This is a genomic window from Gordonia sp. PvP123 (genome assembly GCF_040547295.1).
In the GTDB taxonomy this organism is placed as follows: domain Bacteria; phylum Actinomycetota; class Actinomycetes; order Mycobacteriales; family Mycobacteriaceae; genus Gordonia; species Gordonia terrae.
On sequence record NZ_JBEPPN010000006.1, the window covers coordinates 402,277 to 459,947 of the forward strand.

At 67.3% G+C, this 57,671-nt stretch carries 47 protein-coding genes (2 of these 47 only partly in view); 23 read left to right on the top strand and 24 right to left on the bottom strand.

Features of this window, described 5'->3' with window-relative positions; translation table 11 throughout:
- Positions 1–1,330: the 5' portion of a GMC oxidoreductase gene (locus ABIC25_RS14375; protein ID WP_354561983.1), read on the bottom strand. Its footprint begins 272 nt before the window's first position; 1,330 of the gene's 1,602 nt are visible here — the first part of the coding sequence; the start codon lies at positions 1,328–1,330; the stop codon falls past the left edge of the window.
- A 446-nt stretch (positions 1,331–1,776) separates the two neighbouring features.
- Between ABIC25_RS14375 and ABIC25_RS14380 the strand changes: the two genes are divergently transcribed.
- Positions 1,777–2,613, top strand: a complete 837-nt coding sequence (locus ABIC25_RS14380) for an SDR family oxidoreductase (protein WP_004020442.1) — start codon at positions 1,777–1,779, stop codon at positions 2,611–2,613.
- 22 nt (positions 2,614–2,635) lie between these two features.
- Here ABIC25_RS14380 and ABIC25_RS14385 read toward each other — a convergent pair whose 3' ends face one another.
- Positions 2,636–3,064 (bottom strand): DUF5313 domain-containing protein, encoded by a 429-nt coding sequence (locus ABIC25_RS14385; protein WP_033204146.1) that lies wholly within the window; start codon positions 3,062–3,064, stop codon positions 2,636–2,638.
- 55 nt (positions 3,065–3,119) lie between these two features.
- Here ABIC25_RS14385 and ABIC25_RS14390 point away from each other — a divergent pair, with 55 nt between their 5' ends.
- The 6 genes from ABIC25_RS14390 (at position 3,120) to ABIC25_RS14415 (ending at position 11,939) form a co-directional block, all read left to right on the top strand.
- The gene (locus tag ABIC25_RS14390; protein WP_004020446.1) at positions 3,120–3,644 is read left to right on the top strand and encodes a MarR family winged helix-turn-helix transcriptional regulator; all 525 of its coding nucleotides are present in this window, start codon (positions 3,120–3,122) and stop codon (positions 3,642–3,644) included.
- Between the two features lie 31 nt (positions 3,645–3,675).
- Positions 3,676–4,854 carry a CaiB/BaiF CoA transferase family protein gene (locus ABIC25_RS14395; RefSeq protein WP_354561984.1) on the top strand — a complete coding sequence of 393 codons (1,179 nt, stop codon included), beginning with the start codon at positions 3,676–3,678 and terminating at the stop codon, positions 4,852–4,854.
- 73 nt (positions 4,855–4,927) lie between these two features.
- Positions 4,928–6,460 carry a catalase gene (locus tag ABIC25_RS14400; RefSeq protein WP_064569685.1) on the top strand — a complete coding sequence of 511 codons (1,533 nt, stop codon included), beginning with the start codon at positions 4,928–4,930 and terminating at the stop codon, positions 6,458–6,460.
- Between the two features lie 88 nt (positions 6,461–6,548).
- Complete coding sequence (locus ABIC25_RS14405) at positions 6,549–7,844, top strand: competence/damage-inducible protein A (protein WP_354561986.1); 1,296 nt, start codon at positions 6,549–6,551, stop codon at positions 7,842–7,844.
- Between the two features lie 193 nt (positions 7,845–8,037).
- Positions 8,038–9,459, top strand: coding sequence for a 3' terminal RNA ribose 2'-O-methyltransferase Hen1 (locus tag ABIC25_RS14410; protein WP_354561987.1), 1,422 nt, complete (start codon positions 8,038–8,040; stop codon positions 9,457–9,459).
- On the top strand, positions 9,447–11,939 hold the full coding sequence (locus ABIC25_RS14415; RefSeq protein ID WP_354561989.1) for a polynucleotide kinase-phosphatase: 2,493 nt from the start codon (positions 9,447–9,449) through the stop codon (positions 11,937–11,939). The genes ABIC25_RS14410 and ABIC25_RS14415 overlap by 13 nt, the downstream gene beginning before the upstream one ends.
- Before the next feature lie 55 nt (positions 11,940–11,994).
- Here ABIC25_RS14415 and ABIC25_RS14420 read toward each other — a convergent pair whose 3' ends face one another.
- From ABIC25_RS14420 to ABIC25_RS14450, 7 genes are all read right to left on the bottom strand, one after another.
- On the bottom strand, positions 11,995–13,641 hold the full coding sequence (locus tag ABIC25_RS14420; RefSeq protein WP_354561990.1) for an acyl-CoA synthetase: 1,647 nt from the start codon (positions 13,639–13,641) through the stop codon (positions 11,995–11,997).
- Between the two features lie 261 nt (positions 13,642–13,902).
- The gene (locus ABIC25_RS14425; RefSeq protein WP_354562040.1) at positions 13,903–15,570 is read right to left on the bottom strand and encodes an HNH endonuclease signature motif containing protein; all 1,668 of its coding nucleotides are present in this window, start codon (positions 15,568–15,570) and stop codon (positions 13,903–13,905) included.
- Positions 15,571–16,062: 492 nt separating this feature from the next.
- Positions 16,063–16,407 (bottom strand): cupin domain-containing protein, encoded by a 345-nt coding sequence (locus tag ABIC25_RS14430; RefSeq protein WP_354561992.1) that lies wholly within the window; start codon positions 16,405–16,407, stop codon positions 16,063–16,065.
- On the bottom strand, positions 16,338–17,273 hold the full coding sequence (locus ABIC25_RS14435) for a cupin domain-containing protein (protein ID WP_354561993.1): 936 nt from the start codon (positions 17,271–17,273) through the stop codon (positions 16,338–16,340). The genes ABIC25_RS14430 and ABIC25_RS14435 overlap by 70 nt, the downstream gene beginning before the upstream one ends.
- Positions 17,274–17,340: 67 nt before the next feature.
- Positions 17,341–17,703 (bottom strand): UBP-type zinc finger domain-containing protein, encoded by a 363-nt coding sequence (locus ABIC25_RS14440; protein WP_101819964.1) that lies wholly within the window; start codon positions 17,701–17,703, stop codon positions 17,341–17,343.
- 93 nt (positions 17,704–17,796) lie between these two features.
- On the bottom strand, positions 17,797–18,618 hold the full coding sequence (locus ABIC25_RS14445) for an alpha/beta fold hydrolase (RefSeq protein WP_101820076.1): 822 nt from the start codon (positions 18,616–18,618) through the stop codon (positions 17,797–17,799).
- Positions 18,619–18,734: 116 nt separating this feature from the next.
- Positions 18,735–20,627: a sensor histidine kinase gene (locus ABIC25_RS14450; RefSeq protein WP_435529076.1), complete on the bottom strand. Its 1,893-nt coding sequence runs from the start codon at positions 20,625–20,627 to the stop codon at positions 18,735–18,737.
- Positions 20,628–20,637: 10 nt separating this feature from the next.
- Here ABIC25_RS14450 and ABIC25_RS14455 point away from each other — a divergent pair, with 10 nt between their 5' ends.
- Positions 20,638–21,015, top strand: a complete 378-nt coding sequence (locus ABIC25_RS14455; protein WP_354561995.1) for a LytR/AlgR family response regulator transcription factor — start codon at positions 20,638–20,640, stop codon at positions 21,013–21,015.
- A 20-nt stretch (positions 21,016–21,035) separates the two neighbouring features.
- On the opposite strand, the gene ABIC25_RS14460 is transcribed toward ABIC25_RS14455, so the two are convergent.
- From ABIC25_RS14460 to ABIC25_RS14475, 4 genes are all read right to left on the bottom strand, one after another.
- Positions 21,036–21,689, bottom strand: coding sequence for a response regulator (locus ABIC25_RS14460; RefSeq protein WP_101819961.1), 654 nt, complete (start codon positions 21,687–21,689; stop codon positions 21,036–21,038).
- 172 nt (positions 21,690–21,861) lie between these two features.
- Complete coding sequence (locus tag ABIC25_RS14465; protein ID WP_354561997.1) at positions 21,862–22,938, bottom strand: acyl-CoA dehydrogenase family protein; 1,077 nt, start codon at positions 22,936–22,938, stop codon at positions 21,862–21,864.
- 8 nt (positions 22,939–22,946) lie between these two features.
- Positions 22,947–24,152, bottom strand: a complete 1,206-nt coding sequence (locus ABIC25_RS14470) for an acyl-CoA dehydrogenase family protein (RefSeq protein WP_354561998.1) — start codon at positions 24,150–24,152, stop codon at positions 22,947–22,949.
- 64 nt (positions 24,153–24,216) lie between these two features.
- Complete coding sequence (locus ABIC25_RS14475; protein ID WP_354562000.1) at positions 24,217–25,893, bottom strand: AMP-binding protein; 1,677 nt, start codon at positions 25,891–25,893, stop codon at positions 24,217–24,219.
- A 116-nt stretch (positions 25,894–26,009) separates the two neighbouring features.
- On the opposite strand from ABIC25_RS14475, the gene ABIC25_RS14480 reads away from it, so the two are divergent.
- Positions 26,010–27,329 (top strand): MFS transporter, encoded by a 1,320-nt coding sequence (locus tag ABIC25_RS14480; RefSeq protein WP_354562002.1) that lies wholly within the window; start codon positions 26,010–26,012, stop codon positions 27,327–27,329.
- A gap of 132 nt (positions 27,330–27,461) precedes the next feature.
- A complete protein-coding gene (locus ABIC25_RS14485) occupies positions 27,462–28,415 on the top strand; it encodes a DUF808 domain-containing protein (protein WP_354562003.1) in 954 nt (317 codons plus the stop codon).
- A gap of 69 nt (positions 28,416–28,484) precedes the next feature.
- Here the strand turns inward: ABIC25_RS14485 and ABIC25_RS14490 are convergent, their stop codons facing one another.
- From ABIC25_RS14490 to ABIC25_RS14515, 6 genes are all read right to left on the bottom strand, one after another.
- Positions 28,485–29,267 carry a sulfite exporter TauE/SafE family protein gene (locus ABIC25_RS14490; protein ID WP_248644008.1) on the bottom strand — a complete coding sequence of 261 codons (783 nt, stop codon included), beginning with the start codon at positions 29,265–29,267 and terminating at the stop codon, positions 28,485–28,487.
- A gap of 62 nt (positions 29,268–29,329) precedes the next feature.
- Positions 29,330–30,436 (bottom strand): ABC transporter ATP-binding protein, encoded by a 1,107-nt coding sequence (locus ABIC25_RS14495; protein ID WP_064571702.1) that lies wholly within the window; start codon positions 30,434–30,436, stop codon positions 29,330–29,332.
- A gap of 106 nt (positions 30,437–30,542) precedes the next feature.
- On the bottom strand, positions 30,543–31,430 hold the full coding sequence (locus ABIC25_RS14500; protein WP_101819954.1) for a carbohydrate ABC transporter permease: 888 nt from the start codon (positions 31,428–31,430) through the stop codon (positions 30,543–30,545).
- Positions 31,430–32,383, bottom strand: coding sequence for a carbohydrate ABC transporter permease (locus tag ABIC25_RS14505; protein ID WP_101820075.1), 954 nt, complete (start codon positions 32,381–32,383; stop codon positions 31,430–31,432). The genes ABIC25_RS14500 and ABIC25_RS14505 overlap by 1 nt, the downstream gene beginning before the upstream one ends.
- A 2-nt stretch (positions 32,384–32,385) precedes the next feature.
- Positions 32,386–33,744 carry an ABC transporter substrate-binding protein gene (locus tag ABIC25_RS14510; protein ID WP_101819953.1) on the bottom strand — a complete coding sequence of 453 codons (1,359 nt, stop codon included), beginning with the start codon at positions 33,742–33,744 and terminating at the stop codon, positions 32,386–32,388.
- Complete coding sequence (locus tag ABIC25_RS14515) at positions 33,741–34,784, bottom strand: sugar-binding transcriptional regulator (protein ID WP_101819952.1); 1,044 nt, start codon at positions 34,782–34,784, stop codon at positions 33,741–33,743. The genes ABIC25_RS14510 and ABIC25_RS14515 overlap by 4 nt, the downstream gene beginning before the upstream one ends.
- A 149-nt stretch (positions 34,785–34,933) precedes the next feature.
- Here ABIC25_RS14515 and ABIC25_RS14520 point away from each other — a divergent pair, with 149 nt between their 5' ends.
- The 4 genes from ABIC25_RS14520 to ABIC25_RS14535 all read left to right on the top strand — a co-directional run bounded on the left by ABIC25_RS14520 (position 34,934) and on the right by ABIC25_RS14535 (position 39,720).
- Positions 34,934–35,998, top strand: coding sequence for an NAD(P)-dependent alcohol dehydrogenase (locus tag ABIC25_RS14520; protein WP_248645683.1), 1,065 nt, complete (start codon positions 34,934–34,936; stop codon positions 35,996–35,998).
- Complete coding sequence (locus tag ABIC25_RS14525; RefSeq protein WP_248644010.1) at positions 35,995–37,470, top strand: mannitol dehydrogenase family protein; 1,476 nt, start codon at positions 35,995–35,997, stop codon at positions 37,468–37,470. The genes ABIC25_RS14520 and ABIC25_RS14525 overlap by 4 nt, the downstream gene beginning before the upstream one ends.
- Positions 37,467–38,873, top strand: a complete 1,407-nt coding sequence (gene xylB / locus ABIC25_RS14530) for a xylulokinase (RefSeq protein ID WP_354562005.1) — start codon at positions 37,467–37,469, stop codon at positions 38,871–38,873. The genes ABIC25_RS14525 and xylB overlap by 4 nt, the downstream gene beginning before the upstream one ends.
- A gap of 73 nt (positions 38,874–38,946) precedes the next feature.
- Entirely contained in the window at positions 38,947–39,720 is a 774-nt protein-coding gene (locus ABIC25_RS14535; protein WP_354562006.1) for a class I SAM-dependent methyltransferase, read from the top strand.
- Positions 39,721–39,919: 199 nt separating this feature from the next.
- Here the strand turns inward: ABIC25_RS14535 and ABIC25_RS14540 are convergent, their stop codons facing one another.
- Together ABIC25_RS14540 and ABIC25_RS14545 are read right to left on the bottom strand one after the other, a co-directional pair.
- Positions 39,920–40,753: an aldo/keto reductase gene (locus ABIC25_RS14540; protein WP_101820073.1), complete on the bottom strand. Its 834-nt coding sequence runs from the start codon at positions 40,751–40,753 to the stop codon at positions 39,920–39,922.
- A gap of 153 nt (positions 40,754–40,906) precedes the next feature.
- Positions 40,907–44,329 (bottom strand): protein kinase domain-containing protein, encoded by a 3,423-nt coding sequence (locus tag ABIC25_RS14545; protein ID WP_354562007.1) that lies wholly within the window; start codon positions 44,327–44,329, stop codon positions 40,907–40,909.
- A 216-nt stretch (positions 44,330–44,545) separates the two neighbouring features.
- Here ABIC25_RS14545 and ABIC25_RS14550 point away from each other — a divergent pair, with 216 nt between their 5' ends.
- From ABIC25_RS14550 to ABIC25_RS14570, 5 genes are all read left to right on the top strand, one after another.
- A complete protein-coding gene (locus ABIC25_RS14550; protein WP_004020476.1) occupies positions 44,546–44,749 on the top strand; it encodes a cold-shock protein in 204 nt (67 codons plus the stop codon).
- A gap of 100 nt (positions 44,750–44,849) precedes the next feature.
- The gene (locus ABIC25_RS14555) at positions 44,850–45,494 is read left to right on the top strand and encodes an oxygenase MpaB family protein (protein WP_354562009.1); all 645 of its coding nucleotides are present in this window, start codon (positions 44,850–44,852) and stop codon (positions 45,492–45,494) included.
- Positions 45,495–45,566: 72 nt separating this feature from the next.
- Positions 45,567–47,885: a glycerol-3-phosphate 1-O-acyltransferase gene (locus ABIC25_RS14560; protein ID WP_354562010.1), complete on the top strand. Its 2,319-nt coding sequence runs from the start codon at positions 45,567–45,569 to the stop codon at positions 47,883–47,885.
- Positions 47,882–49,375 carry an HAD-IB family hydrolase gene (locus ABIC25_RS14565; protein ID WP_354562012.1) on the top strand — a complete coding sequence of 498 codons (1,494 nt, stop codon included), beginning with the start codon at positions 47,882–47,884 and terminating at the stop codon, positions 49,373–49,375. Before ABIC25_RS14560 ends, ABIC25_RS14565 begins: the two co-directional genes overlap by 4 nt.
- On the top strand, positions 49,372–50,826 hold the full coding sequence (locus tag ABIC25_RS14570) for a wax ester/triacylglycerol synthase domain-containing protein (RefSeq protein ID WP_101819944.1): 1,455 nt from the start codon (positions 49,372–49,374) through the stop codon (positions 50,824–50,826). Before ABIC25_RS14565 ends, ABIC25_RS14570 begins: the two co-directional genes overlap by 4 nt.
- Before the next feature lie 7 nt (positions 50,827–50,833).
- Here the strand turns inward: ABIC25_RS14570 and ABIC25_RS14575 are convergent, their stop codons facing one another.
- Positions 50,834–51,583 carry a FadR/GntR family transcriptional regulator gene (locus tag ABIC25_RS14575; protein ID WP_033204266.1) on the bottom strand — a complete coding sequence of 250 codons (750 nt, stop codon included), beginning with the start codon at positions 51,581–51,583 and terminating at the stop codon, positions 50,834–50,836.
- 240 nt (positions 51,584–51,823) lie between these two features.
- Between ABIC25_RS14575 and ABIC25_RS14580 the strand changes: the two genes are divergently transcribed.
- The gene (locus ABIC25_RS14580; protein ID WP_004020482.1) at positions 51,824–52,594 is read left to right on the top strand and encodes an enoyl-CoA hydratase-related protein; all 771 of its coding nucleotides are present in this window, start codon (positions 51,824–51,826) and stop codon (positions 52,592–52,594) included.
- Positions 52,595–52,619: 25 nt separating this feature from the next.
- Here the strand turns inward: ABIC25_RS14580 and ABIC25_RS14585 are convergent, their stop codons facing one another.
- Both ABIC25_RS14585 and ABIC25_RS14590 read right to left on the bottom strand, forming a co-directional pair.
- Entirely contained in the window at positions 52,620–53,390 is a 771-nt protein-coding gene (locus tag ABIC25_RS14585; protein WP_239402452.1) for an SDR family NAD(P)-dependent oxidoreductase, read from the bottom strand.
- Positions 53,391–53,416: 26 nt separating this feature from the next.
- Positions 53,417–54,298, bottom strand: coding sequence for a sugar phosphate isomerase/epimerase family protein (locus ABIC25_RS14590; RefSeq protein WP_239402453.1), 882 nt, complete (start codon positions 54,296–54,298; stop codon positions 53,417–53,419).
- Between the two features lie 169 nt (positions 54,299–54,467).
- Here ABIC25_RS14590 and ABIC25_RS14595 point away from each other — a divergent pair, with 169 nt between their 5' ends.
- The 3 genes in view from ABIC25_RS14595 to ABIC25_RS14605 are tightly spaced (at most 1 nt apart) and all read left to right on the top strand, a layout consistent with a single transcriptional unit that may run on beyond the window.
- Positions 54,468–55,847, top strand: a complete 1,380-nt coding sequence (locus tag ABIC25_RS14595) for an MFS transporter (RefSeq protein WP_239402454.1) — start codon at positions 54,468–54,470, stop codon at positions 55,845–55,847.
- Positions 55,844–56,740, top strand: coding sequence for a transketolase (locus ABIC25_RS14600; protein ID WP_064571421.1), 897 nt, complete (start codon positions 55,844–55,846; stop codon positions 56,738–56,740). The genes ABIC25_RS14595 and ABIC25_RS14600 overlap by 4 nt, the downstream gene beginning before the upstream one ends.
- Position 56,741: 1 nt before the next feature.
- Positions 56,742–57,671: the 5' portion of a transketolase family protein gene (locus tag ABIC25_RS14605; protein ID WP_239402455.1), read on the top strand. It continues 57 nt past the right edge of the window; the window shows 930 of its 987 coding nt (coding positions 1–930); the start codon lies at positions 56,742–56,744; its stop codon lies beyond the right edge, outside the window.

Consider the following 57,671-nt stretch of genomic DNA (forward strand, 5'->3'; position numbering starts at 1 on the left):
CGATGTGCTTGGTCTGGATCTCCGAATCGCCCTCGTGCGGCCATCGGATGAGCGCGTCCCCGATCGCCGAGTCGTAGGCGATGACACCACGGCCCGAGCTCACGCCGAAGCCGACCATCATCGTGGTGCCGGCGTACACCGGCAGCGGCGGGAGGGACGCCTGGATGATGGTGAACGCACTTTTCGGGTCACTCCAGTTGGGACTGCCGAAGACGACCGGGCCGCCCTGCACCTTCCCGAAGTCGATGCTCGGACTGGTCCAGGTGTAGATCCGGTCGGCGTTGGTGCCCCATCCGTGCCCCAGACCGTCCGGCAGGTCGGGCACAGTACCCGTCGCACGCGCCTTGACGAGCAACTTGGTGGTGTTCACGCTGCCCGCCGACAGGATGAGAGTGCGCGCGATCAGCTCCTTGTGCTCCAACACTTTTCCGGACTCGTCGGTGCGTTCGACGTCGAGGGACCACCGGCCGTCGGGGCGGCGTGCGACCTGGCGCACCGTGTGCAGGGTGCGGACCTGAACGCGCCCGGTTGCCTCGGCCTCACGGAGGTAGGTGACGTCGACGCTGTGCTTGCCGCCGTTGTTCACACCGATGGCGCCGTCGCCGTTGGTGTAAGCGGGTTTCATCTCGCCGCGCAATTCGGCTGCGGCGTAACCCCAGTCGATCGGCATCGGGATCTTCTCCAGCGGCAGCCCTTCGGCCCGGACCCGTTTCGCGAATTGTCGCGGCGCCAGGTACTGCGGGGACCGCACCACCGAATCGGGGGCGACCGCGACCTTCAGCATCCGCGCGACCCTCGGATAGTGCACCCGGTTCATCAGTTGCCAGTCGAGCGCGTCGGGGAAATGCTCGTTGAACACCGCCTCGCTCGGTTGCAATGTCATGCCCTGGTAGACGAGGGAACCACCGCCGAGGCCGGCCGGACACAGTGCGGTCATGTTGGCACCGGAAACCGATTCGAACAGTCCCACATAGGGTTCGACGCTCAGCGGCTTGCCGAAGAGGTTCGGGGTCGACTCATGCCACAGCATTCGCTTGTCCGGACTCGACGCACGCGGAAAGGTCTCCGAGTTCGGTCCCGTCGGCCATCGCCGGCCTCGCTCGAGCAACAGGACCGGCACTCCCGCCTGGGCGAGGCGGAGCGCCGCGACGCCGCCGCCGAATCCCGAGCCGACGATCACCACGCGATGTTCTTCGCGCGTCCGCCTGATTCGTCGCGACGGGTCGGCCGACGCCCGGCCGCCACCGTTGGCCACCGCGGCCGCCGTTCCCGCGGCGGTCACCGCTGCGGCACGAAGAAAAGTCCGTCTCGTCGGAAGTGCCCCGGTCATCGCTCTCCTGCCATCAGTGCGCGAGAAGACGCTCGACGCTTCGTAATTCGGTGATCTCGAGAGACGGGGAGGAACCGGTCGCGGTCGCAGACACCGCGGGGGGACGTGCCGGGCGTGGCCGTCGGCACACAGGATTTGCCATGGACCGGCCGCGTGTCAAGCACCACTCCGACAACCAGGAGTGATCGGCACCATGGCCGGCGTAACCCTTGACAACCCGCTCAGTCATGTGACTGAATCGTCGGCGGGCGTGGAATGGAGCCGCAGCCGGTCGATGGCCGGTGCGCGGGCGTGGTTGCGGCGGAGCCGTTCTCACGTGGACTGGGATCATTGTGGTGGTGCGACATCGCGCCACCGGCGAGAAAGAGGGGCGGAGTTCACCGGACGGCGATGCAGCGGCGCGTTGCTACGATGACGCGACCATTTCGTCGCGGCCGGGGAGCTCAATGTCTGATCATCTGCAGGGCAAGACCATCATCATCACCGGTGCCGGAGGAGGTTTCGGCAAGGTCATCGCGCAGATGTGTGCGGCGCAGGGCGCCCATGTCGTCGGTGTCGACATCGACGCCGACGGACTCGCCGGGGTCGTCGAGGGCATCGCCGACGCAGGCGGGTCGGCCGTCGCACACGTCGCCGATGTCACCGACATGGACCAGATGAGGAGCGCCGCGGCGTCGGCGGTGGAACGCTTCGGTGCGATCGACGTGATCGTGAACAATGCCGGGGTCATGCCGCTGGCGTTCTTCGCCGACCACGAACGTGCCTGGGAGAAATGGCACAAGGCCATCGACATCAACATCAAGGGTGTCGTGAACGGCATCTCCGCGGTCTACGACCAGATGATCGCGCAGGGCCGGGGTCAGGTGGTGAACATCGCGTCGATCTACGGCAACGGCGGATTCGAGGGCTCGGGTGTCTACAGCGCCACCAAGGCTGCGGTGACGATGCTGTCGGACTCGTTGCGCATCGAGGCCAAGGGCAAGATCAAGGTCACGACGGTCAAACCCACCGGTGTCGCGGGCACCAACCTGGCGAGCTGGATCGTCAACGACCGCGCGATCCGCGGGATCGTCGGACAGCGCGCCGCGTCGTATCGCGAGCACGTCACCGAGTTGGTGCAGGGCACCCTGCCCGCCGAACTCACCGATGTCGACTCGGTGAAGTACTGGCTCATCACCCCGGAGGACCTCGCCCGGGCGGTGGTCCACGTCATCGACCAGCCGTGGGGGATCAGCCTGTCCGATGTGACGGTGCGGGCCAGCGGCGAGGACTACCTGTACTGAGCCATGCGCCCCGGCGGCCCGACTAACGTCCCGCGCCGGGGCGGCGGCGCTCGCCCCGGTACTTGCGGTGGTACTCGTCGTAGAGGTCGGAGTTCTTCTCCCGCTCGAGCTTGTTGACCAGCTCGGGATCGAGGCCGTGCTGGACCAGGCGGTGGCGCCGGTACACCCGGTTCAGCGCGATCGAGAAGAACAGGTAGGCCAGCAGGATCGGCATGGTCATCGTGATCCGGACACCCCAGTCGGCGGGGACGAAGAGCATCGGGATCAGCACGATGATGCAGGGCACCGCCCAGCGGACCACCATCCGGACGGACGCTCCGGGGCCCGCCAGATCGTCGGCCACCCAGTCGAGCATCGACTTCGGCAGACGCGCCCAGTAGGCGTACTTCACGTACTCCCAGGGATTCGGCTTGGTGCGCTGTGAGGTGGCCACCTCTCGATCGTGCACCACGTCGGGTGGTCGTCCGACGTCGCCTCCCCCACATCGGCTGGGTAATCTGACCCGCATGGGTTCGGAGATGACCGCGTCGGCCGACGACTCCCCCGGGCCGGATCCCGTCGGCACCGATCCCATCAGCACCGATCCGATCAGCGGGCTCGAAGCCGAACTCACCGACTTCTGGCGGCGGGGCCGGGTCCGCACGCGTCTGCGCGCCCGCGCCATCGACCCACGTCTCGACCCGTCGTGCTACCCGCTCATCACCGTGCTCGCCAAGCACAACTCCATGCCGATGTCGGACCTGGTCACCGCCGTCGGCATGGAGAAGTCGACGGTGACGCGTCAGATCGACGCGATCGTCCGGCTCGGGCTCGCCGAGCGGCATCCGGACCCGCGCGACGCCCGCGCCCGCGTTGTCACCCTCACCCAGCACGGTCGCGAACGCGTCGACGCGGTACTCGCCTCGGCGATCACCGAATGGCGTGCACGGCTGGCACAGTGGGATCCCGACGACATCCGGTCGCTGACCCACCTGCTGCACCGTCTCACCGAGGCCACCAACGATCCCGAGGCCCGCGAGGGTCCTCGTTGACGGGCGTCGCACCGTCGGCGATCCTTGGCCGGTGACTCCGGACGAAGGACTGCTGCCCCTCGCGGGCATCACCGTGGTGGCGCTCGAGCAGGCTGTCGCCGCACCGCTGGCAACTCGACATCTCGCCGACCTGGGCGCCCGGGTCATCAAGGTGGAACGGGTCGGCGACGGAGACTTCGCGAGAAAGTACGACGCGGCGGTGCGCGGCGCGGTCGCCTCCCACTTCGTGTGGCTCAACCGCGGCAAGGAATCGGTCACCCTCGACCTCAAGACCGAGTCCGGGCGCGACGCGATCCGCACGCTCATCGCCGGCGCGGACGTCTTCGTCCAGAATCTCGCGCCGGGCGCGGCCGCCCGGCTCGGTCTCGGCGCCGACGCGCTACGCGCGGACCATCCCGGACTCGTCGTCGTCGACATGTCCGGGTACGGCGACGCCGGACCCTATCGCGACCGCAAGGCCTACGACATGCTGGTCCAGGCCGAGGCCGGCCTCATCTCGGTGACCGGGACACCCGAGGAGATGTCCAAGACCGGCATCCCCTCCTCGGACATCGCGGCCGGCATGTACGCACTCACCTCCGTGTTGTCGGCGCTGCTACGACGCGCCACCACCGGAGTCGGCGCACGGGTCTCGGTGGCGATGTTCGACGCGACGGTCGAATGGATGGGCCATCCGATGTACATGCGGCTCTACGGCGAGCGGCAGATAGCCCGTGCCGGGCTCGGGCACGCGGCGATCGTGCCCTACGACAAGTACCCGACCCAGGACGGCGACATCCTCATCGGCGTCCAGAACGACCGCGGGTGGGACGCCCTGACCCGCGTCGCACTCGACCGCCCGGATCTCGCCGACGACGCCCGCTACCGCACCAACATCGATCGCGTCTCGCGCCGAGCCGAGGTCGACGCCGTGATCAGCGCGGAGACCAAACGCTTCACCACCGACGAACTCGACCGGCGTCTCGCCGACGCGGGCATACCCGCCGCCGAGATCCGCGACCTCGCGGGTGTCGTCGACCATCCCCAGCTCGGCGAGCGCGACCGCTGGCGCGAGGTGGACACCGAGGTCGGCCCGGTCCGCGCGCTCCTGCCGCCCCTGACCTTCGACGACGTGGAACTGGCGATGGGTCCCGTCCCGGCACTCGGCCAGCACACCGAGTCGGTGCTGCGGGAATTCGGCATCGACGTGCCACCGACCCCGTCGGCGTAGGATCGGCGGAACGGACCTGCAGCCCTCGGGTCCCGTTGTTCATGCACGGATACGACGACCTCTCGGAGGCGATATGTCCGACGATTCTCTGTTCACCACCCGGGATTCGGGAGCACCGGCGGGGAGTGACGAGCACTCCCTGACGGTCGGCGCCGGCGGCCCCATCGTCCTGCACGATCACTATCTGATCGAGCAGATGGCGCAGTTCAATCGCGAGCGGATCCCCGAGCGTCAGCCACATGCCAAGGGCAGCGGCGCGTTCGGCACATTCGAGACCACGCAAGACATTTCGGCGTACACATGTGCGGCCCTGTTCCAGCCAGGCGTGAAAACCGAGATGGTGGCGCGATTCTCGACGGTCGCGGGCGAGCGCGGCAGCCCGGACACCTGGCGTGACCCGCGCGGTTTCGCGCTGAAGTTCTATACCTCCGAAGGCATCTACGACATGGTCGGCAACAACACGCCGGTCTTCTTCGTCAAGGATCCGATGAAGTTCCAGCACTTCATCCGCTCGCAGAAACGTCGCCAGGACAACAACCTTCGCGACCATGACATGCAGTGGGACTTCTGGACGCTCTCGCCGGAGTCCGCGCATCAGGTCACCTGGCTGATGGGCGACCGGGGCATTCCCAAGACCTGGCGCCACATGAACGGCTACACCTCCCACACCTATCTGTGGGTCAACGCCGAAGGCGTGAAGCACTGGGTGAAGTACCATTTCAAGTCCGATCAGGGCGTCGAGCACCTCACCCAGCACGAGGCCGACCAGATGGCCGCCGCCGACACGGATTTCCACACCCGGGACCTGTTCGAGAACATCGCCGCGGGCAATCATCCGAGCTGGACACTCAAGGTGCAGCTCATGCCGTTCGACGACGCGGTGAGCTACCGGTTCAACCCGTTCGACCTGACCAAGGTGTGGCCGCACGGCGACTACCCGCTCATCGAGGTCGGCAAGATGACCCTGCACACCAATCCGGTGGACCACCACACGCAGATCGAACAGGCGGCATTCGAGCCCAACAACGTCGTGCCCGGTATCGGTTTCAGCCCCGACCGGATGCTGCTCGCGCGCGTGTTCTCGTATGCCGACGCCCACCGCCACCGGATCGGCGGCAACTACAAGCAGATCCCGGTGAACGCGCCGACCAACGAGGTGCACTCGTACTCCAAGGACGGCGCCATGCGGATCCACAACGTCCCGGACCCGGTGTACGCCCCGAATTCGAAGGGCGGGCCGTCCGCGCTCTATCCCGGACAGGGTGAGCCGCAATGGGCCGCGAACGGGGAGATCCTGCGCAGCGCCTACGTCGACCATCCCGAGGACGACGACTGGGGTCAGGCAGGCACCCTGGTTCGCGAGGTCTTCGACGACGAGCAGCGTGAACGCTTCGTGGACAACGTCGTCGGCCACCTCCTGAACGGCGTCTCCGAACCTATCCTCCAGCGGGCATTCGAGTACTGGCACCGCGTCGACCCTGACATCGGCGCGCGGATCAAGTCCGGGGTGACCGAGAAGCAGGACGAGTCCGACCCCAAGAAGGACGATCAGGCCAACCCCGCCCGCTCGTCCATGCAGGAGAAGGCCAAGGCCGAGAAGGCCTGATCCTCACGTCAGCCGACACCGTGGAACGCGTCCTCTCCCCGAGGGCGCGTTCTGCGTCGGTGGCGGACACACCACTAGGCTCGATGCCGTGAGTGTGCGCGCAGGCATCGTGGTCACCGGAACCGAGGTCCTGACCGGTCGGATCACCGACCAGAACGGTCCCTGGCTGTCCGAGGAACTCCTCGAACTCGGGGTGGACGTCGCCCACATCACGATCTGCGGCGACCGACCCGGCGACCTCACCGCCCAGCTTCGCTTCCTCGCCGAGCAGCAGGTGGATCTCATCGTCACCAGCGGCGGGCTCGGTCCCACCGCCGACGACCTGACGGTCGCAACCGTCGCGGAGTTCTGCGGCCGCGAGTTGCTCCTCGATCCCGCACTCGAGGAGCACATCGCCGCGATCATCCAGCGCTGGCGTGGGGTCGGGTTCGATGTCGACTCCGGCCCGACGCGGACAGGGATCCGCAAGCAGGCGCTCGTGCCGGTCGGTGCGGCCCCGGTGCCACCGACCGGCACCGCGCCGGGTGTCGTGATCCCCGCTGCCGCCGGTGTGCCGACGATCGTCGTCCTGCCCGGCCCACCCGGCGAACTCCAGGCGATGTGGCCGACCGCGATCTCCACCGCAGCCGTGGCCGACGTCCTGTCCCGGGCCGACGACCTCCGGCAGGCCACCATCCGCGCCTACGGCCTCCTCGAAGCCGAACTCGCCGAGACGCTCCGGTCTGCCGAGACCGCTGTCCCCGACTTCGATCGACTCGAGATCACCACTTGCCTGCGGCGCGGCGAGCTCGACATGGTCACCCGGTTCGCCGCCGCGGACGCGCCGGTCTATGACGCCCTACTCGAACTCCTCGTCGAACATCATGGGCGACAGATCTTCTCGACCGACGGTTCCACGATCGACGATCAGTTGGTCACCGCGCTGGGCGGAAGGTTGATCTCGACCGCCGAGTCGTGCACCGGCGGACTCGTCGCGGCCCGGTTGACCGACCGGCCCGGCTCGTCGGCCTACGTGATGGGCGGTGTCGTCTCGTACTCCAACGACGCCAAGTCGGATCTGCTCGATCTCCCGGCCGAGCTCATCGCCACGCACGGAGCCGTCAGCGTCGAGGTCGCCGCCGCGATGGCCGAGGGCGCGCTCACCCGGTTCGGCACCGACGTCGCGGTGTCGACCACCGGCGTGGCCGGTCCCGGCGGGGGGACCGAGACGAAGCCGGTCGGGACCGTGTGCTTCGGCGTGGCCCTCCGCGACAGGCCCACGGTCACCGTCACCCGCAGGTTTCCCGGCGACCGTGAGCGTGTCCGGTCCCTGACCACCACCGCCGCACTGCATCTCGTAGTGCGTTCACTCGCCGCCACCCCCACTGCTTTAGAGGAGCGATAGCGACGACACCCCTCCGCTCCCTGAGGTGCGAGGAGCGATAGCGACGACACCCCTCCGCTCCCTGAGGTGCGAGGAGCGATAGCGACGGCACCCTCCGCTCCCTGAGGTGCGAGGAGCGATAGCGACGAGCCTCGAAGGGTTCCGAGGCGAGAAACCTGTTTCCCGGTGAACGGCGGTCGGTCACACTGTCCTGATGCTGTTGACCATCTCCGCCGAACGTTCGTCGACCCTCGACACACCGAGCGATCTGGGCTTTCTGCTGCACAAGCATCCGGCGAAGGTGCAGCCGTTCGAGGTGTACGGGGGCACGGCGCATGTCTTCTACCCCGAGGTCGGGGACGATCGGTGCACGGCCGCGATGGTCATCGAGGTCGATCCGGTTTCCCTGGTGCGGGGGCGTTCTGGTGCGCGGGACGGGTTCGCGCTGGGGCAATACGTGAACGACCGCCCCTACGTTGCGTCGTCGTTGCTGGCGGTGGCGATGGGAAAGGTGTTCCGGTCGGCCCTGCACGGACGCTGCGCGCATCGGGAAGAACTCGCGGATTCGGAATTGGATCTGACGATTGCCCTCCCCGTGGTTCCGGGCGACCCTGCCCTGGTCCGCCGCCTGTTCGAACCCATGGGATGGGCCGTCACCGCCGACGCGATCGACCTGGACTCCACCAGGCCCGACTGGGGTGATGCACCGCTCGTGTCGCTGACCCTCGTCGGTTCCCTTCGCCTGGCCGACGCACTGAATCACCTCTACGTCTTGCTGCCGGTGCTCGACGACGCCAAACACTACTGGGTCGGCGACGACGAGGTGGACAAACTCGTCCGCGCCGGAGCGGGATGGCTGGCCACCCACCCGGAGAGGGAGCTGATCACCCATCGCTATCTGGTCCACCAGCGAGGGCTGAAAGATGCTGCCACGCAACGGCTCGTCGAGTTGGACGACCGGCCGGTCGAGGAAGCTGCGGAGGACGCCGAACCCGACGTCTCGCGCCCGTTGGTGCGGTTGCGCCACGATGCGGTCCTCGACGTCGTGCGAGAGTTCCGGCCGACGACGATCGTCGACCTCGGGTGTGGTCCGGGAGCACTGCTCGGTGCGTTGCTCGAGTTGCGCGGCGTGACAAAGGTGATCGGCACAGACGTGTCCGACTTGTCCCTCTCGAAGGCAGCCAAGCGATTGCATGTCGACCGGATGACCGAGCGACAATCCGAACGCCTGACGTTGCTGCTGTCGTCGCTGCAGTATGAGGACGACCGACTCGCAGGTCTTGATCTGGCGATTCTCATGGAGGTCATCGAACACATCGACCCACCCCGGCTCCCGGCGGTCGTCGACAACGTCTTCGGGACCATGCGATCTCGTCGGGTGGTCGTCACGACACCCAACAGCGAGTACAACGTGCGGTATCCGGCGCTGGTCGCCGGCGGCTTCCGACACCCCGACCACCGTTTCGAGTGGACCCGAGAAGAGTTCGGGACCTGGGCCCGCTCGGTGGGTGAATCCTACGGGTACGCCGTCGATCTCCGGTCCGTCGGCGAGTGCGATGAGGAGCTCGGGTCGCCGACGCAGATGGCCGTGTTCACCGAACTGACGACGACGGGGGGAACAGCATGGCCGAACTGAGCATTCCGGAACTGTCCCTGGTCGTCCTGGTCGGAACGAGTGGTTCCGGCAAGTCCGTCTTCGCGGCCACCCACTTCCGTCCGACCGAAGTCGTGTCGAGTGACGAGTGCCGGGCGATGATCTCGGATGACCCGAATGATCAGGCAGCGACGCCAGATGCGTTCGGCTTGCTCGAGTACATCGCGGGCAAGCGCCTCGATCGCGGCCGGCTGACCGTCGTCGACGCCACCAACGTGCAGGCATCGGCACGCCGGTCGCTGCTGGCATTGGCCAAGGATCACGATGTGCTCCCGGTGGCGATCGTCCTCGACCTTCCTGTCGCGCTCACGCTGGAGCGCAACGCTTCTCGACCGGATCGGGACTTCGGCGCCCACGTCGTCAAGCGTCAGCACGACCAGCTACGGCGGTCGCTGCGCAATCTGAAGCGTGAGGGTTTCCGCACGATCCACGTCCTGGACTCCCCAGAGGCCGTCGCGTCGGCGTCGATCGTACGGACGCGTCTGTTCAACGACCGGCGGCACGAACACGGTCCATTCGACGTGATCGGCGACGTGCACGGGTGTCGCGACGAGCTGGAAGTCCTGCTCGAACGACTGGGATACGCGATCCGTCGCGACGACGGACGCGCAGTGGACGCCGTGCATCCGGATGGCCGCCGAGCAGTGTTCGTCGGCGATCTGGTCGATCGCGGCCCGGACTCGGTGGGCACTCTTCGACTGGTGATGGGTATGGTCGCCGGCGGAAACGCCCTGTGCGTGTCGGGAAACCATGAGGCGAAACTCGTTCGAGCACTGGGTCGTGGGAACGTCAAGGCCACCCACGGCCTCCAGGAGACCTTGGACCAGCTCGCGGGCGAGGACGATGCATTCGTCGCCGAGGTGCGCCGGTTCTGCGACGGCCTCGTCGCCCATTACGTGCTCGACGACGGCAGACTCGTCGTCGCACATGCAGGACTCGCGGAGAAGTACCACGGCCGGGCGTCCGGCCGGGTGCGGGCGTTCGCCTTGTACGGCGACACCAGCGGCGAGACCGACGAGTTCGGCCTGTCCATCCGTTACCCGTGGGCCGACGAATATCGCGGTGCGGCAACGGTCTTGTACGGGCACACGCCGGTGCCGGATACCCAGTGGATCAACAACACGATGTGCTTGGACACGGGGTGCGTTTTCGGGGGAAAGCTCACGGCCCTGCGATACCCCGAGCGAGAGGTCGTGTCGGTACCCGCACGGTCGACGTACTACCAGCCCGTTCGCCCCCTGGCCCCGCCGTCGCGCCGCCCGGAGGTGCTGGCACTGAGCGACGTCCTCGGGCATCGCGTCATAGACACCCACCACCTGGGCCGCGTCTCCGTGCGCGACGAGACCGCCGCGGGCGCACTGGAAGTGATGAGCAGGTTCGCGATCCCACCGGCGGAGCTGCTGTACCTGCCGCCGACGATGTCGCCGGTGGACAGTTCGTCGCGCGACGGATTCCTGGAGCACCCGGATCAGGCGTTCGACCACTACGCAAAGCACTCGGTCGCTCGGGTCATCTGCGAGGAGAAGCACATGGGGTCCCGCGCTGTCATCCGGGTGGCGCGCGATGGGTCCGGCTCCGTTCATTCGCGAACCGGACGCGCCTTCTTCGCCGATCAACGGCAGACGGCAGTGCTGTCGCGGATCGCCGAGGCCGTCGCCGCCGCCGGTTTGTGGGCGGAGCTCGACACCGCCCACCTCCTCGTCGACGCCGAGGTACTGCCGTGGACTGCGAAGGCCGAGGCGATGATTCGTGGTCAGTACGCCAGGGTCGGCGCCGCGGCGACGTCCGCGTTGCCGGCCACGATCGACGTACTGACGGCTGCGGAGGCGCGAGGCGCGGACGTCGGCGATCTACTCGCGCGGACCCGGATGCGCGCCGTGAACGCCGGCCTCTTCGTCGACTCCTATCGCCACCACGTTCAACCGATCGCCTCACCGTTGGGTGTGCAGGTGGCGCCCTTCCAGGTCCTCGCCGGGGATGCCGCGACGTATGAGACCCGAGACCACCAGTGGCACCTCGGCATCGCCGACCGCCTGATCGCGGCGGACCCGGAACTCTTCCGGACCACCCGTCGCCTCGTCGTGGAGACCACTGCGGAGTCGTCTCGCGCGGCCGGCGTGACCTGGTGGGAGGACCTCACCGAGAGCGGCGGCGAGGGCATGGTCGTCAAGCCGCTCGGCAATCTCGTGCGCGGACCCAAGGGCCTCGTACAGCCGGGGCTGAAGGTCCGCGGGCGCGAGTACCTGCGGATCATCTACGGTCCCGACTACACCGATCCGTCGACACTGTCCCGTCTCAAGAACCGCAACCTCCGCCTGAAACGGTCGATGGCGCTGCGCGAGTACGCGCTGGGGCTCGAAGCACTCCGCCGAGCAGCGGCCGGAGAGCCCGTGTGGCGCGTCCACCAGTGCGTGTTCGGCGTCCTCGCAATGGAGTCGGAGGCCGTCGACCCGCGGCTCTGACCCCGTGCTCGCCCCTCTGCTCCCTGAGGAGCGAGCTTGCGAGCGTCACGAAGGGTCAGAGCGGCCCGGTGGGCAGGTGACGGCGGACCAGCTTGCCGGTGGGGTTGCGCGGCAGCTCGTCGGTGAAGACGATGTCGCGCGGCACCTTGTACCGGGCCAGGTGACCCTTGACGTGGGCCTTGATGTCCTCGGGCGTCGGGTTGGCGTGTTCGGCGACGACGATAAAGGCGCGCAGGCGTTTTCCGTACTCGTCGTCGTCGACTCCGATGACCGCGACGTCGTCGATGTCGGGATGCCGGCCCAGGAGGTTCTCCACCTCGAGCGGGTAGACGTTCTCACCGCCGGAGACGATCATGTCGTCGTCGCGGCCGTCGATGTGGAGGAGTCCGTGCTCGTCGAACCGGGCCATGTCGCCGGTGGACATGTAACCGTCGATGATCTCCTTGTTGCGTCCGTCGGTGTACCCCTCGAACGGGGCACCGTTGCGCACGAACAACCTTCCGCGAACGTTGGTTCCGGAGATCCGCTTGCCGTCGTCGTCGAAGAGCGCCAACCGGCTGGTGACCGGCGCGCGACCCACCGTGCCCGGCGCCAGGCGGAGCTCCTTCGGTTGCGCGACCGTCGCGATCGCCACCTCGGTCGAGCCGTACAGGTTGTAGAGCACGTCGCCGAAGGTGTCCTGCACTGCTTCCGAAAGTGTCGGCGACAGTGCGGAACCCGCGAGCACGATGATCTTCAGCGACGACACGTCGTACTTGCCGATGACGTCGGGTCCGAGTGCGACCATGCGGTGCAGCATGGTCGGGACCGCGACCAGCACCTCGGCCTTGTGCTCGGCGATCGCGGCGAGGGTCTTCTCCGCGTCGAACCGGCGCATCACCACGGTCTTGTTGCCCAATGCGGTCCCGACGCCCCACAGCGCGAAACCGGTCGAGTGGAAGATCGGCGAGACGATCACCATGGCGCTGCGTTGCGGAATCGGAATGCGGTCCAGGAGCAGGGCACTGGCGAATGGCGACATCTTCGACCGCTGGGCACCCTTGGGCAGGCCGGTGGTACCGCTGGTGAGGATGACGAGACCGCCCCACTCGGGAGGCTCGGGCGGGGTGGAGGAGTCCCCGCTGTCGACGATGTCGTCGAGGGTCCGGACGCCGTCGCCGATCGGGCGGTTGCCGTCGATCCAGGTGACGATGCGCAGGGTGTCGGCGGGCAGGGAGTCGGCGAGGTCGGTGAACTCCTCGTCGTAGAGCATCGCGACGATCTTCTCGCGTTCAGCGACCTCGGCGAACTGCGTCTTGCCGAAGCCGGTGTTCATCATGGCGAGGCGGAAACCGGCCTTGCCCGCGGCGCTCATGGTGGTCAGCAGGCCACGATGGTCCCGCGCGATGACGCCGATGACCGCTCCGGGCTTGATGCCCGACGACAGCAGGTGGTTCGCGAGCGCGTTGGCGTGTGCGTTCAGTTCACCGAAGGTGAGCTCGCCGTGTTCGTCGGCGACCGCTCCGGCCTCGGGATACTCGTCGGCCCCGTGCGCCACTGCTGCCGCGCACGGGCCGATGATCTTGGCACGCTTGACCGTCGTCAACAGTTCCTTGGGTCGCGTCGGATCCACCAGACCCGCCCGCCTGAGGACCTTGAACGCGCCGAACGCGTCCTGCGCCGATTCGACCACCGTGCCGACTGCACCGGTCACCGAGACCATGTCCACCCCACCTTTCGCGGCTGGGCCGCGTTGTCGCCTTCTTCGCCACCGGTCGCAATACAGATGCAGGATATTGCCGGCCCGGCTGGCCGATGTCCGTTTCACCCGAATCAATTCGGGCACTGCACCGTTCGCAACATCACGTACTCAGGCCGCCGTTCGCCGCCCCGATGCGGGGTCGGCCGAGCGGCGAACTCGTGGCGTTAGGCTACCAAGTCTGACAACCCGCGTCATCAGATTGGAGCACCGCACCGTCTCGGGTCAGTAGGGAGGTGGGTCCAACCGGTCGAGTTCTTCGCGGGCCCGCTTGTTGCGGGCGCGTTCGTTCCGCCGGCGGGCCAGTTTGGCGTCGAGTCGGCTGTGGGTGCGTTCCGGGTTGTCGGCCGGGGCGATCACACGGGGTGTGGGTGGTGCCTGAGCAGCTTGCTCGAACCGGATACGCCGCAGGTTCGGGAAGCTGTCCTCGAGGGTTTCGGCATCTCCGTACAAGGTCACCCCTTCCGGGGTGGTGTACTCGGTGATCAGGCGACCCTCGCGGTCGCGGTACTGCTCATCCACCCAGTCACGGTGGGTTTTCAGCAGGTGCCAAGCGCGGCATTTCGCGTTGAGATTCTCACTCGACGTCGACCCACCCCGGTCAGGGTGGGTGTGGTCGTACTCGGCGACATGGTCCAGATCACACGCGAATGCCGAACGGGTACAACCGGGTTCGGTGCAATACCCATCCCGAACCCGCACGAAATCGGCACACGCGGTGGTGGGCCGATACCCGTTACCGGGATGGGTCGCCGGATATACCACTGCCACGCTTGCGGTGGCGGCATCGGTCGCGCTGTCAGGCTTCGTCGCGGTGGAATGTTCGTCGCCATCTGCGCGAGTCTGCTGAGCCGGCGCCGGGCGCTGCGCGGTCTGCCGCTCAGCGTCGTCGCCGACGGATTCGGCGACATAGGTGGGTTGGGTCCGGGCAGGCGTGACCGGGGCGAGAGTGGCATCAGAGCGGGCGGCGAGGTCGCGGACATGCTCATCGGAGATGATGCCGTGCTCGTCGAGGAATCCCACCCCCGGCGCCCCGGCCAGGGTCGCGGCATCGGTCACCACATGAATCACCACTTCAGCGCGGACCGCGTCGAGCACATCTTGCAGGTCGGGTATCTGTGCGCTGCATTCCTCTGGGCTGTCGCACTGACACTCGAAGCTGGTCCGGGTCAACAGCGCGAACATCGCATCAGACCGGCGATGCCCGCGCTTGCGGCGATCCGCTTTGCACACCGCATCAGCGAGAATGCCAACGGCTTTCGCGGAGATCCGCACATTCTCCGCCGACATGACCGCGGTGAGTTCGGCGGTGCCGTCGGGTAGTTCGTGGGTCCACACGCCACGTTGGTCCATCGCGTCTTTGCGGCGTTGGCGTACCGCATCGGGGTCGTGGCGGAAGACGAGGCGGTCGACCATGTCGCGTAGGCGGGCCCGATCCCACACACCGGTGCGACGACGCAGCGTGGCGGCGATCTCGGCATCCAGGGCGGGGGTGATCGGGTCGTCGGCCGGGATCAACTCGGTGCGGGAGATGATCAACCGGATCTGCCACTGCGCCAGAGTCCCGTCCCGCAACGTCTCAGCGACCCCGGGCAGCCGGTCCCGCAACGCAATCGCCTCATCGATCAAGATCTCGGCTTGCCGCCGCGACACCCCGGCCTGGCGGGTGATACGGGCCGCGCAGTCGGCGTGGCCGTCCATCACAAACCCCGATGCGCTGGTGGTGACCAGACGGTCGGCCATCACTGCGATCGTCTGATATCGATGCCAGGCGAGATAGGACTCGCCTCGCCGGGTGGCGTCGAGGCCGCCCATCAGCACGACCATGTCGGTCTCACCGGCGCGGGCAGGATCGACCCCGGCAAGATACTCGCCCGGCAGATCGGTCCACACCCTCACAACGCCCCCCGACGCCTGTTTCGTCACCCGCCCCGAGCAGAGTGATCTGATACCCACCAATCTAAACCCGGCCACCGACAATTTCGGATGGTTGTCCACAGCAACATCAGTCCGTCGCAGACGAGATGCGGTGCACATGGATTCGCTGACGGCGCCGGACTGGGCTGACGTCTTCCGGCGAAACCCCGCGCTCGACGGTGCCGTGGTTGCTCCGGAATGTTCTGGTCGCCAGGTGGTTTCGACTCGGCGCCTCGCTTCGCTCGGTGCCGGCTCAAGCAACGGAGTGGGGCCGGGTCAACCGGCAGCCGGGCGGGCAGGGCGGCACCAAGAGGTCGGCGCCCACAGTCCATTCAGCATGGACAACGAGGCGCTGGGGTCACCGGTTATCGACGGAAGTGCGACGTCGACGATCGTATTGTCTGGCGAGGCCATGAGCACGCTGCTGCAGCAGACCGCCAGGTGACGCCCGCCGTCGAGTGCGTGGACCTACCGCAACGGTGTGATGCCCTGTGTGCCTTGGGGGAAGGTGGCCAGGGCGGCTTCGTCGATGTTGAGGTGCTGGGAGAGCAGCTTGGGCGGAACATGGCTGAGCCACTGGGCGAGGGAGACTTCCTCGTACTTGTCGGCCCGGAACACCTCGAGGAACTGCAGCACGTCGTCGCCGGTGTTCTCGACGTAGTGGCCGTAATTCCGGCGGACGACGCCGACGTCGCCGGGCCGGAAATCCATGGTGTTGGCGTGGGGGCCATTGTTGAACACCGTCATTCGTGCCGAGCCGCGAAGGTAGTACTGCCATTCGTCGGCGTTGGGATGCCAATGCAGCTCCCGCATCGAACCCGGTTCGACGGTGACCAGTGCGGCCGCGACGGTACTCGACAGCGGGAAGTTGTGCTGTCGGCGATCTGGATGCTGCCGCCGCTGTTCTCGATCAGCGGCTTGGAGCGCGACAACCGGAAGATCACCGGCTCGTCGGCACCCCACTCGACGCCGGCCGCGTCTTGGTCGGCGGCCAGCTCACCGGGTTCCTCACCCGGGAAGATCCACAGGTTGTGCAGCGGGATGTCGGCGAAAACCTCTTGTGCCACACCGAAGTTCTTGGCCAGCACCTCGGGTGGGGTGTGGGCGAACCATTCGGTCAGCAGCAACGTGTTGCTCTCGGACTGGTCACCGTCGTCGAAGGCCAGCACGAACTCGGCGCCGTCGGGACCCAGCCCCTGCAGGGAGTGCGGGGTGCCGGCCGGGAAGAACCAGAGATCGCCTTCTTCGACGTCTTCGACGCTGGGCCGGCCGGACCGACTGATGGTGGTCACCCGGCACCTGCCACGCGTCATCACCGCCCACTCCGCGGTCTGATGCCAGTGCAGCTCACGGATGCCGCCGGGCTCGAGGTACATGTTGACCCCTGCGATCTCGTCGGAGATCGCGAAGTCCTGCTTGGTCAGCTCGCGCGCCCAACCGCCGGCCTGGATGCGGCGCGAGGAGATGTTGAACGACGACCAGAAGAACGGTTGCGTGCTGACATCGGTTGCGGGCGGATCGATCTGGTTGGGGAACTGACTGTCGATCGCCGGGTTGCGAGGCCCCCGCATCTCCACGCTGCGCGGATGTCCGACGGTGTTGATCCTGCCTTCCGGCGGCAGATCGGGGTTGCCCACGGTGGGGGTTTCGTGGCCGATGGCGGTCTCTGGCGTGTCCATGGTGTGCTCCCGTTGTTCGTGGCCGAAGTGTGCCGAGGTGGTTGCCGGAGATGCTGCGGTCGAGAACTCAACCGGAGTTGGCCTGATTGAGCTGAGCGATCCAGTCGCCGGGAACCCGTGCGCGTGGGCCGGGCACGGTTTGGTCGCGGGGGTGTGCGGTCGGCGCGGCCAGTGTCGGACCGGTGAACATCTCCTCGGTGGCGAAGTCGTAGAACCAGTCCTCGCCGGGTTCGTAGCTCTGGATGATCGCGTGCCCGGTGTGTGCGGCGTGACCGCTGGCGTGGCGGTTCAGCGATTCGTCGCAGCAGCCGACGTGACCGCACTCGGCACAGCGTCGTAGGTGAAACCACCACGATCCCGAGGCTTCGCAGTCGGCGCATCCGGGGCCGCTCGGCGGCATGGACGTGTTGATGGATTTGTCGATCGTCATCGGGAGAGTCCGTTCGTAGGCACCGCGGTCGGCTGGGTTGCGCGGAAACCGGACCGGCGGGGTGAGGGGGACCCCGCCGGTCCGGAGCGTGGGTCACTCAGCGATGAACGCGAGGATGTCGGCGTCGAGAGCCTGCTGGTAGTCGCCGTAGATGCCGTGCGGGGCACCGGCGTACACCTTGAGCGTGCCGTTGCTCACCAGCTTGATCGCCTTGTCCGCGGCAGCCACGATCGGCACGATCTGATCGTCGTCACCCTGAGCGATCAGGATCGGGACGTCGAGGGCCTTGAGGTCCTCGGTCTGATCCGTTTCCGAGAAGGCCTTGACGCAGTCATAGGCCGCGGAGAGGTTGACGAGCATGCCCTGGCGCCAGAAGTCGTCTTTCGCACCCTGAGACACCTGCGCGCCGTCACGGTTCGCCCCGTAGAAGGTCTCGGCGAGATCCTGGTAGAACTGCGACCGGTCGGTGAGCACGCCCTTGCGGATGCCGTCGAAGACCTCGATCGGCGTGCCCTCCGGGTTGTCGGGGGTCTGCACCATCAGCGGCGGAACCGCTCCGGCGGTGATGATCTTGGCCACGCGGCCCTTGCCGTACTTCGCCGCGTACCGGACGACCTCCCCGCCGCCGGTCGAGTGGCCGATCAGGACCAGGTCGTGCAGGTCGAGGGCTTCGACGAGTTCGGCGAGGTCCTTGGCGTAGGTGTCCATGTCGTTGCCGGAGCCGGTCTTCGACGAACGGCCGTGCCCCCGGCGGTCGTGCGCGATCGCCCGGTAGCCGGCATCGGCGAGCAGCTTCAGCTCGACCTGCCAGGCATCCGAGGACAGCGGCCAGCCGTGGCTGAGGAGCACGGGCCGGCCCGTGCCCTGCTCGGTGTAGTAGATCTCGGTGCCATCGGTGGTGGTGATGTACGGCATGGTGTCCTCCTGGTCGGTGACTGTTGTCTGACCACAAGACTCGTCCGTACCGGCGACGTTGTCGTCGATGCTGACCACCATTTCACCTGGACGCTGACCGGTGGGTCCACTACCGGCTAGCCGGTAGTGGACGCGGTCGCCGCTCCGGTCAGCGGTATCTCCGCACGCACGGTGGTGCCGACGCCGGCCGGGCTGTCGACGCTGAAGGCGCCCTCGACCGCCTCGACCCGGTCACGGAGTCCGATGAGTCCAGAACCCCTGTCCGGCAACGCCCCTCCGACCCCGTCGTCGGCGACCGACAGAACCAGCACGTCGTCGTCGACGCGTGCGGCGATGTTCACGCCGGACGCCTGGGCGTACTTGGCGGTGTTCGTCAACGATTCGGCCACCACGTAATAGGCCGTGACCTCGACCGGTTCGGACAATCGCCCGCTCACCGAGATCTGTAGCGACACCGGTACCGGTGACCGGCGGGCCAGCGTTTTCAGAGCCGGCGCGAGACCGCCGCGAGACAGGATCGCCGGGTGGATACCGCGGGACAGTTCCTGCAGATCGGTGTGGATCTGCGACAGCGAGTCCACCGCCGTGTCGAGCTTGTCCCGGAGATCCGACTGCTCGTTCGGGATGGTGGCCTGCACCGCTCGCAGGTCCATGCCGAGGGACACGATGCGTTGCTGGGCTCCGTCGTGCAGATCTCGCTCGATGGCGCGGCGCGCCTGGTCGGCCGCGGCGATGACACGTGCGCGCGAACGGTTCAGCGCGGCGCGCGATTCGCTGTTGTAGACCGCTCTGGCCACCAGATCGGCGAAATCGGACAGTCGCAGACGCAGATCCGGCGGAGCCGACCGGTGGGTCACACCGACGATGACCGCACCCCAGGGCTTGTCGTCGACGGTGATCGGCACCCCGATCCCCGAGCTGATACCCCGACGTCTGAGGCGGTCCCCGATGGGTCCGGTCGCCCGCGAATAGTCCAGTGCCGCCACCTCGCCGGTCTCGAAGACCATGGTCGAGATGTTCCTACCACCGAGCGGGATGCGTTCGCCCACAACGAGTCCGTCGGGCCCTGCCGCAGTCTCGTCATCGCGCGCGGCCAGGACCTCGCACTCGTCCTCGCCGGTGAAGTGCACCAGGGTGACGTGTTCGACGCCCAGTTCGTCGGCCAACTCGTCGGTGACGGCGTGGAACACCTCGCTCGGTTCGGCACGTCGGGCCACCAAGGTGGCCACGCGGCGCAACGCCGCCTGCCTGCGGGCCATCGAGATGGTCTGGTTGTACAGGACCTCGCGGTCACGGGCAGCGGCGAGCAGTGCTTCGAGGTTGGGCACCATCCGACGGATGCGGCGTCGATCGGCATCGCTGACCTCTGCGGAGACGAGCAGCGAGCCGACCGGTCGTTCGTCATCGAGCAGCACGATGCACTCCAGGTGTTCTCCGCACTCGACGTCGGGCTCGCCGAGTATCGCTCCTGGCGTCGGCAACTCGAGCACCTCGGACAGGCGCGCGCTCGCTGCGGTCAGCGCCTCCGACGGGTCCGCCGCACGCAGTACCGTGCGGGCGAGCGAGGCCGAGAGGTCGGCTTCCCGGCGACGTTGGTCGGACTCCAACGCCCGGAGCCGCGACTGGCCCACCAGCAGATTGGTGAGCAGCGCGAGGACGGAGAACACCGCGACCGCGGGAGCGACACTGCCGCTGCCCTCGAGCGCGTGGAACCACACGTAGGCGGCAGCACTGGCCACCGATGTCGCCAGCGCCAGCCAGAAGCCCCAGCCGGCCGAGACGACCAGGACGCCGAACAAGAAGACTGCGCCGAATGCGTTCTCCGGGGAGAACTGCTTGAGCCAGTGCACCACCAGCGCCTCGCCCGCGATCAACACCGCGGCCGTGATCACACCCCACTTCAACGGCGGCGACGTGGGACGGAGCACGACCGCGGCGATGCGCTCCCACAGCGGGGCGCGCTCGATGTTCCGGCTAGCGGGAATGACCCGCCCATCGATGTCTGACACGCTCGACAGTATGGAACCCCCACGCTTGCGCTGCCTCATCGTCGATGACAGCGCCGCCTTCCGCACCTCAGCCCGCGGGATGCTCGAAGCCGGCGGGATCACGGTGGTCGGAACCGCCTCGACCCTCGCCGAGGCACTGCACGAGACCGCATCGGCCCATCCCGACGTCGCGCTCGTCGACATCGATCTCGGCGGCGAGAGCGGCTTCGACGTGGCCGAGGCACTGCACGCCGCGATGAGCGGGTCACCGCCCGCGGTGGTGCTCGTCTCCACCCATGACGAAGACGAGTTCGCCGACATGATCGACGCCAGCTCGGCCGTCGGCTTCGTGCCGAAGTTCGCGCTCTCCGCGGATCGCGTCCGCGCCGCACTCGCCGAGACGAGCTGATCCAGGCGGACGCAGCCCCGTCAGGTGGTGGCGTCGAGGAACACGATGACGGCTCGCACCCGGCGATGATCGTCCGGTGTCTCCGACAGGTCCAGCTTGGTCAGGATGCTGCGGACATGCTTCTCCACGGTGCCCTCGGTGATCCACAACCGGCGCCCGATCCCCGCGTTCGACAGACCCTCGGCCATCAGCGTCAGCACCTCGCGCTCGCGCGCACTCAGCACCTCGAGCGGGTCGTCCCGGCGCCGCGCCGCGACGAGCTCGTGAACCAGTGCCGGATCCATCACCGACGCCCCGTTGGCGATCCGCTGCACGGTGTCGACGAAATCGTTGACATCGGTGACGCGGCTCTTCAACAGGTAGCCGATTCCCCTGCCGCCCTCCAGGAGTTCCAGAGCGTGCTCGACATCGACATGGGCGGACAGCAACAGGATGCCGATCTCGGGATACTCACGACGTATCCGCAAAGCGGCGTCGAGCCCCTCGGCGGTGTGCCCTGGGGGCATCCGGATGTCGACCACCGCGAGGTCGGGCCGGCGATCGGTGACGACCGCCAGGAGTTCGTCGGCGTCGCCGGCCTGCCCGACGACCTCCATCCCCGCGGTCGTCAGCAGACTCGCCACACCCTCCCTCAGCAGCACGTCGTCGTCTGCGAGCGCAACACGCAGCGTCATCTCAGAATGACGCGCTCTCGTAACCGGTCCCGCGCGCGGGACCGGAGTTCAGCGGGCACCGACGAACCGATCTCATTGTGCAAACCTCCCCACACGACGCGCAGCACCCGAGCCGGCGCACTGGCCGTACTCTATCCAACGCCCCGCATCGGTGGCCGCGCTCCGCCGACCATCACACCGACGTCGCGCGAGCCCGTCCGAGCATCGCGTGCGCGACGGTGTCGACGTGCACTGCGTGGTCCTGGAACAGCAACTGATCGGTCTTGGCCCGCCGGAAGTGATGATGCAGCGGGTGCTCCCACGTGAACCCGATGCCGCCGTGGATCTGGATGGCCTCCTCGGCGGCGAACATCGCGGCGCGCCCGGCGAGCACCCGCGCCGACGCGGCCCGCTCGGCCAGATCGGCATCGTCGAAACGGTCGGCGTCCGCGACGTCGAGCACCGCCGCCTCGGCCAACTCGGTGGCCACCAACATGTCGACGAGGCGATGCTTGAGCGCCTGGAACGACCCGATGGTCCGGCCGAACTGTTGCCGCGTCTTCGCGTAGTCGACCGTCATCTCGAGGCACTGGCGGGCGATCCCCACCTGCTCGGCGGCCAGCGCGATCATCATCAGCGAGCGCGCCCGGCCCAGGCGTTTCGCGAGCCGCGGACCCGACACCCGGGCCGCTTCCGCGCCCGCGAACTCGACGCAGGCGAACTCCCGTGTGAGATCGAGGCTTTCGCACACATCGCGGCGGACTCCGGCAGCGCCGCCCTCCACGACACCCAGCTCCACCCCCGATGCGCTGTGCGCCACGACCACCAGCACGTCGGCCGACGCGGCGTCGAGGACGACGTCCTGACGACCGTTCAGGAGGAGCGTGCCCCGCTCGGAGAGTTCGGCGTCGATCGACGAGGACACGACCGCGGAACCGCAGACGAGCGCCGCACGACGCTCACCGGTCACGATGGCCGGCAGGTGTGCTCGCCGGCCCTCGTCGTCGGCGGCGTGGAGCAGGGTGAGGCCGGCCATGATCACCGACGAGAGATAGGGCGAGGAACCGAGACGGCGACCGTGGGCGGTCATCACGACCGACGCGTCCTTCAACCCGTATCCAGCCCCGCCCAGGTCCTCGGGGAACGGGATCTCGGTCAGGCCGAGTTCCCGAATCGACGACCAGAGATCCTGTGCGGGAGCGTGATCCGACCACGCATCGGTGAGGGCAGCCTGTAGATCGCGCTGCTCCACGGTGAGTTCGATGGGCATGTGTACTCCTAGCGGGGTTCGCGCGGCAGTCCGAGGCCGCGTTCGCCGATGATGTTCCGTTGGATCTCGTCCGAGCCGCCCGCGATGCGGTAACCGGGTGCGCCGAGGAGATGCTCCGACCATGCGAAGGTGTCGGACTCACCGGTGTCGGCGATGATCCGATCGCCGAGAAACGATGCTGCCGCGTCGCCGACGCGCTTCAGGTTCTGCGTCCACACGAGTTTCCCGATGGAACCCTCGACTCCCGGGACGGCACCGGCGCGCTCACGTTCGGCGTAGCGCGCCACCATCAGTGCCGCTGCCCGTTCGTAGATCGCGGCGTCCCCGAGGCGCTGCCGGACAAGCGGGTCGTCGGACAGCCCGAGACGGTCGACGAGACGAGCGAGATCGACGCTGTTGCCACCGGCACTGACGATTCCGGCGCTGGAGTTCCGTTCGAAACCGAGTGTGGTGAGCGCGACCTTCCATCCGTCGCCCTCGGCACCGACCCGCAGGGAATCCGGCAGCTCGACATCGGACAGGAAGACCTCGTTGAACGTCGATCCGCCGGACATCTGCCGGATCGGCCGGATCTCGACGCCGGGCGTGTCCATCGGCACCATGAATGCGGTCATGCCCTTGTGTTTCGGCACCGACCGGTCGGACCGGGCGATGAGCAGACCCCACTCCGAGAATTGCGCGCCGGAGCTCCACACCTTCTGGCCGTCGATCCGCCAGGTGTCCCCGGTACGCACCGCTTTCGTCGACAACCCGGCGAGGTCCGAACCCGCTCCGGGTTCGGAGAACAGCTGGCAGCACAGCTCGTCCGCGCGCAGGAACGGGCGGACGAACCGTTGCCGCTGCTCCTCGGTGCCCAGCGCGTGCAGGGTCGGCGCGACCAATTCCACTGTCACCAAGACATTCTCATGGCGTTCGGGCGTCTGGTACCCGCGTTCGAGATTCACATAGACGCGTTCATGACCCGCTGTCAGGCCCGGGCCGCCCCAGTCCGGACCCCAGGTGATCGCGCCGAAGCCCGCGTCCACGCGTCGTGCCTGCCAGGCCCGAGCCGCGTCGATCAGCGCGCGTTCCTCGTCGTGGGTCCGGTTGTGGAAGATGGCGTAGTTCGGTTCGTGCTCCTGTGCAGCCCGCGCCGGGAGTTCCGCGTCGAGCCAGGCCCGTGCCTGGGCTTCGTAGTCGTCGAGCGTGATCGCGCCCGGCATCGTGGTCGTCATTCTCGTTGTCCCTGTCCTGCTCGATCTGGCGGTCGTACTCGGAGTTGCTCTGACGCAGCGCTTCTCATCTCTCGTGTGCAGCGGAGATGGTCACAGCCTGCATCTGTGGCGGTGTGATCGCGCGGTCGCGCGTCCAGTCGCGGAGGGCGAATTTCTGGATCTTCCCGCTCGCCGTCTTCGGCAGGGAATCGACGACGAAGATGCTCTCCGGGACCTTCTGCATCGCGATTCCTCTCGCGGAGAGGAACTCCCGTACCTCCTCGAGCGTGAGATCGACGGCGTCCCGGGTGACGACGAAGGCGCACCCACGCTCTCCGGTCCGGGCATCCGGCCCGGCGACGACCGCGATCTCGGTGACGGCGGGGTGTTCGCTCAATTCGTTCTCGACATCATGCGTGCTGATCTTCTCGCCGGACCGGTTGATGATGTCCTTGATCCGGCCGGCGATGTGGATGCCGCCCTGGGCGTCGAAGTAGGCGAGATCCCCGCTGCGGAAGAATCCGTCGGCGGTGAAGGCCTCCTCGTTCAGCGAGGCGTCGAGGTATCCGAGACAGGTGTCGGGTCCGCGCCAGAACACCTCCCCGACGACGCCGGTCGCAGCGCTGCCCCCGGCTCCGTCGGACACGATGACCTCGGTCGGGGCCAGCACGCGTCCATCCGTGCCGGTCCGCAGGTACGGATCATCCGATCTGTTCGCCGACGTCACCGAGGGTCCCTCCGTGGCCCCGTACATCCGCGTGACGGTGCCGAGCACCTCGGTCGCCCGGGTCACCAGCGAGTCCGGGATGTCGGCGCCCCCGCAGATGATGTACCGCACCGACGGGGTCCGGACGCCCCGCACGGTGGCGGCCTCGAGCAGGCCCCGCAGGAACGGCGTCGCGAAGATCATGAAACTCGCGTTGTTCTCGAGCACCCTGGTCAACGCGACTTCGGGGTCCCACACGTCCTGCAGCACCACCGGCGCACCGAGCAGGAACGGCAGGGTCAGGGCACAGTTCACCCCGGTCACGTGCGTCACCGGTGACGGGTTGAACACGACGTCGCGCTCGTTGAGCCCGAACGTCTCGATCATCGAGCTGTTCTCGAAGACCAGCGTGTTGTGACTGTGCAACGCCCCCTTCGGGTCCGCGGTCGTTCCCGACGTGTACAGCAGCAGGCAGACGTCGTCGGGATCGGCGCGGGGCAGCGCGCGCACGGTCTCGATCATCTCCGGCGTCGCGGAATCGATCAGCGACATGAGGTCGACAGCCCCGGCGTCCGAGGTCGCGCGTCCGGTCGTCACCACCAGCTCGAGTTCCGGAAGTTGCTGCCGCAGAGAGGCATACATGGCCTCGTGATCGAAGCCCCGGTGCGTTCCGGGAACGAAGGCGGCCTTGGTTCGTGCCTGGCCCAGAATGAAACCGACTTCACGCTCGCGATAGATCGGCACGATCGGGTTCGCGACACCGCGAACCCGGTGGATCGCATGGAAGACGACGACCGCGTCGGCGGAGTTCGGGAGCTGGAAGGACACCACGTCCCCCGGTCGGACGCCGCGGTCGTACAGCGCGGCGGCGAGGCGCAGGGACTCGCGCTCGACGTCGGCAAATGTCAGTCGCCGGTCACCGTCGATGATCGCGACGACGTCCGGATACAGCGCGGCGGCGCGCTCGACGAAGTGGTCGACGGTCTTGTCCCGCCAGTGGCCCGCCGCCCGGAACTGCTCGGCGAGGTCGGGATGTGGAGAGTGCGTGGGACGCATGGTGTTTCCTCTGGGAACTCTTGCCGATTGCTCGTGTCGCGTTCTACAGTAACCCACGTCTCACTAAATATGTACATATTAGTGCTCCCAGCGCCCTTCCCTCAGAAAGAGACCCCATGGCAACCCAGGATCAACGGAGCCGGCGTGCGGTGATCGCCGCCGGCGTCGGAACGGTGGTCGAGTACTACGACCTGACGGTGTACGCATACCTCGCGGTGGTGGTCAGCCCGCTGTTCTTCCCGAGCGACGACCCGACCGCGTCCCTGTTGTCGAGCCTCGCGGTGTTCGCGTCGGCGTACCTCATGCGGCCGATCGGCGGCATCTTCTTCGGCCGCCTCGGCGACCGCTTCGGCCGCAAACGCGCGCTGCTGGTGTCGGTCATCCTGATGGGGGTGGGCACCACGCTGATGGCCCTGCTGCCGACGTACGCCGCGGTCGGGGTCCTCGCGCCGATCCTGCTGGTCGTCGCCCGGCTGCTGCAGGGCTTCTCCGCGGGCGGCGAGCTCGGTGGTGCGCTCACCTATGTCTACGAGGTCGTCGGACCGAAGCGCCGCGGCCTGGGCGGGTCGATCGTCGCGCTGGGATCGAACAGCGGCTTCGCGCTCGCCGCGATCGTCGTGGCGACGACCTCGGCACTGACCTCCGAGGCACAGATGGACAGCTGGGGCTGGCGAGTCCCGTTCGTCGCCGGACTCCCGCTGTTGCTGCTCTGCCTCTGGTTGCGGACCCGCATCGAGGACTCGCCGGAGTTCACCAAGACCGCCGAGCGTCGCGAACTCCCGAAGGCACCGCTGCGAGAACTGTTGCGCAGCCAGCCGATCCAGGTCCTGCAGGTCCTCGGTCTCGGTATCGCGCAGAACGCGACCGGGTACATGGTGCTCACCTACATCGGCATCCATCTCGTCCGTGAGGGCGGTTACAGCCAGACGGCAGTCACCTGGACCGCGGCCGGTGTCATCGTGTTCGTCGCCGCATGCATGCCGATCGCGGGACTCCTGGTGGACCGCTTCGGAAGTCGACCCGTCCTCATCGCCGGCCTGCTTACCGCGGCCACTCTCGCCTACCCCGCAATGGCCCTGATGACCGGACACGGCCTCGCGGTCGCGGCCCTCGCCTTCGCGGTGTTCGCGCTGTGCACCCCGCTGATCCAGGTCGCCACCGCACCGTTGTTCCCGTCGTTGTTCGACACGAAGGTCCGTCTGACCGGCGTGGCGCTCGGCTTCAACCTCTCGACGGTCCTGGCCGGCGGCACCGCCGCGTACATCGCCACGTGGCTGATCGACCGCACGGGCAACTCACTCGCGCCCGCCTACTTCCTCATCGGCGCCAGCGCGATCGGACTGCTGACACTGATGACGATCCGGCGGAAGGCACGGGCCCTCGGGGACGCCACCGACGCCACCGACGACGCAGTGGCTGCCCCCGCCCGTTCCTGACCCGAACGGCGCCATCCGGTACCCGAGGGTCGAATCCGACGAAACGGACGCGGGCCGCCACCAAGCGTGTGGTCCGCGTCCGTGTGGGCATACTGTTCGAGAACTCGATCCCCTCGAACCCCGGAGGTCCCCGTGGCCAGTGGTCTCGTCGCCTTGCTCGACGACATCGTGACCCTCACCCGGGCCGCCGCGGCGTCCCTGGACGACATCGGTGCGGCGGCCGGCAAGGCCAGCGTCAAGGCGGCGGGCGTGGTGGTCGACGACACCGCCGTCACGCCCCGTTACGTCCACGGTTTCACCCCCGACCGGGAGCTTCCGATCGTGCGGAAGATCGCCATCGGATCGATCCGCAACAAGCTGCTCATCATCCTGCCGGTCGCGATGATCCTGAGTCAGTTCCTCCCCGGCGCCCTTCCCTACCTGCTGATCGCCGGCGGCCTCTTCCTGTGCTTCGAGGGCGCCGAGAAGGTATGGGAGGCCATCGGCGGCGGCCACCACGCCGAGGAACAGACCGCCGGTGAAGCCGGGCCCGAGTTCGAGAAGACGATGGTCAGCGGCGCGATCCGCACCGATCTGATCCTGTCCGCGGAGATCATGGTCATCTCGCTGTCGTCGGTCGAGTCCGAACCCTTCTGGACACGCCTGGCCGTCCTCGTGGTCGTCGCCGTCCTGATCACGGCGCTCGTCTACGGCGTCGTGGCGATCATCGTGAAGATGGACGACGTCGGTCTGGCACTGGCACAGCGCGAGTCACCCCTGCTCCAGAAGACCGGTCGGGGTCTCGTCCGCGCCATGCCCACGATCATGTCGACGCTGACGGTCGTCGGCATCGCGGCGATGCTCTGGGTGGGCGGTCACATCCTGATCGTCAACGTCGGCGAAGCCGGTTTCCACTGGCCGGCGGACCGCCTCCACGACGTCGAGCACTGGTTCGGCGAACTTGTCCACGGCGGGTTCGGCTCCGTCCTCTCGTGGACGGCGGGCACCGTGTTGTCCGCCGTCGTCGGCCTCGTCGTCGGTGCGGTGATCGTGGCGATCTTGCACGTCATCCCGCGTCGAAAGAAAAACGCCGCCCCCGCGCACTGACCCCGCACCCGTCGACCGTGCGTCGTTGTCCGTCGACTGGGCGTCGGTTTCCGTTGACTGGGCGCCTGATCACGCGAGCAGGCGCCAGAGGCCGATCAGTCCGACGACGACGATCACGCCGCGAAGCGCGCGGGGTGAGAGCCGACGTCCGTATCTGGCGCCCAGGAAGCCACCGGCCAACGAGCCGATCGCGATGGCCGCTGCGGCCCACCAGTCGATCCGGTCGAAGGCGACAAGGGTGTACGTGACGGCGGCGACGACGTTGACCACCAGGCTCAGCAGGTTTTTCGCCGCGTTCATCCGTTGGAGGTGATCGGGGACGATCACCCCGAGGACGCCCATCAGGAGGATGCCCTGCGCAGCGGTGAAGTACCCGCCGTAGACGCCGACGGCGAATGTCCCGACGGTCATCGCGGCGATCCGCACGGGACCCAGATGCGGGGGTGCGAGATCACCGCCGTGAGTGGAGCGACCACCCACCCATTTCTGGATGTAGGGCTGGGCGACGACGAGAATCAGCGCGGCGACGAGCAGGACCGGGACGACCGTCTCGAACACCGTCTCGGGCAGGTGGAGCAGGAGCCAGCAGCCGATGATCGCGCCGGTGAACGACGCCGGCATCTGCCAGCGGAGACGCGTCCACTGCCCCTCGAGTTCGCGCCGATAACCCCACGTACCCGACACCCCGCCGGCCACCAGTCCGATCGCATTGGACATGGTCGCGGTCACCGGCGGGACCCCGAAAGCGACCAGCGTCGGAAACGTGATGAGCGTCCCGCTTCCGACGAGGGCGTTGATGGCTCCCGCCCCGACGCCGGCGATGAGCACGGCGGCCAGTTCCCAGATGGTCACAGTCTCCGAGAGTGCCCTCCGGGAGATTCGGCGGGTTCACCGGGGTGGTTTCGAGCCTTCCGTCAGTTGAGGCGGTCCCCACTGGACGGGTCGAACAGGTGCACCGCGCTGTCGGACTGGCGCAGGCGGATGCCCTCGCCCCGCTTGGCGGGTGCCCGCTCGGCCGACCGCGCGACCATCACCATCGGGTCGCCGTCGAGGTTGCGCACCGAGTCGTCGGCGAGGTTGGCGTAGATGTAGCTCTCGCTGCCGAGCTCCTCCAGGAGAGCGACATCGGCGTTGAGGCCGGTGCCGTTGTCCGACAGCGTGAGGTGCTCCGGACGGATGCCCACGACGACCGAGTCGAGACCGGAACGACGCAGGGCCGCCTGCGCTTCGGCGTCGATGTCCACGGCAGCACCCGACACGGTGATCACGCCGTCGACGACCGGTGCGACGAAGAGGTTCATGCCCGGAGATCCGATGAACCCCGCCACGAACGAGTTCACCGGTCGGTCATAGAGTTCCGTCGGCGTGGAGAACTGCTGCAGGACGCCGTTCTTCAGCACCGCAACGCGGTCGCCCATCGTCATCGCCTCGACCTGGTCGTGTGTGACATAAACCGTCGTGGTGCCCAGGCGCCGCTGCAGGGCAGCGATCTGAGTGCGGGTCTGGACACGGAGTTTGGCGTCGAGGTTCGACAGCGGCTCGTCCATGCAGAAGACCTGGGGTTCGCGAACGATGGCGCGGCCCATGGCGACGCGCTGCCGTTGTCCGCCAGAGAGTTTGGCGGGCTTGCGATCCAGGAAGTCGGTCAGGTCGAGCAATCGGGCCGCCTCGGCGACCTTCTGTTTGCGCTCCTCGGCCGGCACACCGCGCATCTTGAGCGCGAAGCCCATGTTCTCGCCGACGGTCTTGTTCGGGTACAGCGCGTAGTTCTGGAAGACCATCGCGATGTCCCGGTCCTTCGGGGCGACGCCGACCATGTTGTCCCCGCCGATCCGGATCTGGCCGGAATCGATCTCCTCGAGACCGGCGAGCATCCGCAGCGCCGTCGACTTTCCGGACCCGGATGGCCCGACGAGGACCACGAACTCACCGTCGGCGATGTCCAGGTCCAGCGAGTCGACGGCGAGCTTGTCCGCGCCGGGGTAGACGCAGCAGGCCTTGTCGTAGGTGATGGAAGCCATGATGTTCTCCGGTTTCTACAAAGGTGTTGTGCGAGTGCGTGTCAGAGGGGACGGGTCACTTGATTGCGCCGCGCTGGGACCGATGGCGCGATACCGAACTGAGCTGTCACTTGATTGCGCCAAACGAGAGGCCGCGGACGAGCTTGTTCTGGGCGATCCAGCCGCAGATGACGACCGGGAGCGCGGCGAGCACGGAAGCCGCGGACAGCTGCGCCCAGTACAGGCCCTGACCGGACATGAAGCCGGTCAGGAACACCGGCATCGTCTGCGCGTTGACCGCGGTCATGTTGACGGCGAAGAAGAACTCGTTCCAGGAGAAGATCACGCAGATCAGTGCTGTCGCTGCGATTCCCGGCGAGATCAGCGGCAGGATCACCTCGCGTACCGAGGTCCACAGGCTCGCGCCGTCGATGCTGGCGGCCTCGAGCAGTTCCCCGGGCACCTCGAGGAAGAACGAGCGCATCATCCACACGGCGATCGGGAGGTTCATGGCCGTGTACAGGATGATGAGGGTCCAGATGTTGTCGAGCATCCCGATCTCGCCGACGATCACGTAGAGGGGGATGATCGCGGCGACGATCGGCAGCATCTTGGTGCTGATGAAGAAGAACAGCGCGTCCTTGGTCTTGCGTACCGGCCGGAGTGACAGTGCGAACGCCGCGGGTACGCCGAGCAACAGCACCAGGATCGTCGAGACGATGGTCGCGAACACCGAGTTCAACAGCGGTGTACCGATTCCCGCGTCGAAGACGTCCCGGAACTGCTGCAGTGTCGGCTCGAAGAAGAAGGTCGGCGGGTTCGTCGCCGCGTCGCTCTCCTGCTTGAACGCGGTCAGCACCATCCACAGCACCGGGAAGAAGAAGCCGATCGCGAGGATCCAGGTCACCGCGGTCAGCGCCGCTTGACGTGGCCGGCGCCGACGACGGATCTCGGTGCCGGGCTTCCCGTCTGGCTTCCCGGCCGACGTACGGTCGGAGCGGATGTCGGTGGTCATCAGGCCGGCTCCTCTGTCCCGGTGAATGATTTGAAGATCAGGCGTAGAGCGAGCGTGGCGACGACGATCGTGCCGATCACGGTGACCACGCCCATCGCCGCGGCCTGGCCGATGTCGAAGCCGAGGAACGCGCGCTGGTAGATGTAGTACGACAGATTCGAACTGGACACTCCCGGGCCGCCGGAGGTCATCATGTACACCGCGTCGAACGTGTTCACCAGGTAGATCGCACCGAGCACCGCACCGAGTTCGATGAAGCGACGCAGATGCGGCAGCGTCAGTTCGCGGAAGAGCCGGAAGCTGGTGGCGCCGTCGACGCGTGCCGCCTCTTGGATGTCACGGGGCATCGACTGCAGACCCGCGAGGATCAGCAGCATCATGAAAGGCGTCCACTGCCAGACCAGTTCGGCCATCACGCTCATCAGCGGGAACTCCGACAGCCAGTCGGTCTCGATGCCGAACGGACTCAGGGCCCAGTTGACGAGACCGTTGGTCGGCGACAGCAGGCTGGTCTTCCACAGCAGCGCGGCCGCCACCGGGGTGACGAGGAACGGCGTGATCAGCAAAGTGCGGACCACCCCGCGGCCGAGGAACTTCCGGTCGAGCAGCAGCGCGAAGAGCAGGCCCAGGAGCACCGAGATCAGTACGGTGCCGACGATCAACAGGATCGTGTTCACGGTCACCCGCCAGAACTGGCTGTCGCCGAAGACCGCGACGTAGTTGTCGAGGCCGACGAATGCTCGCGAGTCCGGGCGCACCAGGTTCCACGACTGCGTGGAGTAGTACAGCGTGAACACGAAGGGGATCTGGGTGACCACGATCAGGAAGATCAGGGCGGGGAGAAGCGGACCACGTCGGCGCCATCCCTCGGCACGCGTGACGTGATCGCGCGAGGACTTCAGCGGCGCCTTCGGCGCGGTGTCGGGTGGCGGAGTGGAGACTGCGGTGGCCATGATCACTGCTCCCTCTGGTAGGACTTGCCGACGACCTGGGCGTACTCCTGCGCCTGCGCGAGCGCGTCGTCGACGCTGATCTGGCCGGCGATCGCTGCCGAGATCTGCTGGCTCACCCGGGTTCCGAGATCCTGGAACTCGGGGATGGCGAGGAACTGGACTCCGGTGTAGGGCACCGGCTCCAGGGTCGGCTTCAGCTGGTTCGCCGCACGCATCGCGCTCAGCGTCTGCTCGGCGAACGGGGCGGCGAGTTCCTTGTAGGCAGGCAGCTCGTACGTGGACAGGCGGCTGCCCGGCGGTACGTGACTGGGCCCCAGGGTCTCCGAGACGTACTCGATGTAGCTCTTGCTGGTCATCCACCGGATGAACTTCCACGCCTCGTCCTGGTGCTTGCTGCTGGTGGGGATGCCCAGTGACCAGGTGTAGAGCCAGCCGTTGTCGCCTTTGGCCATGCTCGGGGCGGGCAGGTAGCCGACGTCACCCGCGATCGACGAGGTGTCCGGGCTCTCCAGCACCGACACCGCGGACGTCGCGTCGTACCACATCGCAACCTGGCCCTGCGACAACAGGTTTCCACATTCCTGGAACCCGGACGATGCCGCGCCGGCCTCACCGTGGTTCCGGACCGTGTCGACGTAGAACTTCACCGCTGCGGCCACCTCGGGACTGTCCAGCTGCGCATTCCAGTCCTCGTCGTACCAGCGTCCGCCGAACGCGTTGATCACGGTGTTCAGCGGGGCGAGCACCTCGCCCCAGCCGGGCTTGCCGCGCAGGCAGATCCCCGCCGTGCGCTCGTTGTCGAGTTTCGCCGCCGCTTCGGCGACCTGGGGCCACGTCGGCTGAGGCGGCAATGACACCCCGGCCTCGGCGAACAGCTTCTTGTTGTACATCAGGAATGACGACTCGCCGTAGAACGGCGCCGAGTACATCGAACCGTCGTGGGACAGAGCCGTCTTCAGCGTCGGGATGAAGTCGTCGGCGTCGTAGTCGGGATCGGCGTCCATGTACGGGGTCAGGTTCACGAGCCAGCCGTACTCGCCCCACATCGGGGTCTCGTAGTTGCTGATCATCACGACATCGAACTCACCGCCGCCGGTGGCCACCGATGCGGTGATCTTGGCGCGCGCCTCGTTCTCGGAGAGGGTCACGAACCGCACCGAGACGCCGGGATTCTGCTCCTCGAACTGTGTGGACAGCTTCACCGCGTCCTGCATCTGCGAGTTGGAGACCATCGCGACGGTGATCTCGCGACCTCCGCCGCCGGTGAGTGAACCCGCGCCGGAGCAGCCGGTGAGCACCAGAGCCACGGTCGCGATCATCGCACCCAGCGCCCATCGCACTCGGTGTCGGGAGAACGTCATTGTTCGCCTTTCTCTTGCATCACAAGCCATTCGGCGGTCTCCACATCGGTGACGAGAATGGTGGCGTAACCACCACGCAGCGCGCCGAGGATGGATTCGCGACGGTGTGTCCCACCGGACACGAGGATCGAGGTCGGGCAGGCACGGACCGCGTCGAGTGATACCGAGACGGTCCGGTCGACGAGGCTGGAGGGGACGGCGCCGCCGTTCGCGTCGTAGAAGCGTCCGCCGATCTCCCCGACCGCGCCGAGGTCGAGCAGTTCGTCGAGGACGACCGCGTCGATGAACGAGCCCTCGAACAGAGTTGTCGACGTCGACACCGAGCCGACACCGAACAACATCACCTGCGCACCGCGCGCCGCCGAGAGTGCCTGCGAGAGGATCGAATCACGGTTCACGGCGGTGACCGTCTCCGGGTCGACGTAGAGCGGTGCGACCAGCCGCAGCGGTCGGGCATGGAGCCGTTCGGAGAATCGCGAGAGCGCGTGGTCGACGCCGGTGTGGTACTCGACGGAGGTCATCGAGCCGTCCATCTGCACGACCCGCTGACACGAGGCGGACGCAGCCATGGCGTCGGCGACGGCCACTTGTTCGGGCCCCCAAGTGAATCCGAAGGTGTCCGTCGGCTGTATCCGTCGGGTCAGCACCGACGCCCCCGCGCGACCGAGCGCGGCGTTGCCGGTGGCGGTGCCGTCGGCGACCTCGTCGATGACGAGGACCTCGTCGAGCCCCAGGGTCTCCTCGACCGCGCGTTCCAGATCGGTGTGGATGGATGCCGACAGGTGCGCCGGGGCCGATACCGACACCTGCACGAGACCCTGTGCCCTGGCTCGCGCGACGAGCCGGCCGGCCGTCGGGCGCGACACCCCGAGTCGGCCCGCGATCTCGGCCTGGGTGAGTCCCTCGAGGTGGTACATGGTCGCGGCGCGGACAAGGAGTCGCAGATCCTGGCCGGAGTCGCCACCGCCGCGCGGCGTGGCCACACGCGGCACGGCATGGGTCTCCCCCTCCGCGCCGATCGCCGACTTTCGAGGTGCCATCCGAGGGTGCCCCTTCACGTCCATTCGCCGTCACCACCGAGCCGTGGTGGTGAGCATCTGCTCACTGGCGGTCAATGTGCTCAATAAGCTAGCATCTGGGTGTGACCCACGCAACAGTCGATTGCCGCTTATCGCGCATACCGGACGACATGCGCGCCGGCGTACTGCATCCCGACCTGACGGTGACCACCGAACGTCGCCGGTCACCCGAACCCGGAGCCGGCGACGTCACGGTGGCCGTTCGCGCAGTGGGCGTATGCGGCTCGGACACCCACTACCTCCGCCACGGACGGATCGGTGAGTACGTGGTCCGCGATCCGCTCGTCCTCGGCCACGAAGCCGCCGGAGTGATTGTCGCCGTCGGGAACGGCGTCGACCGGGCTCGGATCGGCGAGCGGGTCTCGATCGAGCCGCAACGTCCCGACCCGACCACGCCGGAGAGCAAGCGTGGCGACTACCACCTGTGCCCCCGGATGCGGTTCTATGCAACACCCCCGGTCGACGGCGCTTTCGCCGAATTCGTCACCATAGGAGCCGATTTCGCACATCCGGTACCTCCCGAGGTCTCGGACGAGGCGGCCGCGCTGTTCGAGCCCCTCTCGGTGGGCATCGCCGCCATGCGCAAGGCCGAGGTCGCAGCCGGTGGCTCTGTGCTGATCGCCGGCGCCGGACCGATCGGCCTGATGGTCGCCCAGGTCGCTCGGGCGTCCGGTCTCACGCGCATCGTCGTGAGCGAGCCGGACGAGCAACGCCGTCTGCGCGCACGGGATTTCGGCGCGACGACGGTGATCACACCCGGCACGGAGATCGAACGGGTGGATGCGTTCGTCGACGCGAGCGGAGTCGCCGGCGCGGTCCGGGACGGCCTGTCGCGGGTTCGCCCCGGCGGACGTGTGATCCTGGTCGGCATGGGCGCCGACACCATGGAACTCCCGATCTCGCTCATCCAGAATCGCGAATTGGTCGTGACCGGGGTGTTCCGCTACGCCAACACGTGGCCGACCGCACTGGCCCTGGCCCGGACGGGAGCAGTGGATCTCGATGCCATGGTGACCGCGCGGTTCGGCCTCGACGAACTGACGGACGCGCTCAACGCCGATCGCGTTCCCGGGAACATCAAAGCGGTGGTCTACCCGGCCATCTCGCGCTACGAACCGAACTCGGACGACGATGCCGAGACCGTCACGACCCGGCCGGAGGGAACCCGCCGATGAGCACATCGCTGACCGACGAGACGTTGCCGCGGCTCGATGGCGTCGACACGCCCGCGTTCGATCGCGCGGCGGTGACCCCGGGGATCGTCCACTTCGGTGTCGGCGCCTTTCATCGCGCGCACCAGGCGATGTACCTCGACCGCCTTCTCGCCGCCGACCCGTCGGCGAACGACTGGGGCATCTGCGGGGTCGGTGTCCGCACCGCCGACGCCGCCATGCGGGACGCCCTCGTCCCACAGGACGGACTGTTCACCCTCACCCTCAAGCATCCCGACGGCGCCGTGGAGACCTCGGTCGTCGGCTCGATCGTCGACTATCTGTACGCACCGGACGATCCCGAGAAGGTGATCGACCGGTTGAGTGACCCGGCGACGCGGATCGTCTCATTGACCGTCACCGAGGGCGGTTACAACTTCTCACCGTCGACCGGCGAGTTCGACGCCACGAACCCGGACATCGTCGCCGACCTCGAGGCGAGTGCGCCGCCACGCACCGTGTTCGGACTGGTGACCGAAGCGCTGGCTCGACGCCGCGAACGCGGGACACCGTCGTTCACGGTGATGTCCTGCGACAACATCGAGGGCAACGGCCACATGGCCCGTTCGACCTTTCTCGCCTACGCCCGGTTGCGCGACCCGGAACTCGCGGGGTGGATCGAGGACAACACGCGCTTCCCGAACTCGATGGTCGATCGGATCACCCCGGCGACGCCGCCCGACCTGGCCGACGAGGTCGAGGATCGCACCGGCATCGTCGACAACTGGCCGGTCGTCGCCGAACCGTTCACCCAATGGGTCCTCGAGGACGACTTCGCGATGGGACGTCCGGCGCTGGAGAAGGTGGGGGTCCAGGTCGTCGACGACGTGACCCCCTACGAGCTGATGAAACTGCGACTGCTCAACGCCGGCCACCAGGCGCTGTGCTACTTCGGTTATCTGCTCGGGTACCGCTACGTCCACGACGCCGCATCCGACCCCGACATCCGTACTCTGCTGCGTCGCTACATGACCGAAGAGGGAGCGACCACGCTCCGCCCCCTCCCCGGCGTGGACGTCGACACCTACATCGACACCCTGCTCGAACGATTCGCCAACCCCGCGATCGCCGACACCATCGCCCGCCTCTGCCAGGACTCGTCCGACCGCATCCCGAAGTGGCTGGTGCCGGTCATCCGCGAGCGCCTCGAGCAGGATCAGCGAAGCGACCTGGCCGCCGCGGTCGTGGCGAGCTGGACCCGGTACGCCGAGGGCGTCGACGAGGCAGGCGACCCGATCGACGTCGTCGATCCTCTTGCGGCCGATCTCGTTCCGCGAGCGCAGCGCTCACGGACCGATCCCCTCGCTTTCGTCGCCGATCCCGAACTGTTCGGCACTCTCGCGGAGAAACCGTTGTTCACGGAGCCGTACCTGTCCGCGCTGGAGTCGTTGCGCAGCAGGGGCGCTCGTGCCACGCTCGTCGGTCTGCTCGCATGACGACGCTGGTCGCCGGGATCGATTCGTCGACGCAGTCGTGCAAGGTCGTCGTGTGCGATGCCGTCACCGGACGGGTGGTGCGCGCCGGGCAGGCACCACATCCTCCCGGGACCGAGGTGCACCCGGATCACTGGTGGGACGCACTGTGTTCGGCGGCGAGCGAGGCCGGCGGGCTCGAGGACGTCGCGGCGGTCTCGGTCGCGGGCCAGCAGCACGGCATGGTGTGCCTGGACGAGGCGGGGCGCGTCGTCCGAGACGCGTTGCTGTGGAACGACACCCGCTCCGCACCGAGCGCGACCGCCCTCGTCGCCGAACTGGGCGGCCCGCAATCCTGGGCACGCTCGGTCGGTGTGGTACCGGTGGCATCGATCACCGCGACCAAGCTCCGCTGGCTGGCAGACCACGAGCCCGAGCACGCCGACACCACCGCGGCGGTCTGCCTACCCCATGACTGGCTCACCTGGCGCCTGCGCGGGAGCACCGACATCGGTCAACTGACCACCGACCGAAGCGACGCCTCGGGAACGGGCTACTTCAGCGCGGCGCGCGATGAGTACCGAGTCGACCTGCTGGAGAGGGCGTTTCGAGGTCGACGGCCACTGCTCCCCCGCGTACTCGGCCCCGCAGAGCGAGCCGGGACCACGCCGTCGGGGACCGTCGTGGGCGTGGGGGCCGGTGACAACGCCTCAGCCGCACTGGGATTGCATGCCGGGCCCGGAGATGCGGTCGTGTCCCTCGGGACGTCGGGCGTGGTCAGTGCGGTCGGCGACGTGGCGCCGGATGACCCGTCAGGTCTGGTGGCCGGGTTCGCCGACGCGACGGGGCGTCACCTGCCGCTGGTCTGCACGCTCAACGGCGCCCCGGTGCTGTCGGCGACCGCGACGATGCTCGGCGTGGACCTGGCCGAGTTCGCGCGGTTGGCGATGTCGGCCGAGCCAGGCGCGGGTGGCGTCACGATGGTGCCGTACCTCGCCGGCGAACGGTCACCGAACCTTCCCCAGGCGACCGGCACACTGGCGGGCCTGACCTCCGCCAATTTCACGCCGGCCTCGATCGCCCGAGCAGCCGTCGAAGGTCTCGTCTCGTCGCTGGCCTTCTGCCGCGAGCAGATCGAGGGGCAGGGCGTCGGGGTCGATCGGGTGTTGCTCACCGGGGGTGGCGCGAAATCGGCAGCGGTCCGCGAGATCGCGCCGGGCTTGTTCGGCGGCGAGGTCGTCGTACCCGCCGACGGCGAACACGTGGCGCTCGGTGCGGCGCGTCAAGCAACCTGGGCGCTGACCGGCGAACTCCCCGTGTGGGAGTCTCCGACCCACACGCTCACCGGACCACCCACTCCCGAGGTGTACGCCCGGTACCGCGAGGCCGCGCGGATGGTCGCGCACGCGCAGGGGTCGTCCGGCTGATACGCCGAAGTCGCGCGCCGAGCGATCGCACCGGGGACAATGACCCGCAGGTCGGACAACCGAGGAGTGCGCGATGGTCGATTGGGACGGCGAGCGTTACGCGGACGTGAGCGCGTTGCAGCGCATGGTCGCCGAGGACTCGATCGGGGATCTGGAACTCGCCGGCACCGAGCGACTCCTGGATGTCGGATGCGGCGACGGCTTCATCACGATGCTGCTGGCCGATCGGCTTCCGTCGGGAACTGTTGTGGGCGTCGACGCTTCGCGGCGGATGATCGAACGCGCGCTGGACCGTGTGCCGGCCGACAACCTGCGCGTCCAGTTCCACGTCGACGACGTCCTCGCCCTGCCGTTCGACGACGACTTCGACATCGCGGTGTCGTTCAACGCCCTTCACTGGGTCCACGATCAGGGCGCCGCCCTGCGCGGAATCGCCCGGAGCCTCGTCGACGGGGGCCGGGCGGTACTGCAGATGGTGTGCGCAACCGACCGACCCAGCATCGAGGACGTCGCCATGCAAGTCGCGGCGCAACCGGAGTGGCAGCGCCACTTCGACGGCTTCGACGCGCCGTACGTCCATGTGGAGCCACCTCGGTTCGGGGAACTGGCCACCGACGCCGGCTTCATCGTCGACGACCTGACGGTGAAAGACCTGAACTGGCAGTTCGACTCGGTCGACGACTTCCGCGCCTGGTTCGCGGTCGGGGCGTCGGACTGGACGAGCCGGTTGCCGGACGGCGCGGTCGACGACTTCGTCGATGCCGTCGTCGATCGCTACACCGACGTCGTCGGTGAACCCGCACTGTTCCGCTTCAGCCAGTTACGCGCCTCGCTGACCAGGCCGTAGCGCGAAAGCAACGCCCCCACCCGCCCCGCTCTGCTCCCTGAGGAGCGCCCGGAGCTTGCGGAGGGCGCGTCACGAAGGGTCCGGTGACCGAGCCGACGGACCCTTCGTGACGCTCGCAAGCTCGCTCCTCAGGGAGCCTCCTCAGGGAGCAGGACATGCCACCCGACGAAAAACGGTGCACGGTCGACGGAGCGTCAGGTCACTCCGGAACGTAGTTGAACGTGTCGGGGTCGGGGCCGATGCGTTCGTCGTTGTTCAGGCGGTCGATCTGGGCGACCTCGGCGTCGGAGAGTTCGAAGTCGAACAGGGCGAAGTTCTCCTCGACGCGCTTGCGGGTGACCGACTTCGGGAAGACGATGTCACCGCGCTGGATGTGCCACCGCAGGGTGACCTGCGCCGGCGACCGGCCCTTGGTCTTGGCGATCTCGGTGATGACCGCGTCGTCGGTCACCTTGCCCTGCGCGATCGGCGACCACGCCTCGGTGGCGATCTTGTGCTCGGAGTTGAACGCACGCAACGGGTTCTGCGAGAGGTACGGATGCACCTCGATCTGGTTCACCGCGGGCACGATGTCGGCCTCGTCGAAGAGACGCTGCAGATGAGCCTGCTGGAAGTTCGACACGCCGATTGCGCGCGCCTTGCCGTCCGCATAGGCCTTCTCGAGGGCCTTCCAGGTCTGGACGTAGTCGCCCACCTCGGGCAGCGGCCAGTGGATCAGGAACAGGTCGATCTGTTCGACGCCGAGGTCGGCCAACGTGCCGTCCAGCGCCTTCAGCGCGGCGTCGTGGTCGTGGAAGCCGTTGTTCAGTTTGCTGGTGATGAAGATGTCGTCGCGAGGAATGCCGGAGTCGCGGACCGCTTCACCGACGCCCTTCTCGTTCCCGTACATCTCGGCGGTGTCGATGTGCCGGTAACCGACCTCGAACGCGGTCAGAGTTGCCTCGCGCGTGTCCTCCGGCGGAATCTGAAAGACTCCGAAACCCAACTGCGGGATGGTGACTCCGTTGTTGAGGGTGATGGTGGGGACTGTCATGAGCACTTGTCCTCTCGTAGGGGTCTGGAGACGTCGGTCGCGCAGGTTTCCGCTACGACCTGTTCGGGACGCCCGACATCGGGCGCCCGGCCGCGGCCACGTTCAGGTTCAAGTCGATCCGGCGGTCCCGGTATTCCCCATGGGTCGTCGGCCCTACGTCTCGTCGCCGACCACACGGTCGAGGAAGTCAGGGGACACCGACCCCGCCACTGCACGCTCACCTGCGCGGACACCGGAGGCGACGTGTTCGACGAGCCGCCGGAACTCATCGCCGCCGTCCAACGGATATCGCACCAGCCCGGCCGCGGCGCACTGCTCCAGCACCGTCACGGTGAGGTCATACGCCTCGTCGAACCGTCCCGCAGCCCCGAGGCACACGGCGAGCAGTCGTTGCGCACGCAGCAGAGCTCGCCGCCGTCCGGTCCCGGTCAGAGCGTCCACCCACCGTTGCGCCCGCCCGCACGCGGCGTCCGCCGCGCCCGGGTCGTCGCCGGAGTCCAGCGACAATCGGATCGCGGTCTCGGCGTCGAGTTGCGCGACGATCGCGGCGATGCCCTGACGCGGCACATCCGCGCCGGGATCGACGCGGGGCACGATGGGCAACCGGGTCGGGAGGCGCCGCGTCACCTGCTCGTTCTCGGCGAGGGCACGGAGTCGTGGGGTGCCCAGACGCTGGGCCACGTGCACGACTTCATCCAGATACCGCGCCGCGGTGTCCTGATCGCCGCGGCACAATGCCACTCGCGCTCCGACGAGGTGGCGCGCCTCGATCATGTCGACGACCCCCTCGGGCGCCCCGATCAGAAAGCTCTCGTCCAGCAGACGCTCGGTTTCCTCCAGTTGGCCGCGTTCGTAGAGGATCTCGGCGAGCAGAGCGCAGGCGAGCCGGGCGCCCTGCGACTGTGTCGGAGAACCGCGTTCGCGTGACAGCCGGAGTCCGGTACGAAAACACGCTTCGGCGCGGTCGAGGTCGAGCTGCTCGAAGAAGGCGAGCCCGTCGAGCCCGTAGCCGTACATCACCGCGTACGGACCGGTGTTGCGTTGATGCGCCGGGATCGCGCGTTGTTGCCAGCGATGGGCTTCGTCGAAGTCGAATCGTATGGTGGCGCCGAGGGTTCCGACATTGTGGATGGCCGACACGAGGAACGGGGACAATCCCTCCAGGTCCTCGGCGAGGCTCGCCACGAGTTCGTCGAGCCCGTCCAGACGGTCAGAGATGGCGCGTACGCACGCGTCGGCGATATCCGCTTCGCGGCGAATCCCCGCGGCCGCGTCCGATCGCGGCAATCGTTCGAGGGCTATCCGGACCCGTTCGAGAGACGACTCCGCCAGCGCGGCCCGGTGCAGGAGGAGGTTCGCCCAGGCGAGCTGCAGTTGCAGGATCGGATTGGCCGCGACCGTCACCGGCGGCAGCTTCTCGATCAGTGTGAGCAGGGTGGTCATCCGTGAATGCTCGATGAGCGACCGGCCGTCGGTCTCGACCAGTTCGACGGCGCGATCGGCATCACCGGCGGCGAGCGCGTGGTCAACGGCCTCGGTGAGCATGCCGTGCCGGGCGAACCACTCCGAGGCCTTGCGATGAAGCGGTGTGATCAGTTGCGGCTCATCACGTTCGAGCCTCCGACGGAGGAATTCGACGAAGAGCGAGTGGAACCGGAACCACTCACCGGCTTGGTCCACCCGGGTGAGGAAGAGGTCTCGGACCTCCACCTCCTCGAGCACGGCCTGCCCCCGGGGCTCGCCACTCAGGGTCGTCGCGAGGTCGGCGCAGATCCGTTCCGGCAACGACACTTTCAGGAGGAATTGCAGAATCTCCGGTTCCAGGACCCCGAGAACGTTCTCGGCCAGGAAGTCACCGATCGCATGATGCCGTCCGGAGATGTCACCGATCAGCTCGGACGGCTCGCCGGATCTGCGCAGGGAGACACACGCCAGCTGGAGTGCGGCCACCCATCCGTCGGTGGACGACCACAGTTCGACGACCTGATCGGCGCGAAGGTCCAGCCCGGCGACGTCACGAAGGAAACGCTCGGCCTCGTCGGCATCGAAACACAGTGCTGACATGTCGATCTCGATGATCTCGTCGTGCACTTGCAGGCGACTCACCGGAAGGCCGGCCCGGGTCCGGCTGGTCACGATCACCTGCAGGTGGTGACATCCGTGCTCGAGCAGATAGTCCATTGCTCCGATGACCGCCGCGTCCGTGACCCGATGCCAGTCGTCGATGACGAGCGCGATCCGCCGTCCTCGCGCGTGGACATCGTTGATCAGAGACGTCAGCACGTACTCGTCGGCGCGGTCGCCGTGTTCTTCGACCACCGCCGCGAGATCCCCGACCGTGTCCGGGTCCGCCCGGCCGAGCGCCTCGATGAGGTCGGCGAGGAACCTCGCCAGGCCGTCGTCGCTGTCGTCGACCGTCAGCCAGGCCACCGGTACGCCGTCCTCCGCGAGCTTCTCGGCCCACTGCGCAGCGACCGTGGTCTTCCCGTAGCCGGTGGGTGCGTGGATGAGCGTGAGTCGTCGCAACTTGCCGTCTCGCAGGGTTTCCAGCAGCCGAGACCTGGCGACCTGTGCCCGCGGCCGAACGGGAGCCCGGAACTTCGTCGACGGCATGGGCAGATTCATCGTCGTGCGTCGCCGCTGCGGAGTGGTCGGCGTCGCGGGCCCCATGGCCCCGGCGGGCAGCGCCATCTCGTCGAGCGGGACCCCGAGCAGTCCCTGCGCGTTCCGCAGTTCCTCACCGAGCGCCAGTGCGGAGTCGGGGCGGTCTTCGGGTTCGCGCGCCATCGCGTGTTCGATACAACCGGACACCTCTGCGGGAAACCCGGCGGCCGCGAGGTCCGGGACCCCCTCGCTCGCCACTCGGAGGAAGTGCGCGACGACCTGCTCTCCGCTGCGTCGCTCGAAGGCGGCATGCCCGGTCAGTGCGCAGAACAGGGTCGCGCCGAGCCCGTAGACGTCAGAGGTCACCGAGGGAGCGGCGCCCGCGAGCAGCTCGGGTGCGGTGAAGGCCGGCGACCCGGTGACCAGGTCGGCATCGGTCTCGAAGCCCCCGCTGATGCGTGCGATCCCGAAGTCTGTCAGCTGGGGTTCGCCGTACTCGGTGATGAGGATGTTCCCCGGTTTGATGTCGCGATGCAGTGTGCCCGCACGGTGCGCGGTCTCGAGGGCGCCGGCCACCTTGATCCCCAGGCGCAGGATCTCGCGCCACCCGAGAGGGCCGTCCTTGCGAATGCGCACGTCGAGCGACGCGTGGGGGTGATATTGCATCACGATGAACGGAAAGCCCTCGGGCGTCGAACCCACCTCGAGGATGTTGACGATGTTCGGGTGACCGGAGAGACGGCCCATGGCGCGCTGCTCGCGAACGAATCGCTCGAGGTTCTCCTTGTCGAGGTGATCCGTCAGCACCTTCACCGCGACGTCGCGGTCGAGAGCCGGTTGCCGACAGCGGTACACCGCTCCGTAACCGCCACGCCCGATCTCGACCGGGTCGGCGAAACCCGCACCCACCAATTCACCTGCGACGTCGCGAACGGCATCGCGCTGTGTGGTCAACGGATCGTTCTCGACCATGATCTGCCTCGATCGCGTGTCGATCGGCTGCTGCCCTGTCCAGCGTACTCAGGCATGCGTCGGGAGCGGGGCTTTCGTTACCAGAGCGGAGTGCCCCCGGACCGAGCGGCCACACCAATTCGGCCCCTGCGTTTCCCAACCGTCGACATCTGTGACAGAGTTGACGCGCAGCCATCGGTCTTGGTGGTTGCTCACTGAAGAAAGAAGTACAGCAGTATGGCACAGGGAACCGTCAAGTGGTTCAACGGCGAAAAGGGCTTCGGCTTCATCGCTCCCGACGACCAGGGCGCAGACGTCTTCGTCCACTACTCCTCGATCACCGGTAGCGGCTTCCGCAACCTCGAGGAGAACCAGCGTGTCGAATTCGACGTGGAGCAGGGTGCCAAGGGCCCCCAGGCTACCAACGTCAGCGCGCTCTGAGCTCCTGACTTTCGCGAAACGCCCCACTCGGCCATCAGGTCGGACGGGGCGTTTCGTCGTCTCCGGGGCGTAGACCCCATCTGATAACGTTCGTATTCAGATGTCGGTCTGGTACGGACGGGAGACGAGCGTGTCGCTCGACGAGAACTCATTGCTCTGGCGCTACGTGGGCGACCGCCGGTTCGTCATGGCGATCTGCCGGGCCGTGTCCCTGCAGATGTTGCACCCGTCGATAGCCGCCGCCACCCACGAATTCTCGATGGTCCAGAATCGGGTGTACGTCCACAAACGGCGAACGACTCCCTGCATCATCCGGTCGGCATACGAAGACGACTTCGACGCCGTGCGACGAATCCGGTACAGCCACGACCACTTTCACGGTCGACGCCCCGACGGCCGGCGTTACCACGCACTCAATCCGGAGGTCTTCCTCTTCGAGCACGCGACATACGTCGATGCGGCGCTGGCCACCGAACTCGATCCCGACCCGGGTCTGGGATGGTACAGGGAGCAGCTGCTTCGGCCCGACTATTGGTATTTCCGCGCACTTCCGACGCCCGCTGTGCGCGCCATCCAGCATCCCGTGGCCGCCGGTCACCTGGGACTGACGCCGTCGTCGTCCGACCGGCGCGTTCTCGCGACCACCGCGTCAATGCTGAGGACCGCAGACAGGGTCGCCCCGGCACACAACATCTGGCCGGGCGAGGTGCGCGCCAAAGTCCTCGCGGCACGTCGACCGTCCTGACGAAAACCCGCCCTCCCCGATGTCGTCCACGTCACAATGAGGCGTGGTACGGCCCGAGGAGACGTGAGGGTGATGCAGGTGACCGATCCCGTGGTGGTGCTGACCAAGGCCCGAACATCAAGCGAGATTCGGGCGGTGCGCGAGTGGACCGCGGCGAACTACCCGGATGCGACGATCTCCCGGTCGGCGGACATCGATTTCGACACGATGGCGCCGGAGACCCTGCTCGTACCGGTCCGAGCGGTCTGGCTGCCCGCGGTCCGGCAGGGCGAGCGGCGGGTCACGCTCGGCGACGTGCTGGTGCTGTCGAATCCTCGACGCCCGCTCGGCGCGGTTCAACCACTCATCCGCAGGAGACGGCCGGACAGTCTCCGCGTCGTCGCCGGCGCGCCCGCGACGATCGAGGAACTCCGTACCCGATACGCCCATCATCAGGCTCAGGGTGAACCGTTCGCCCAGTTCGTCCTGTTCCAGGCGTCGGTCTCGGCCGAGCGGGCCGAACGTCAGATCGTCGGTGACCGCTACAAGGTCCCCCGGCTCGTCGCCGAGCAGATCAGCAGCTCGTCGCGATTCCAGACGTCCGCGGCGAAACTCGCCGCCGAACTGGGCCGGCCCACCGACGCGGTGGTCGCCGAGGCCACCGACAAACTCTCCACCTTCGTCGCCACGCAGAGCCGCCTCATGGACGACGTGTTCTCGGCGACCTTCAACCGGTTGCACGAGCGGGCCTGGAACGTCACCGTCGACGTGGAGAACCTCAACACCCTGCGCACCCTCAACAAGTCGACCGGCCTGATCTTCCTGCCGTCGCACCGGTCCTACGTCGATCCGCTCGTCCTCGCCAAGGTGTTGCGCACCAACGATTTCCCACCGAATCTCGTCCTGGGTGGAAACAATCTGTCGTTCTGGCCGGTGGGGCCGGTCGCGCGCCGCGCCGGCATGATCTTCATCCGGCGGAAGTTCGGCGCGGACCCGGTCTACAAGTTCGCCATGCGCTCCTACCTCGCCTACATCGTCGAGAAGCGCTTCAATCTGGAGTGGTACATCGAAGGAGGCCGCAGCCGGACCGGCAAGCTGCGGAAGCCGAAACTCGGCCTGCTCACCTATGTCGTCGATGCCGTGGGCCAACTCGACGAGGCCGACGTGACGATCGTGCCGACGTCGATCGTGTACGACCAGCTCCAGGAGATCGGTGCGATGGCGGCCGAGGATGCCGGTGGCACAAAGAAACCCGAGGGAGTGGGGTGGCTGCTGCGCTACGCGAAGGCGCAGCGCGCCTATCTGGGCGAGGCGCGGGTCCGATTCGGCACGCCCATCTCGCTGCGGACCGCTCTCGACGACGCCGGCGAAGGGCGCTCCCGACTGGAGAAGGTCGCGTTCCGGGTGATGGACGAGATCAACTCGGCCACCCCGATCTCGGCCACCTCGCTGGCCGGCTTCGCGCTCCTCGGCGCCCAGGACCGGGCCTACACCCTCGCGGAGATCGAGAACATCCTGGCGCCTCTGCTCGACTACATCCGCCGGCGCGAGTTGCCCGGGCCGGATCCGGCACTGTGTCGCGGGGTCGGGCTGACCCAGACGCTTCGGGTCCTCGCCGGGAACGGCGTCGTGAGTTGTTACGAGGGCGGGTCCGAGCCGGTGTGGTCCATCGTGCCTGACAACCATGCGGTCGCCGCCTACTACCGCAACGGTGCGCTGCACCATTTCGTCGACCGGGCGATCGTCGAGGTCGCCATGCTCGCCGTGGCCGACGGGGAGGTCCGGGCCGATGATGTCCCGCCCGGCGAGGCCCCGATCGGGTACGACGAGGCGGCCGACGGTCCGGTCGCCGACGAGGGCCTGCTCGCCGCATCGCAACGCGAGGCCCTGCGGATTCGGGACCTGCTCAAGTTCGAGTTCTTCTTTCCGCCGAAAGTCGAGTTCCTGCACCGCCTCGGCCTCGAACTGGACCTGCTCGCCCCGGGTTGGCGTGCCGTCACCCCGACCCAGGAGTGGACCTATGAGGTCTTGCACGGGCATACCGGCGGCCTGTTGGCCCGACGCACACTGCAGCCGTTCTTCGACGCCCAACTGGTGTTCGCAACCAAGCTCGTGGAGCTCGGCACGGCGTCGCGCGACAAGGACGAGCTGATCACCGACTGCCTGGGCCTGGGCCGTCAACTGTCGCTGCAAGGCGTTGTACGCAGCAAGGATTCGGTCTCCAAGGACATCTACGACGGGTGTTACCAGCTCGCCGACAACCGCAATCTGATCCACGGCGAGAACATCACCGATCTCGCGGCCGCCCGGCACGACTGGCTCGACGAGGTCGAGGCGATGCGCGAGCGACTGGCCCGGATCGCCTCGATCGAGGACATCCAACCCGCTGTGTGGGCGGAGGCCACGCCGTGAGTGCCTTCACCGACCGCATGCGGGCCATCCGGTCCGCGCCCACCGGCAAGAAGGTCGCCGCCCTCTTCGACTACGACGGCACCTTGATCGAGGGATTCTCCGCGGCCGCCATCATGCGGGCACGGTTGCGGAGCATGGAATTCGGGCTCGGCGAGCTCGCCGACTTCCTCGTCATCGGTCTGCGCGGCGTCGTGTCCGAACAGGACTACGCGGAAGTCCTGGACGCCACGCGGCCCACCTTCGCCGGCAAGACGTACGCCGAGATGATCGAGTTCGGCGAACACCTCTTCAAGTACGAGACGGCGGCCAAGTTGCGGCCGCAGATGTGGCAGATCCTGCGCGCACACCGGGAGATGGGCCACACGATCGTCATCGCATCCTCGGCCACCCGATTCCAGATCGAGCCCATCGCACGGGAGATCGAGGCCGACTTCGCGCTGGCCACCGACGTCGAGGTCGTCGACGGGGTGGTCACCGGCAACATCCGGGGACGCCCGCTCTGGGGGCCCGGAAAGGCCGCCGCGGTGCGGACTCTCGCTCGCGAGCACGGCATCGACCTCAGCGCCTCGTTCGCCTACAGCGACGGCAACGAGGACATCCCCTACCTCGAATCGGTGGGCAACCCGGCGGCCGTCTCACCACGTCGAATCCTGCGGGCGGAGGCCGAGACCCGCGGGTGGCCGATCATCGACCTGAAGAACCCCACGTACAACCGGCTCGGGATGCTGGCCAGGACCGGTGCCTTCTACAGCTCGTTCCTCGCATCCGCCGCGGTGGGCGTCACGACCGGGCTCGTCCGGCGCGACCCCTCCGCCCTGGTCGAGGCGCTGCCGACCGGCACCGACGTCGGACTGTCCCTGGCCGGGATCCACGTACAGGTCCTCGAAGGGGGTGAGTACCTCACGTCGGCGCGTCCCTGTGTGTTCCTCTTCAACCACCAGTCGAAACTCGACCTGCCGGTGATGATCAACCTGGTCCGGTCCGAGGCGACCGGCGTGGCCAAGAAGGAAGTGCAACGGGTGCCGGTCGTCGGGCCGATCCTGCAGCAGGCCGGGCTGGTGTTCATCGATCGCGCCGACCCCGGCCGCGCGATCGAACAACTGGCACCGGCGGTGAGAGCGCTGCGAGACGAGGGGATGTCCCTGGTGGTGGCACCCGAGGGCACCCGGTCCCCCACTCCCCGCGTGGGCCGGTTCAAGAAGGGTCCCTTCCACATCGCCATGCAGGCGGGTGTGCCGATCGTCCCGGTGGTCCTCCGCAACACCGGTGAGTTGATGTGGCGCGGTGCGCAACTCATCCGGCCGGGCACCGTCGAGGTGATGGTTCTGCCGCCGGTGCACACCAGCGACTGGTCGCCTGCCGAGATCGGCGACCGCGCCGAAGAGGTGCGGCAGATGTATGTCAGCGCCCTGGCGGATTGGCCCCTGGATTTCTTCGCCGACGACGACGCCCGGCCACCGACCGAGGTCCCCGAGGAGAGGCAGATGTGAGCGACGAGACCGACCTGACCGACGGCGTCGACCGCCCGCTGGACTGGGCGAACGAGCCACACATGAGCTCGGTGGACACCATCATGTGGCGCGGCGACACCGACCGGCGCATGCGCGGGACCATCTGCATGCTCGAGGTGTACGACTGCGCGCCCGACTGGGACCGGCTCGTGGCCGCGCACGAATGGGGAAGCCGGATGGCGCCACGATTCCGGCAGCGCGTCGTCGACTCGCCGTTCGGTACCGGCACACCCAGCTGGGCCGTCGACCCGGATTTCGACCTGCATTACCATCTGCGCCGAATCCGATTGGGCGGCAACGGAAGCATGCGCGAGCTGCTTGTCACCTGTGAACAGCTCGCGATGACCGCACTGGACGCGGCACGCCCGCCGTGGGAGGGCACGCTGATCGAAGGGCTTCCCGACGGCAGGGCCGCGTATTTCCTCAAAGCCCACCATGCACTCACCGACGGCATGGGGGCCATCATCGGACTCGCACAGCTGCATTCACCCACCCGCGAACACAATCCGGGCAAACCCCAGCCGCCGAGTCCCGACCCGGTGAACATCACCCCCGTCGACCTGCTCCGACGGCAGCTGGGCGAAGAGATCCGTCGGATCCCCCATCGCCTGGACACGACCTTCCGCGGAGTCCGCGCCCTGCAGCATCCCCGGCAGGCATTGAGTTCTGTGCTGCGATATGGGCGTTCGGTCCCCCGCGTGGCCGGTCTGGTCAGCCCCCCGGGTTCACCGCTCCTCGCACACCGGAGTCTGTCGTGGCGTTTCAGCGCATTCGAGGTCCCGTTCACCGACCTCAAGGCGGCCGCCACGGCGACCCGCGCGTCGATCAACGACGTGTATCTGGCCGGGCTCGTCGGTGGCTTCCGCCTGTATCACGAGAAGATGGGCACCCCGATCGAGACGATGCCGGTGGCCATCCCGATCTCGGTGCGTCGTCCGGAGGACCCGGCGGGCGGAAACCGCATCGCGGTGGGACGACTCGCCGGGCCGGTGGGGATCGCCGACCCGTTCGAGCGTGTGCTCACCATCCGTGAACAGGTACGCGTCGCCCGGCACGAACCGGCAGTCGACATCTTCAACACCCTCGGGTCGGTCATGGCGTGGCTCCCCGGTTCGGTTCTCATGCAGTTCAGCGGCACGACCAGCCAGAACGACCTACAGGCCAGCAACGTACCGGGTATCCCATGGGACACCTACGTGGCCGGCGCCAAGGTGGAGCGGATGTTCCCCTTCGGCCCGCTCCCCGGCTGCGCGATGATGGCGACGATGATCACCCACAACGGGACGGCTTGTCTCGGAATCAATTCCGACGGGGCCGCGGTCACCGACCTCGAGTTGTTCGCGGACTGCCTCGTCGCCGGATTCGGCGAGGTGCTCGCGTTGGCCGCCGACGACGAGGTGGTGCCGGGGACCCTCCGGCGGGTGGTGTGACCGAAACTCAGATCTGCCACCGAACCGGGCGGGAGATGATGTCGCGGAGCCGGCGGCGGTAGTACCGCGCGGACTCCTGGTTGAACACGTCCATGGCGGCCGCCGTCGCCTCGACGTCGCGTGCGCGCATGGCGTCGAGGATGTCCTGCTGGAGTTCGAAGGCCGCGAGCCGGGTCGCGATGGGGTGTTCGACGGGTTCGGCGTCGCGGACGAGCAGCCACAATGTCTCCATCACGACCCGCAGGGCGGGATTGCCCGCAGCCTCGTAGACACCGCGCTGGAAGGCCGCGTTGTTCTCCTGGAAGTTGTCGTGGTCCTCGGGGTGCTCGCGCATCCGGTCCAGCGCGGCCTGCATCGCATCGAGTTGATCGTCGGTGACATTCTCCGCCGCCGCGCGCGCGACCATCGGTTCGAGCATCAGCCGTACGTCGATGACATCGCTGATGTTCGCGCCGTTGATCTGCAGGAAGAGCTTCATGATGTTGCCGAGGGAATCGAGTTCGGGCCGCTTGGCGATGGGGCCACCACCGATCCCGGCCTTGATCGTCACCAGGTCGCGACTCTCGAGCAGCCGCAACGCCTCGCGCACCGTCGTCCGGGCCACCCCGTACTCGGTGACCATCTCCTTCTCGGTGGGCAGCCGTTGACCCTCGACGATGCCGCCACCGAGAATCTCGTCGGCCACCATGTTGGCCACCTTCGCGGACATCTTCTGTCCACGAGGCTGACGGGTGTCGGGCTCGTCGGCGACGGTCATGGGTCTCCCGTGGGTGCGCAGGTCGGTCGGTGTCGATACCTTACCGACCTCGGCGTCCGGCGGTTCGCGAACAAGCCGGTTGCCCGAACTCCGCGACTCCTTCGTCATAAACTCTGTACATATTTAAGGAGCTTCGATACCGTGGAGCCGATCACGATCTGTTCGCGCCCGCCGCCCGTGCGCACCGCCGCCGCGAGCGAGCGATCAATCGGCGCGGCTCAGGAGAGGTAGGCACACGAGATGGCGACAACCACTGCATCAGAGCATCTCTCGGTCACGATGCGCGAGCCCGGCGTCGCGTGTGTCGAGCTGGCCCGCGGCAAGGTGAACGCCGTGGACGGCCAGATGTACGACGACATCGCCGCCACCTTCGACGCCCTGTCCGACGATCAGGAGGTCCGCGCGATCGTCCTGACCGGGCGCGGCCGGATCTTCTGCGCGGGCAACGACATCAACGAGTTCCGCACGATGTCCACGATCAGCGGTGACATCGCCATGCGACGTGCCCGGCGCGCGCTGTTCAGCATCCGCGACTGCCATCTGCCCGTCGTCGCGGCGGTCAACGGCCCCGCCCTGGGAAGCGGTTTCGGCTTCGTCGCCCTGTCGGATCTCGTCGTCGCCTCCGAGCGGGCCACGTTCGGACTTCCCGAGATGAATGTCGGCGTCCTCGGCGGTGGTCGCTTCACCGCACGGATGCTGCCCCAGCAGGCGATGCGCCGGATGTTCCTCACGGCCGAGCCCGCCGATGCGACGACGCTGGCACGCTGGGGTGCCCCGATCGAGGTCGTCGCGCACGAGGAACTGATGGAGATCGCCACCGCGCGCGCCCGTTCAATCGCGGCGAAGAGCCGGCACGCCATCGTGCTGGCCAAGCAGTCGCTGAACGGATGTGAGGACCTCGACATCCGGCGCGGCTACGAGCTCGAACAGTCGTTCACCGTCCGGCTCTCCGAACATCCGGATTCCAAGGCGGCCGTCGAAGCACAGGTCGCCGGCCTGGCCAAGGGCTGATCACGACGACCTGTGCTACCGAGCGTCAGTGCATGTGGCTTCCGCCGTTGATGTCGATCGTGGTGCCGGTGAGGTAAGCAGCATCCTCGGAGCTGAGGAAGGTGATGACCGAGGCGACCTCGCGAGTGGTGGCAACGCGGCCCAGCGGGATGCTCGCGGCGATCGCCGCCTCCTGCTCGGAGGTGCTGCCGACCCGGATCGCGGTGTCTGCTGCGCCCGGCGCGACCGCGTTGACGGTCACTCCGCAGTCGCCGAGCTCGCGCGCGAGGCTCTTGGTGAAGCCGAGGACCGCGGCCTTGGCCGACGAGTAGGGAACCTTGCCGAAGACGCCGCCGCCACGCTCGGCCGACACCGACGACATGTTGACGATCCGCCCCCATCCGTTCTCGATCATGTCCGGCAGGAATGCCTTCGTGACGAGGTAGGTGCCGGTGGCGTTGACGGCCATCACCTTGTTCCACAGGTCGACCGTGGTCTCGAGGAACGGGACGGGTGAGGTGATGCCCGCGATGTTGGCGAGCGCGCCGATCGGGGGCAGCGCTCCCGAAGCGACCTCGGCCGCGATGGCCTCATGGGCTCGTCCGACCGAGGACTCGTCGGCGACGTCGATGGCGGTGCCGAACGCGGGAACGTCGTAGGCGTTGCCGATCTCGGCGGCGACCTTGGCCGAGCTCTCGCCGTCGAGATCGAGAACGACGATGGCCCAGCCTTCCTCGGCATAGCGCGCGGCAGTCGCGCGACCCAGTCCGGATTCGGATGCGGCGCCGGTGATGACGGCGGTGCGCTTGATGGTCATGGTGAATCTCCTTGCTGTAGCGATGTTCAGGTGCCGGCGGGGTGCAGGTTCAGAAGCGATTCGATGGTGTCGGCCGCCGCGGCGGCTGCCGATGCGCGCGCGCCCTCGGGCACGTCGTGCGTCTCCAGTTCGAGGGTGAAGTGACCGTCGAAGGCATTGCGTTGCAACGCGAGCAAGCCCTGCGCGAAGTCGACCTCGCCCCGCCCGATGCTGAGATTGATGTTGCCTGGCATCAAGGGGTCGGGCAGATCGGAGACGAGTCCTCGGGTCGCGTCGCGGAGATGGACGTGGGCGGTGCGGTCACCGTACGCGTCGATCGTCTCGGTCAGCCCCGCTCCGGAGGCGACGACGTGGCTGAAGTCCACGACGTGACGGACCCGGCTCCCGTCCAGCCGGGCCGCAAGGGCCAGCGCGCGTTCGGCCGTGCAGCACAACCGATGTATGTGCAGGGACTCGGTCCACAACTCGACCCCGTAGTCCTCGGCGGTCTCGGCGGCCTCGGCGAGCCGGCCGGCCACCCGGTCGAGATCGGCGGTGAGCGTCTCGACCGGTTCTTGCGACAACGCTCCGTTCGGCAGGACCAGGGCAGTCGCTCCCACCGCGGCGGCGAGCGTCAACAGTTCATGGAGATGTGCGCGGGAGGCGTCCAGTTCGCTCGTCGAAGCCGGGCGATTCAGGTCGCCGATGTCGGCGTTGATCGAGCGCACGCCGAGTCCGCTGTCCCGAACTGTCCGGGCGACTCGAGATCGCACCTGCTCATCGAGCGCGAGCGGGACGTGCTCGCACACCGTCGGTAGAGAACCGAGATCGACTTCACGAAACCCCAGTTCGGCGATGGTGCCGAGGGCTCGGCTCAGCTCTTGTCGACGAAACGTGATCGTCGAACAACCAAGTCGTGGGTGGCGCATTTCCTGCCTCCTTGATCGTGATGCGGACCACACTAAGCGTCAACCTGCAAACAGTCAACCGCCAACCGTTGACTGTTGACAATGAAAGTGTGTCGGGTCACACTCGTGGTTGTTGCGGCCCAACGCTCACTGAGAAACTTGACCCATCTACTCGAAGGAGGGGTGCGCGATGACGACAGCGGCACTCCAGATGCGCGGCCCGATCGAGGGCACGCCGGACGCAAAACGCGTCGCCGTCGGCTCCTCGGTCGGCGCCGTGATCGAGACCTACGACTTCATCGGCTTCGGTACGGCTGCAGCGCTGTACTTCGGCACTGCGTTCTTCCCCGGACAGAGTTCGGTGGCCGGCACGCTCGCGGCATTTGCCACGCTCGGCGTCGGGTTCGCCGCCCGCCCCATCGGCGGCATCATCGGCGGGCACCTCGGTGACCGCGTCGGGCGTAAACCCGTCCTCGTCGCCTCGCTGATCGTGATGGGCCTGGCGACCTTCGTGATCGGCCTGCTCCCGACCTACGCCCAGGTCGGCGTGATCGCCCCGATCCTCCTGGTCATCGTGCGGATCGTGCAGGGCCTCGCCTTCGGCGCCGAATGGGGTGGCGCGATTCTGATGAGTTACGAACACGCGCCATGGCGCTCGAAGGGCAAGTACACCGGCATCGTGCAGGCCGGCTTCCCCGTCGGATTGCTGCTGGCCAATCTGGTGTTCCTCGGCAGCGTCCACCTCGGTGGCGACTGGGCCTGGCGGGTGCCGTTCCTGGCCAGCATCGTGCTGGTCGCGGTCGGGCTGATCATCCGGGCCAAGGTCCCCGAATCCCCGGTGTTCGAGGAGGTCAAGGACTCCGGCCGGGTCGAGAAGTCCCCGGTCATCGAGTCCATCAAGCGCGATTGGCGAGACATCCTGCGCGGCATCGGACTTCGCGTCGCCGAAACCGCCGGTTACGCGGTGTCGATCACCTACATGATCTCGTACCTGCACAGCGAGGAACTCGCCACCAAGAGCGAGACCCTGACGTCTCTGTGTATCGCCTCTGCGATCGGTGTGGGGGCCACCGTCGGGTGGGCGACACTGACCGACAAGGTCGGTCGGCGTCCCGTCTACATCGGCGTCTGCGCGTTCGCCGTACTCTTCGCGATCCCGATGTTCCTGCTGGTCAACACAGGCTTGATCTTGTTCATCGCGGCGACGATCGTCCTGTCCTATGCGGTCTGCCAGAACGCTCTTGCCGGTGCGCAGGGCGCGTGGTTCCCCGAACTGTTCGACGCCGCGCGCCGCGCCTCGGGAGCCTCCCTCGCCTACCAGATCTCGGCCATGGTCTCCGGCTTCACGCCCTTCATCACGACCCTGCTCTTCATCTGGCTCGGGTGGGTCGGACCCGCCCTGTTGTTCGCCTCCTACGCTGCGATCGGGCTCGTCGCCGCGCTGATGACCCGCGAGACGTGGGGCCCCGAACAGCGCCGCCTGGTCGCCGACGCGCACCGCAATGCAGCTGAACACGACCATGTCGACGAACGCCCTTCTGTCTCCCATCCCACCAAGGAACTGCTGTGACTGTCACCTCCCACACCGCCGTCGACATCGAGATCGACCCCACCGACCGCCTCGCCGAGGTCACCGACTTCGCCTACCGGATGCGCCACCATGTCATCGACATGGGTGAGGTCCAGGGGCAGGGATATGTCGGCCAGGCGCTCGGCGCCGCCGACATCCTCGCGACCGTCTATGCGAGCCAGCTCCGACACCGCCCGACCGACCCCCACTGGGCCGAACGCGACCGCTTCTTGCTGTCCACCGGGCATTACGCCATCGGCCTCTATGCCGCACTCGCCGCGGCGGGGATCATCGAGACCGACGAACTCCTCACCTACGCCGCCGACGACTCCCGTCTTCCCATGTCCGGGATGGCCTCGTACACACCGGGAATGGAGATCTCCGGGGGCTCGCTGGGCCACGGATTGACCGTGGCGGTCGGCATGGCCCTCGGCTTGCGCCACCAGAACTCGGAATCCCGCATCTTCAACTTCCTGTCCGACGGCGAACTCGACGAAGGGTCGACGTGGGAGGCCGCGATGGGCGCCCATCACCATCAGCTGGGCAACCTCATCGCGATGGTCGACATGAACGCGCTGCAGGCCGACGGCCCGACGGCCGGGATTCTGAACATCGAACCGGTCGAACAGAAATGGGAAGCTGCCGGCTGGTACGTACGCCGGGTCAACGGCAACGATCCGGTCGCACTCCTCGACGCGTTCGACGACGTGGCATCCCGGGCCACCCCGCGCGGGACACCGTCGATCGTCATCTGCGACACCAAGGTCGGTTATGGCGCGACAATCCTCGAGGATCGCGAGAAGGCGCACTTCATGCGGATCGAGGAGCACGAGTGGCAGATCTGCCGAGACCAACTGACCGAACGCTTCTCATCGAACATCACGAAGGCCTGACATGACCACCACCGCACCGAAACTCAAGACCTCGGCGATGATCGCCTCGTTCGTCGACCCCGGCCAGCGCACCGTCACGGCGCCGTTCGGCCATGCGCTCGTCCGCGCCGCGGAGGCCGACCCGCGGATCGTCGGCCTCAGTGCCGACCTCGCCAAGTACACCGACATGCACATCCTCGCCCAGGCGATGCCGGACCGCTTCTTCCAGATGGGCATGGCCGAGCAACTCCTGTTCGGCGCCGCGGCCGGTATGGCCGAGACAGGACTCATCCCGTTCGCGTCGACCTACTCGGTCTTCGCCGCACGCCGCGCCTACGACTTCCTGTGCTTGGACATCGCCGAGCCGAACCTGAACGTCAACATCGTCGGCGGATTACCCGGCCTCACAACGGGTTACGGTCCGAGTCATCAGGCCACCGAGGACATGGCGATCTTTCGCGGCATGCCGAACCTGACGATCGTCGACCCGTGTGACTCGGTCGACCTGGAACAGGCCGTCCCGCAACTGGCGGCGGCGCCCGGGCCGTCGTATCTCCGCCTGCTGCGCGGCAAGGTGGCCACCGTTCTCGACGAGTACGATTACACCTTCGAACTCGGCAAGGCCAAGGTGCTTCGTCCCGGCAACGACGTCGTGTTCATCTCCTCGGGGTTGATGACCATGCGTGCATTGCAAGCCGCCGAACAGCTCGAACGGCACAACGTGGACGTGAGCGTCGTCCACACGCCGACCATCAAACCGTTCGACTCCGAGACCGTGCTCGGGGAACTGGCGAAGGGTCGCCGCGCCTACACGCTGGAGAACCACACGCGCGTGGGTGGGTTGTTCGAGACCGTCGCCTCGGCGATCGTCGAGCGCGGACTGGGCGTCCAGGTCGGGGCCATCGCGTTGCCCGACGAGTTCCTCGACGCCGGCGCGCTGCCGACCCTGCAC

Bases quoted from the DNA above. Each gene is read 5' to 3' on its own strand.
- ABIC25_RS14480 (WP_354562002.1), top strand. From the start codon at position 26,010: ATGGCAACCCAGGATCAACGGAGCCGGCGTGCGGTGATCGCCGCCGGC.
- ABIC25_RS14470 (WP_354561998.1), bottom strand. From the start codon at position 24,152: ATGACGACCACGATGCCGGGCGCGATCACGCTCGACGACTACGAAGCC.
- ABIC25_RS14510 (WP_101819953.1), bottom strand. From the start codon at position 33,744: ATGACGTTCTCCCGACACCGAGTGCGATGGGCGCTGGGTGCGATGATC.
- ABIC25_RS14410 (WP_354561987.1), top strand. From the start codon at position 8,038: ATGCTGTTGACCATCTCCGCCGAACGTTCGTCGACCCTCGACACACCG.
- ABIC25_RS14400 (WP_064569685.1), top strand. From the start codon at position 4,928: ATGTCCGACGATTCTCTGTTCACCACCCGGGATTCGGGAGCACCGGCG.
- xylB (WP_354562005.1), top strand. From the start codon at position 37,467: ATGACGACGCTGGTCGCCGGGATCGATTCGTCGACGCAGTCGTGCAAG.
- ABIC25_RS14535 (WP_354562006.1), top strand. From the start codon at position 38,947: ATGGTCGATTGGGACGGCGAGCGTTACGCGGACGTGAGCGCGTTGCAG.
- ABIC25_RS14515 (WP_101819952.1), bottom strand. From the start codon at position 34,784: ATGGCACCTCGAAAGTCGGCGATCGGCGCGGAGGGGGAGACCCATGCC.
- ABIC25_RS14495 (WP_064571702.1), bottom strand. From the start codon at position 30,436: ATGGCTTCCATCACCTACGACAAGGCCTGCTGCGTCTACCCCGGCGCG.
- ABIC25_RS14555 (WP_354562009.1), top strand. From the start codon at position 44,850: ATGTCGGTCTGGTACGGACGGGAGACGAGCGTGTCGCTCGACGAGAAC.
- ABIC25_RS14580 (WP_004020482.1), top strand. From the start codon at position 51,824: ATGGCGACAACCACTGCATCAGAGCATCTCTCGGTCACGATGCGCGAG.
- ABIC25_RS14440 (WP_101819964.1), bottom strand. From the start codon at position 17,703: ATGACGATCGACAAATCCATCAACACGTCCATGCCGCCGAGCGGCCCC.
- ABIC25_RS14550 (WP_004020476.1), top strand. From the start codon at position 44,546: ATGGCACAGGGAACCGTCAAGTGGTTCAACGGCGAAAAGGGCTTCGGC.
- ABIC25_RS14430 (WP_354561992.1), bottom strand. From the start codon at position 16,407: ATGCGGGAGCTGCATTGGCATCCCAACGCCGACGAATGGCAGTACTAC.
- ABIC25_RS14575 (WP_033204266.1), bottom strand. From the start codon at position 51,583: ATGACCGTCGCCGACGAGCCCGACACCCGTCAGCCTCGTGGACAGAAG.
- ABIC25_RS14540 (WP_101820073.1), bottom strand. From the start codon at position 40,753: ATGACAGTCCCCACCATCACCCTCAACAACGGAGTCACCATCCCGCAG.
- ABIC25_RS14505 (WP_101820075.1), bottom strand. From the start codon at position 32,383: ATGGCCACCGCAGTCTCCACTCCGCCACCCGACACCGCGCCGAAGGCG.
- ABIC25_RS14380 (WP_004020442.1), top strand. From the start codon at position 1,777: ATGTCTGATCATCTGCAGGGCAAGACCATCATCATCACCGGTGCCGGA.
- ABIC25_RS14415 (WP_354561989.1), top strand. From the start codon at position 9,447: ATGGCCGAACTGAGCATTCCGGAACTGTCCCTGGTCGTCCTGGTCGGA.
- ABIC25_RS14585 (WP_239402452.1), bottom strand. From the start codon at position 53,390: ATGACCATCAAGCGCACCGCCGTCATCACCGGCGCCGCATCCGAATCC.
- ABIC25_RS14520 (WP_248645683.1), top strand. From the start codon at position 34,934: ATGCGCGCCGGCGTACTGCATCCCGACCTGACGGTGACCACCGAACGT.
- ABIC25_RS14475 (WP_354562000.1), bottom strand. From the start codon at position 25,893: ATGCGTCCCACGCACTCTCCACATCCCGACCTCGCCGAGCAGTTCCGG.
- ABIC25_RS14445 (WP_101820076.1), bottom strand. From the start codon at position 18,618: ATGCCGTACATCACCACCACCGATGGCACCGAGATCTACTACACCGAG.
- ABIC25_RS14525 (WP_248644010.1), top strand. From the start codon at position 35,995: ATGAGCACATCGCTGACCGACGAGACGTTGCCGCGGCTCGATGGCGTC.
- ABIC25_RS14455 (WP_354561995.1), top strand. From the start codon at position 20,638: ATGGAACCCCCACGCTTGCGCTGCCTCATCGTCGATGACAGCGCCGCC.
- ABIC25_RS14500 (WP_101819954.1), bottom strand. From the start codon at position 31,430: ATGACCACCGACATCCGCTCCGACCGTACGTCGGCCGGGAAGCCAGAC.
- ABIC25_RS14465 (WP_354561997.1), bottom strand. From the start codon at position 22,938: ATGCCCATCGAACTCACCGTGGAGCAGCGCGATCTACAGGCTGCCCTC.
- ABIC25_RS14595 (WP_239402454.1), top strand. From the start codon at position 54,468: ATGACGACAGCGGCACTCCAGATGCGCGGCCCGATCGAGGGCACGCCG.
- ABIC25_RS14545 (WP_354562007.1), bottom strand. From the start codon at position 44,329: ATGGTCGAGAACGATCCGTTGACCACACAGCGCGATGCCGTTCGCGAC.
- ABIC25_RS14560 (WP_354562010.1), top strand. From the start codon at position 45,567: ATGCAGGTGACCGATCCCGTGGTGGTGCTGACCAAGGCCCGAACATCA.
- ABIC25_RS14390 (WP_004020446.1), top strand. From the start codon at position 3,120: ATGGGTTCGGAGATGACCGCGTCGGCCGACGACTCCCCCGGGCCGGAT.
- ABIC25_RS14460 (WP_101819961.1), bottom strand. From the start codon at position 21,689: ATGACGCTGCGTGTTGCGCTCGCAGACGACGACGTGCTGCTGAGGGAG.
- ABIC25_RS14420 (WP_354561990.1), bottom strand. From the start codon at position 13,641: ATGGTCTCGGTGACCGGTGCAGTCGGCACGGTGGTCGAATCGGCGCAG.
- ABIC25_RS14590 (WP_239402453.1), bottom strand. From the start codon at position 54,298: ATGCGCCACCCACGACTTGGTTGTTCGACGATCACGTTTCGTCGACAA.
- ABIC25_RS14435 (WP_354561993.1), bottom strand. From the start codon at position 17,273: ATGGACACGCCAGAGACCGCCATCGGCCACGAAACCCCCACCGTGGGC.